The following is a 42,924-nucleotide window of genomic DNA, read 5'->3' on the forward strand; positions in this document are numbered from 1 at the left end:
CGGACCGTCCATGGCGTCCCGGCCCTTCGCCCCGGAGCCCACCCCCGTCGCCCCCGAGGACGACATCCCCGAGGACGACGACCCCGACCTGAACGAGTCGGCCCTGTCCGGCCGCGAACTGATCGTGCGGGAACTGGGCGCGACGGTGGTCGAGGAATACACGACGGAGTGACCGCCGGACCGCCCGGCTTCCCTCCGAGTCGCCGCCCCGTCCCGGTCCGTTCGCAGGTTTGCGCCCTGGCGTGGTCCCCGCCATGCGGGGGGGGGTCCCCGCTACCGGCGCGGCGCCCGCGAGCACGCCCGGTGGTCCCCGCGCACGCGGGGGTGGTCCCGGGGACGGCATCATGTCGCCGATCCCGCCGGGGTGGTCCCCGCCCACGCGGGGGTGGTCCCGACCTCGGGGACGCGCGAGCGCTGATCGCTGTGCGGTCCCCGCGCGCGGGGGCGGTCCCCCACGAGCGGCACCGTCGCCGCCGCCTGGGTCGTGCGGTCCCCGCGCGCGGGGGCGGTTTGCCGAGGGCGCGCTGCGCATCCAGGCCGTCGACGTGTGGTCCCCGCGCGCGGGGCCGGTCCTCCGCTGTCTCTTCGGCGCCGCACCCCGGCGTCCCCTCGGAGGAACCTACGAACCCCTGCCCCCCTCCCCCTCGGCGGCCCGCACAAAGGGCCGGACGTGGGTGCCGTTAGGCTGACCCCGTGAAGGTCCTCGTCATCGGTAGCGGCGCGCGTGAGCACGCCCTGTGCCGTTCCCTGTCCCTCGACCCCGCCGTCACCGCGCTGCACTGCGCGCCCGGCAACGCCGGCATCGCCGAGGTCGCCGAGCTGCACCGGGTCGACGCCCTGGACGGCGCGGCCGTCTCCGCGCTGGCCGTGGAGCTGGGCGCCGACCTCGTGGTCGTCGGCCCGGAGGCCCCGCTGGTCGCCGGTGTCGCCGACGCCGTGCGCGAGGCCGGCATCCCGGTCTTCGGCCCCTCCCAGGAGGCCGCGCGGCTGGAGGGCTCCAAGGCCTTCGCCAAGGACGTGATGGCGGGCGCGGGCGTCCCCACGGCACGTTCGTACGTCTGCACGACCGAGGCGGAGGTCACCGAGGCGCTCAACGCCTTCGGCGCCCCCTACGTCGTCAAGGACGACGGCCTCGCCGCCGGCAAGGGCGTCGTCGTCACGGACGACGTCGAGGCCGCCCGGGCGCACGCCGCCGCCTGCGACCGCGTCGTGATCGAGGAGTACCTCGACGGCCCCGAGGTGTCCCTCTTCGCCGTCACCGACGGCGTGACCGTCCTCCCGCTCCAGCCCGCGCAGGACTTCAAGCGCGCCCTGGACGGCGACGAGGGGCCGAACACCGGCGGCATGGGCGCCTACTCCCCGCTGCCCTGGGCCGACCCCGCGCTCGTGGACGAGGTCATGCGGACCGTGCTGCAGCCCACCGTGGACGAGATGCGCCGCCGGGGCACCCCGTTCTCCGGGCTGCTCTACGCCGGTCTCGCGATCACCGGCCGCGGTGTCCGCGTGATCGAGTTCAACGCCCGTTTCGGCGACCCCGAGACCCAGGTCGTCCTCGCCCGGCTGCGCACCCCCCTCGCGGGCGTCCTGATGGCCGCCGCCACCGGCAACCTCGCCGACCTCGAACCCCTGCGCTGGAGCGACGAGGCGGCCGTCACCGTGGTCGTCGCCTCGCACAACTACCCCGGCGCCCCGCGCACCGGCGACCCGATCACCGGCCTGGACGAGGTGGCCGCGAAGGACGCCCCGCACGCGTACGTGCTGCACGCCGGCACCCGGCGCGAGGGCGACGCCGTGCTGAGCGCGGGCGGCCGGGTCCTGTCGGTCACCGCGACCGGCGCGGACCTGACGGAGGCGCGCGAGCGGGCGTACGTGGCGGTCGCGCGGATCGGCCTGGACGGCTCCCAGCACCGCACCGACATCGCCGCGAAGGCGGCGGCGGGCGCGTGACGGGACCCGGGCGGCCCGCGTCCCCCAGCGACGTGCGCCGCCCGCCTCCCTCAGCGACCTGAGCAGCCCCTCCCCACAGCGACCTGGGCAGTCCAGCCCTCCCCGCAGCGCCCCGAGAGCCCCCTCCCGCAGCGCCGCGGAGCGCCCCGCACCGCCTCCCAGCAGCGCGACCAGCACCACGGCCAGTACCACGGCCAGTACCTCTCACCCTCCTTCCCCGACGGTCGGGCCCCGGACACGAGCCGAGGCCCGACCCTTGCTTTGCGTCGACCACCTTTGACCAAAGCCATTCCATCGAGTGAGCAATGCCCCATCCGGCTGACGCGGGCCGAGGCCCCAACTAGGGTGCGGCGCAAGCGTTCCGGCACTTGGCCCACCGGCATTGCGATGTCAGTGACGGGTGCCACAGTGGGGGAGTGAGCAACGCCAGGACAGTCGCGAGGGGGTGACGAACGGCCGTGACCGGTACGGGTGCCGAAGTCGGCGCGCAGTTCGCGCGCTCCAGGGCCCTCGCCGTGCTGCGCGTGCGCGGCCGGGCGCTGGCCGTCGCCCTGCTGCCCGCCGCCCTCGCCGTGATCCTGCTCGCGGGCGGCTCCACGGGCCATCTCGTGGGCGGCGGCTGGGACGCGGCCCGCTGGACCGTGGGCGTCGTCGCGCTCGTCGTCCTGCTCGCCGCCGCCGGCGTCGGCGTGGTCGTCGCCCGCTCCCGCCCGGCCATGAGCCCGACGGTCCCAGTGCCCGAGGAGACCGCCCCGGACCTGTACCGGCTGGTCCGCGACCTGGCCGACCGGCTCGACGTCCCGGCGCCGTCCGCCATAGCGCTCACCCCGGACTGCGACAGCTGGCTGGAGGACCGCACCCATCCGGCCCACGCCCCACCCGAACGCGCCGACCGCTCCGAACGCGCCGAGGACACCGACCGCGACGAGCCGGACGGGCTGCGCGGCCTGTCCCCGTCCCGTCCGCGCCGTACGGCGGCGGCGCCCGTCCTCGTGATCGGCTCGCCGTTCCTGTGGTGGATGCGGGTGGGCGAACTGCGCGCCGTCCTCGCCCCGGTCGTCGCCGGTACGGGACCCGCCGCGCACCCGGACATAGCCGCCGCCCGCCGGTTCGTACGCGGCCTGGACGCGGCGGTGGGCGCCGCCTCGACGCCCGGCCGCGGCCCCCTGACGCGCGCGGTGCACGCGGGCGTCGGCCCGGTCGCCCGGCTGCTGCTGCGCGGCTGCCGGGAGGACGCGGCCCTGATGGAGCGGGGCGTGGCCGCGGCGGCGGCCGAGCGTGCACAGGCTGTGGACTACGGCCTGCGGATCGTCGCCCAGGAGCAGGTGGGCCTCGCGTACGCGGGCTGGGACCGGCTGCTGACCCGGGTCGCGCTGCCCGCCTGGCGGATGGGCCGCTGGCCCTCCCGGCTGGACGCGGGCGTGGTCGCCGCCCTCACCGAACTGTCCCGCCGGGACCGGCTGGCCGAGGGCTTCGCGTCCCGGCTCGGCGAGCGCCCGGCGTGCGATCTGCTGGAGGAGCCCGGCGCGGTGGACGAGGCCACCTCGCTGCTGGCCGCGCGGCTGTTCCACGGCGGCCCGGCCGAGCAGGGCCCGGACTGGGCCCCGGTGGACTGGCAGGCGTACCCGGAGGAGGTCGTGGACCGCAAGTGGCGCACCGACGCCGCCCGGCTCCACCGGGTGCTGGACGCCCTCGGGGTGCCGCACTGTCCCACTCCGCCGGCCATCGACCCGCACGGCCCGACCCTGGCCCGCGTCCTGGACCACCTCTCCGTCCCGCCGCGCCCCGCGGCCGCCCCGCGCCCGCCGACCCGGCCGCCCACCGCCGCGGACGGTACGTCCGCGATCCCGCCGCACCCGATACGCACCGCCCCGCCGACCGCGATACCCGGCTCCCCGGCGACATCCGCCGACTCGGCGCGTCCGGCGCTTCCGGCGCTTCCGGCGGATCCGGCGGATCCGGAGGCGGTGTCGGCCGGCGCGGACGCCGGGGACGACGCCATGACCGAGGACCTGGAGCAGGCCCTGCGGCGAGGTCTGGAGGAGGGCCTGATGGACGCGGACGCCACGCATGACACGGACGACGCCCCCCGCACAGCCCCCCTGGACCAGCCGGACCGTCTGGACCAGCCGGCCCCCTCGGACCAGCCGGCCCCCTCGGACCAGCCGGCCCCCTCGGACCAGCCGGCCCCCTCGGACCAGCGGGACCCCCGGCACCAACCGGCCCCCCGGCGCCAGCCGGACGCCCTGGACCCCTGGGACCGGACCGACCAGACCGACTGGACCGACCAGTTCGCCCAGTCCGACCGGGCCGACCAGTCCAATTGGACCGACCAGATCGCCCAGACCGACCGGCCCGACCAGCACGACCAGATCGGTCCGACCGACCACATCGTCCCGACCGTCCCGACCGACCCGATCCACGCCCCCGACGACGCCCCGGAGGACGAAGAGGAGGCCGACCTCGCGGGCGGCCTCGCGAACGAGCGCAGCGCCGCCCTCGCCGCCGGTCTCACCGCCGAGCTGGCCCGCGAGGAGGCCGCCGCGCCGGCGGCGCGCACGGCGGCGCAGGGAGCCGGCGGCCAGGGAGCCGGCGCGCCCCCCTGGGACCAGGACTCGCTGCCGCTCTTCCCGCTCCAGCCGCCCCGCACCGGCCGCGAACTCCTCGCCGACCACGTCACCGCGATGGTCTGCTGCGCGGCGATGGACACCGCGGGCGCGGTCCCGGGCCTCGACTGGCTCGACGGCCCGACCCTCCTGGTGGACGGCGTGCGCGCCACCGATCTCGGGGCGAGGGTGCTCGCCCTGGTCGAGGACGGCGACCCGGTCCCGCTGCGGACGTGGTTGATCGATTCGGGCATACGTCCGGAGAAGCCGGTGCGCCTGGGCTGACGGCGTTCTGACCAGGACCGACGCCGAACCCGTCGCCGCTCTACCGGACGGCCTTCTTCCACTTTCGGCCAATTCGCAACGACTAGTGACAGCATGCGTGCGTAATGTGATGTGCTGGGACCGATCGCGCGCGTGGCAAACGCCCCCGACATACGACAGGCACCGACAACCGCACAGTGAGCCGGCCGGACAGCCGCTCAAGGACGGACCCGCACCACCGCGCGAGCCGCCGAGGGGGCCACGAGGGAGGGGAACGGGCATGGGATCGGAGCGCATCCGCCGCTGGGAGTCGGGAGCCCTCGCACACGCCGTCACGGACCCCTTCGGACAGGGACCCGTCCCCTGGCTGCGCGGCAGCGAGACCTACTTCGACGACACCGGCCACGTCGTCCCCTGGTACGTCGACCCGGCGCCGAACACCGCGCTGCCCGGCGCGCCCCGCGTCCCGGCGCCCCGGTCCGCCGGCGGCGGCCTCCGCTCGGCCGACGACGTCCACCGCCAGATCAAGGGCTTCGCCTCCACCGGCGCCGTCACGCCCGGCGAGGCGATCGACTTCCACATCACCGTGGACCCGCCCCAGCAGTTCGGCGTGGACGTCTACCGCATCGGCCACTACGGCGGCGACGGCGCCGCGAAGATCACCACCAGCCCCCGCCTGTCCGGCATCGTGCAGCCGCCGCCGCTGACCGCCGACCGCACGGTCTCCTGTCATCACTGGTGGCTGTCCTGGCGGCTCCAGGTCCCGTCGTACTGGAGCACCGGCGCCTATGTCGCCGTGCTGACCACGGCGGACGGCTACCGCTCGCACATCCCGTTCACCGTCCGCGACGACGACCCGGCGGATCTGCTCCTGCTGCTGCCGGACGTCACCTGGCAGGCCTACAACCTCTACCCGGAGGACGGTCACACCGGCGCCAGCCTCTACCACGCCTGGGACGAGGAGGGCCGGCTGCTGGGCGAGGCGGACGCGGCGACCACGGTCTCCTTCGACCGCCCGTACGCGGGCGCGGGCCTGCCCCTGCACGTCGGGCACGCCTACGACTTCATCCGCTGGGCCGAGCGCTACGGCTACGACCTCGCCTACGCCGACGCCCGCGACCTGCACGCCGGCCGGATCGACCCCACCCGCTACCGCGGCCTGGTCTTCCCCGGCCACGACGAGTACTGGTCGGTGCCGATGCGCCGCACGGTCGAACTGGCCCGCGAGACCGGCACCTCGCTGGTCTTCCTGTCCGCCAACACCATGTACTGGCAGGTGGAGCTGGGGCCGTCGCCGTCCGGGGTGCCCGACCGCCTGCTGACCTGCCGCAAACGCAAGGGCCCGGGCCGCCCGGTGCTGTGGCGGGAGATCGACCGCCCCGAGCAGCAGCTCATCGGCATCCAGTACGCCGGGCGCGTGCCCGAACCGCGCCCGATGGTCGTGCGCAACGCCGACCACTGGCTGTGGGAGTCGACCGGGGCGGGCGAGGGCGAGGAGATCCCCGGCCTGGTCGCGGGCGAGGCGGACCGCTACTTCCCGCGCACCCCGCTGCCCGACCACCAGGACCGCATCCTGCTCGCCCACTCGCCCTACCCCGACGCCGACGGCGTGCGGCGCCACCAGGAGACCTCGCTGTACCGGGCGCCGTCCGGGGCGCTGGTCTTCGCCTCCGGGACGTTCGCCTGGTCGCCGGCCCTGGACCGTCCGGGCCACGCCGACCCCCGTATCCAGCGGGCCACCGCGAACCTGCTGGACCGCATCTGCAAACGCGACTGACCCGCTGTCCGAGGCCGCCGCCCCCGTACGGGACAATCGAGCCATTGGACAGAACCACGGGGAGGAACCGTGTCCGGATTCGTCGAAAAGCCCGAGCCGATCCAGGTTCCGGGCCTGGTGCATCTGCACACCGGCAAGGTGCGCGAGCTGTACCGTAACGAGGCGGGCGACCTCGTGATGGTCGCCAGCGACCGCATGTCCGCCTACGACTGGGTGCTGCCCACCGAGATCCCCGACAAGGGCCGCGTGCTCACGCGGCTGTCCCTGTGGTGGTTCGAACGGCTCGCCGACCTGGTCCCCAACCACGTCATCGGCACCGACCTGCCTGACGGCGCCCCCGCCGACTGGGCCGGCCGGACCCTGGTGTGCAAGTCGCTGCGGATGGTCCCGGTGGAGTGCGTGGCCCGCGGCTACCTCACCGGCTCCGGCCTCGCCGAGTACGAGCAGAGCCGCACCGTCTGCGGTCTCGCCCTGCCCGAGGGCCTGGTGGACGGCTCCGAGCTGCCCGCCCCGATCTTCACCCCGGCCACCAAGGCCGAGGTCGGCGAGCACGACGAGAACGTCTCCTACGAGGAGGTGGCCCGCCAGGTCGGCGCCGAGACGGCCGCCGAGCTGCGCCAGGCCACCCTGGCCGTCTACAGCCGGGCCCGGGACATCGCCCGGGAGCGCGGGATCATCCTGGCCGACACCAAGTTCGAGTTCGGCTTCGACGGGGAGACGCTGGTCCTGGCCGACGAGGTCCTCACCCCGGACTCGTCCCGCTTCTGGCCGGCCGACCAGTGGCAGCCGGGCCGCGCGCAGCCCTCGTACGACAAGCAGTACGTCCGCGACTGGCTGACCTCCGCCGAGTCGGGCTGGGACCGCAGGAGCGAGCAGCCCCCGCCGCCGCTGCCGGAGAAGGTCGTCGAGGCCACCCGTGCCAAGTACGTGGAGGCCTACGAGCGGCTGACCGGCACCAGCTGGTCGTAGCAGGGGAGCGGAAACGACCGAGCCCCCCGGTGGAAGCCGGGGGGCTCGGAACTGGAGCGGACGACGAGGCTCGAACTCGCGACCTCAACCTTGGCAAGGTTGCGCTCTACCAACTGAGCTACGTCCGCGTTGCGCCGTGGCGCGAGAGCCACTATACCCAACCTCGCTCGCGTGCGAGGCGTACCGCCGCATGCCGGATTTCCGCGCCGAGTTTCGTCACGGCCGAGGACAGGTAGTTGCGGGCGGTCCCGGCGGACAGGGCGGCCCGCTCGGCGATCTCCGTGACCGGCGCGCCGTCGGCGGCCAGCTCCAGCACCTCGGCCTCGCGCGCGGTCAGCGGGGAGTCCCCGGCGGAGATCGCGTCGGCGGCCAACTCCGGGTCGACGGTGGGGGTCCCCCCGCGCCGTTCAGGCGTGGGGGAGGTTTCCGGCGTGGACGGTGCGGATGATCTCGGCGAGCCGCTGGGCGCTGACCGTCTTCGGGACGAAGCCGCGCACCCCGGCGGCGAGCGCCCGTTTCAGATGCCCGGGCCGCCCGTGGCTGGTCACGATCAGCACCCGGCAGCCGGGCAGCTCGGCGCGCAGGGATGTGGCGACCTTCACACCGTCCGCGCCGGGCATCTGGAGATCCAGCACGGCCACGTCGGGGGTGTGCGCCCGGGCCATGGCCAGTGCCTCGGGTCTGCTGGCCGCCTCGGCGACGACCAGCAGGTCGTCCTCCGGGGAGAGCAGCGCGGCGAGCGCGCCCCGGATGAGGTGTTCGTTGCCGGCGAGCAGCAGCCGGACGGGGGCGGGGGACGTCGTCATGGGGTGACCTCGCTCAGCGCACGGGCGGTCTCGGTGGTGCCGGCGGGCCGCAGCGGCACCTCGGCGGTCAGCCGGAACCGTCCGCCGTCCACCGGTCCGGCCCGCAGGGTGCCGCCGAGTTCCGCCGGCCGTTCGCGCAGCCCGGCCAGTCCCGAGCCCGGTCCGCCGCCGGGGGAGCCGGGGCCGCCGCCGGGTGAGCCCGGCGCCCCGTCGTTCTCGACGGACAGTTCGGCCCGGCCATCCTCGGTCCGCAGGGCGATGGCGCAGGTCCGGGCGTCGCCGTGCCGGAGGACGTTGGTCGCCGCCTCGCGGACCACCCAGCCGAGCGCGGACTGCACCGGGGCGGGCAGCCCGGCGGCCGAGCCGGTGATCGCGCAGTCGATGCCGGCGGCTTCCAGCACGCCCTGCGCGCCCGCGAGTTCCGCCCCGAGGTCGGCCTCCCGGTAGCCGCGGACGACCGCGCGCACCTCGCGCTGCGACTCCTGCGCCAGCCGCTGCACCTCGACCATCTGGTCCACCGCCTCGGGCCGTCCGCGCCGCCCCAGCCGCACCGCCAGCTCGGCCTTCAGCGCGATCACCGCGAGGTTGCGGCCCAGCACGTCGTGCAGGTCCCGCCCGAACCGCAGCCGCTCCTCGGCGACGGCGAGTCGCGCCTCGGTCTCGCGGGCGCGTTCGGCCTCCCACAGCACCGACGGGGTCCACGCGCCGCAGCGGGCGGCCAGCAGGGACATCGCCAGGGCGAAGACGACCAGGAGCCCGGTCATGAGGACGTCCAGGGCCGTGCGGAAGGCGAGGGCGGACGCGGCCATCAGGACGGCCGCCAGCAGGGCGGAGCGGCGCAGCAGCACGGGCACCGTCACCAGCAGCCCGTACAGCAGGCCGAACGTCAGCAGGGCGGCGCCGACCGCCAGCCGCGCCGTCCAGGGGGTGATGCCGCCGACGAGGGCCAGCACCATGGGCAGGACCAGCGCCAGGACGAGCAGGACCCCAGCGCCAGGACGAGCAGGACCAGGGAGGGGCGCAGGGCCCGGGCGGGCAGGGCGCCGCGCCCCAGGTACTGGTCGAGCGCGGGCCGGGCGAGCCGGTTGGCGGCCAGGCACTGCAGGGCGCCGACGACGAGCAGCAGGCCGCCGAGGACCAGCGGCACCGGCCGGTGCCGCACTCCGTCGGCCACCGGCAGCGCCAGCCAGGTCAGTTCGAACACCCAGATCGTGGCGCACCAGGTGATCACGCTCTGCAGCTCGACCCGTTCGGCCTTGCTGCGGTCGCGCCAGTTGCGCCGCTGCCAGCCCCGTATCCCGCCGAGCACCATGGCCCTCCCCTCCGTCGTCCCCCGGGCGGTCGGCCCGTCGTCCCCCGCGCGGTCAGCACCGCGGGTCCCAGCGGAACCACCGTCGCACAGCGAACACCGCCGCCGCCGTCCAGGCCAGGGCGACGGCCAGCGCGCGCAGCGCCTCGGGTCCGCTCAGCTCGCCGGTCCAGCCGCCGCGCACCAGGGTGATGACCGGGGTGAGCGGCAGGAGTTCGCAGATCCGGGCCGCCGTGTCGGGCAGCAGCTCCAGCGGCACCATGACGCCCGAGCCCAGCATCGAGACCAGCACCAGCGGGATCGCGGTGACCTGGGCGCTCTCGGCGGTGCGGGTGAGACCGGAGGTGACCGCCGCCAGGGCCACGGCCAGGGCCAGCCCCAGCAGCAGCCCCGCGACGGCGAGTTGGGGTGCGTGCGGGGCGGGCAGATCGAGGAGCGCCGTGCACGCGGCGGCCAGGATCAGCGACTGCGCAAGCCCCGTCACGACGGCCGGTACGGCGGCCCCGGCGAGGATCTCCGCGTCGCGCGCCTCGCCGGTGCGCAGCCGCTTGAGGACGAGCTGTTCGCGGCGGGCGACGAACACGCCGACGAGGGTGGAGTACACGGCGAACAGCAGCGAGAAACCGACGGCGGCGGGCAGGACGACCAGCCCGGCGGTGAGACCGGCGTCCGCGAGCTTCATCCGGTCGGTCACCGAGTGCACGCTGAGCGGCAGCGCCAGCGGCACGAACACCGCCGAGACCAGCGTGCTCTTCGTCCGTACGAACAGGGTCAGTTCGGCCCGGGCGAGCGCGGCCATACGGCCCCTCGCGGTGGTGTGCGCGGCCCGGGTGCGGGCGGGCGCCGGTGCGGTGACGGTGTCGCTCATGCGGCGTGCTCCTTCGTACGAGGCTGCGACCCGGGCGTCTGTGCCCCGGACGCGGCGGCCTCCCGTGCGATGCCGAGGAACGCCTCCTCCAGCGAGGCCGACCGGGCGTCCAGCCCGTTCAGTTCGACCCCGGCGTGCCGCGCCCACAGCAGCAGTTCGGTGGCCGTGCGCTGCAGTGCGCGGGTGCGCAGCCGGACGACGCGGCCGGCCGTCTCGTGGCCGCACACGCCCAGCTCGGCCAGCGGCGGCAGATCGCCGAGGAAGTAGCCCTCGGGCAGTTCGAAGGAGATCCGGGAGGGCTGCGCGGCCGTCACCTCGGCGGGGGTGCCGGCCGCCGCGATGCGGCCCTCGTGCAGGATCGCGAGCCGGTCGGCCAGGCCCTCGGCCTCCTCCAGGTAGTGCGTGGTGAGCAGCACGGTCGTCCCGGCGTCGCGCAGCGCGCCCACCAACTGCCAGGTCTCACGGCGCCCTTCGGCGTCCAGCCCGGTCGTCGGCTCGTCCAGGAACAGCACCTCGGGGTCGCCGAGCAGCGCGAGCGCCAGATCCAGCCGCCGCCGCTCCCCGCCCGACAACTGCTTGACCCGCACCTCGGTGCGCCGCTCCAGCCCGACCAGCGCGAGCACGTCCCGGGGCGGTCGCGCCCCGCTCACGCAGCCGGCCCACATCCGCGCGGTCTCGGCGACGGTCAGCTCGGAGGGGAAGCCGCCCTCCTGGAGCATCACTCCGGTACGCGGCCGTACGGCGGCGCGCTCGGTGAACGGATCGTGGCCCAGGACCCGTACGCGTCCGGAGGCCGGGGCCGCCAGGCCCTCCAGCAGTTCGACGGTGGAGGTCTTTCCCGCGCCGTTGGTGCCCAGCAGTGCGAAGACCTCGCCATGTTTCACGTGAAACGAGACCCCGCGTACCGCCTCGAACCCGCCCCCGTACACGCGCCGCAGGTCGGTGACCTCAATCGCGTGGTCGTGTTCGTCGATGTTCATGAGACCAGCGTTCCGCCGGTTCGGCGCCGACAGCAGTGCGCGGTGTCATGAGTCGCCATGACAAATGTCAGGACGGTGATCGCGGGGAACACGACCGTGGATCGCGGGGAACACGAAAAGACCCCGGTCCAGTGGACCGGGGTCTTTTTCCCGAGCGGACGACGAGGCTCGAACTCGCGACCTCAACCTTGGCAAGGTTGCGCTCTACCAACTGAGCTACGTCCGCATTGCCTCCGACCGGCTCCCACCGATCGGTGCGAGCACCAGCCTACCTGATCCACAAGAGTGGTCCGGACCGGCGGTGCAGAGCGGGTGACAGGAATCGCACACTGCGCCTTCCCCCTGGAAGGGGGATGTTCTGCTACTGAACTACACCCGCATGTACTCCGTGGGTTTCGGCCTTTCGGCCTCGCCCCTCGGCGTGCTCCAGACATTAGCTGATCAACGGGGGGGTTGCGCAAGTCGGTTCCTCAGCGGGCCGGCTGACGGTCCCTGGGGAGGCCCTGCCCGCCTGGGACCGGCCGGGGGGCAGCGCCGGGCGGGGAACGTCAGCCGGGGGCGGCAGTGCGGGGTGAGCCCGGGCGGGGCGGCGGCGCGGGGTGCGGGGTGCGTCCGGGCCGGGACCGGCGGCGCGGGGTGCGTCCGGCCGGGGCGGCTGGGGGCCCTTGGGAGGCCCCCGACCCACCCCGCACGCTCACTGCGCCGCGCTGAACGCCTCGTACACCTTCTTCGGAATCCGGCCCCGGGCCGGCACGTCCATCTTGTTGGCCTGCGCCCAGGCGCGGACGGCCGCCGGGTCGGGGGCCACCTCCGTCTGCCGGTACGCCTTGCCGGAACGCGACCGCTTGCGGCCCGCCTCCACATACGGAGCGAGCGCCTTGCGCAGCCGCTTCGCATTGGCCTGGTTCAGGTCGATCTCGTAGAACTTGCCGTCGAGTCCGAAGGCGATCGTTTCCGCCGCTTCCGAGCCGTCGATGTCGTCAAAGAGAGTGACCACGACACGCTGCGCCACGAATATCGGTCCCTTCGTGCGACACCTCTGCGTCCCGGCGGCTCTGTCATGGCCTGCCGGACGTGCGGAGATGTTCGCCAGATAGTCGGCTGTCCGCCTGTTATCGGGAAAAGTATCGGCTGTTGCCAATTCATTTGTACAGTGCCGGGCATTGCCAAGTGAAGCCCCGACTAAATCTGTCCGCGTGTCCCCGGGCAATGGAGTATCCGGCACGCATCGCCGAACTTTCCCAGAACTTTTCCCGAAGACTGCGCTCCGATACCGCACCGTGACCGTCGTCACGTAGTTTCCTACCAATCTACTCGCGTAGAAATTTTGTGCGGGTAGTCTGAAGGGACCTGCTCAGCACCACACACCGGGAGTGCCAGTGGCACGCGTCGTAGTCGACGTCATGCTCAAGCCGGAGATCCTCGACCCCCAGGGCCAGGCGGTGCAGCGCGCACTGCCGCGCCTGGGTTTCGAAGGCATCTCCGACGTACGTCAGGGAAAGCGATTCGAACTGGAAGTGGACGGGCCCGTCGACGACGCCGCGCTCGCCCGCATTCACGATCTTGCCGAATCCTTCCTCGCCAACACCGTGATCGAGGACTTCACCGTCAAGGTGGAGGAAGTCGCGGAGGCCGCGAAGTGACCGCTCGTATTGGCGTCGTCACTTTCCCGGGCAGCCTCGACGACCGTGACACCCAGCGCGCGATCCGCCTCGCGGGCGCCGAACCGGTCGCCCTGTGGCACAAGGACAAGGACCTCAAGCAGGTCGACGCGGTGGTCCTGTGCGGCGGTTTCTCCTACGGCGACTACCTGCGGGCCGGCGCCATCGCCCGGTTCTCGCCGGTGATGGACACCCTCGTCGACCAGGCGAAGGCCGGCCTCCCGGTGCTCGGCATCTGCAACGGCTTCCAGATCCTCACCGAGGCGCACCTCCTCCCGGGCGCGATGCTCGGCAACGACCACCTCCACTTCATCTGCCGCGACCAGAAGCTGCGGGTGGAGAACGCGGAGACCGCCTGGACCAGTGACTACACCGCCGGCCAGGAGATCAGCATCCCGCTGAAGAACATGGACGGCCGGTACGTCGCCGACGCGTACACGCTGGACAAGCTGGAGGCGGAGGGCCGTGTCGCCTTCCGCTACCTCACCCGCGGCGAAGCCGCCGAGGGATACGGAAACCCGAACGGCTCGCTCAACGACATCGCCGGCATCACCAACGACGCCGGGAACGTCGTCGGCCTCATGCCGCACCCCGAGCACGCCACCGAGCCGCTGATCGGCACCGGCCGCACCGACGGCCTGCCGTTCTTCACCTCGATCCTGAAGAAGCTGGTCACCGCATGAGCAGGACGCCTCTGGACACGGTCGAGCACGCGGCCGCGACCCCCGACGTCGAGCTGCCCTGGGCCGAACTCGGCCTGAAGAAGGACGAGTACGAGCGGGTGGTGGAGATCCTCGGCCGCCGCCCCACCGGCGCCGAACTCGCCATGTACTCCGTGATGTGGTCCGAGCACTGCTCGTACAAGTCCTCCAAGGTCCACCTCCGCCAGTTCGGCGAGAAGGCCCCCGAGAGCGACGCGCTGCTCGTCGGCATCGGCGAGAACGCCGGCGTCGTGGACGTCGGCCAGGGCTACGCCGTCACCTTCAAGGTGGAGTCGCACAACCACCCCTCCTACGTCGAGCCCTACCAGGGCGCGGCCACCGGCGTCGGCGGCATCGTCCGCGACATCATCGCGATGGGCGCCCGCCCGGTCGCCGTCGTGGACCCGCTGCGCTTCGGCGCCGCCGACCACCCCGACACCAAGCGGGTGCTGCCCGGCGTGGTCGCGGGCATCGGCGGCTACGGCAACTGCCTGGGCCTGCCCAACATCGGCGGCGAGGTCGTCTTCGACGCCTGCTACCAGGGCAACCCGCTGGTCAACGCCGGCGCGATCGGCGTGATGCGGCACGAGGACATCCACCTCGCCAAGGCCTCCGGCGCCGGCAACAAGGTCATCCTGTACGGGGCCCGGACCGGCGGCGACGGCATCGGCGGCGCGTCCATCCTCGCCTCCGAGACCTTCGACGACGCCAAGCCGTCCAAGCGTCCGGCGGTCCAGGTCGGCGACCCGTTCCAGGAGAAGCTCCTCATCGAGTGCACCCTGGAGGCGTTCGCCGAGAAGCTGGTCGTCGGCATCCAGGACCTCGGCGCGGCCGGTCTGTCCTGCGCCACCAGCGAGCTGGCCTCCAACGGCTCCGGCGGCATGCGCGTCACCCTGGACGACGTGCCGCTGCGCGACTCCACGCTCTCGCCCGAGGAGATCCTCATGAGCGAGTCGCAGGAACGCATGTGCGCGGTGGTCGAGCCGGAGAAGGTCGACCGCTTCCTGGAGATCTGCGAGAAGTGGGACGTCATCGCCACCGTCATCGGCGAGGTGACCGACGGCGACCGCCTGGAGATCTACTGGCACGGCGGCAAGATCGTGGACGTCGACCCGCGCACGGTCGCGCACGAGGGCCCGGTCTACGAGCGCCCCTACGCCCGCCCCGCGTGGCAGGACGCCCTCCAGGCCGACGACGCGAACAAGCTGCCCCGGCCGCGGTCCGCCGAGGAGCTGAGGGCGCAGGTCCTGAAGCTGGTCGCCTCCCCGAACCAGGCGTCCAAGAAGTGGATCACCCAGCAGTACGACCACTTCGTGCAGGGCAACACCGTGCTGGCCATGCCCGAGGACTCCGGCATGATCCGCATCGACGAGGAGACCGGCCTCGGCGTGGCGATCGCCACCGACGGCAACGGCCGCTACGCCAAGCTCGACCCGTACACGGGCGCGCAGCTGGCGCTGGCGGAGGCCTACCGCAACGTCGCCGCGACCGGCGCGAAGCCGCTCGCCGTCTCCGACTGCCTGAACTTCGGCTCGCCCGAGGACCCGGCGGTGATGTGGCAGTTCGCGGAGGCCGTCCGCGGTCTGGCCGACGGCTGCCGGCAGCTCGGCACCCCGGTGACCGGCGGCAACGTCTCGCTCTACAACCAGACGGGCGAGGCGGCCATCCACCCGACGCCGGTCGTCGCCGTCCTCGGCGTGATCGACGACGTGGCCCGGCGCACCCCGGTCGCCTTCCAGGAGGAGGGCCAGCTGCTGTACCTCCTCGGCGACACCCGCGAGGAGTTCGGCGGCTCGGCGTGGTCGCAGGTCGTCCACGACCACCTCGGCGGGCTGCCGCCCGAGGTGGACCTGGAGCGCGAGCGGCTGCTGGCCGAGATCCTGATCTCCGCCTCCCGCGACGGCATGATCGACTCCGCGCACGACCTGTCCGACGGCGGTCTGATCCAGGCGGTCGTGGAGTCCGCGCTGCTCGGCGGCAAGGGCGCCCGGCTGGTCGTCCCGGACGGCCTGGACGCGTTCACCTTCCTGCTGTCCGAGTCGGCCGGACGCGCGATCGTCGCGGTGCCGCGCTCGGAGGAGGTCCGCTTCACCGACATGTGCGGCGCGCGCGGCCTGCCGGCCACCCGCATCGGCGTCGTGGACGGCGACACGGTCGAGATCCAGGGCGAGTTCGACCTGCCCCTCACGGAACTCCGCGAGGCCCACGAGAACACGATCCCGGCGCTGCTGGCGTAGTCCGGCGCGTACGGGACGACGCAGGGGTCCGGCCGCCGCGACGGCCGGACCCCTGCGCGGTATGCCCGGCCGCTCGCCGCGCGTCGCCGATCCCGCTGGCCAGGTGTCGCCGTCTCCCGTACAACAGCCGTCTCCCGTACCGACCGTCGGCTGCCGTGCGGCCGTCGGGCGTCCCGGCGTACGGAACCCGCCGGGACGGAGGGCGTTGCCCTCGCACGCCGGAGCCGCCCGCACCCGCCCCGCCCCGCCCCGTCGGAAAATCTCTGAGCCGGCCGTTCCCACCGCATAGGCTCCCTGCCATGCCCCCGGTGAAGAAGCGCGCCCGGTCCTACGATCCCGGCAAGATCCGCGTGGCGGTTCTCGCCCAGTTCGGTCATGTGCGGGAGGCCGTGCGCGGGCTCGGCGGCGAGCAGTTGGCGCTGCCCACCCGGCTCGGCGACTGGACCGTGCGGGACCTCCTCGCCCACCTCACCATGGCCGTGGAGAGCGTCAGCCTGGCCGCCGAGCGCCCCGCGCCCGCCCGCGCCGAGACCGGGCCGCTCGACTACGCCGCGGCCACCGGACGGCACGCCGAGGCCATCGCCGACCGCAGCCGCGAGATCGCCGAGGCCCACCCGGACCTGGACGCCCTGTACTCGCGGGTGGGGGAGCGGTTCGCCGGCACGCTGGAGCGGGTCCCGGCCGAAAGGGTCATCGACACCCGCGCGGGCGCCATGACCCTCGCCGACTACCTGGTCACCCGCACCGTCGAACTCGTCGTCCACACCGACGACCTGAACGCCGCCGTGCCCGGCCTGGAGGTCCCGCTGGAGCGTCAGGCCCTCGCCGCCTGCACACGGCTGCTGGCCGACACCCTCGCCGTCCGTGCGCCCGGCGGCTCCACGGAGGTGCGGGTGCCGCCGTACGCCGTCGTGCAGTGCGTGCAGGGCCCGCGGCACACCCGCGGCACCCCGCCCAACGTCGTCGAGACCGATCCGCTGACCTGGGTCCGGCTGGCCACCGGGCGGCTGGCCTGGGAGGACGCCGTGGCGGACGCGAAGGTGAGCGCGAGCGGGGAGCGCGCCGACCTCTCCGGGCTGCTGCCGCTCATGTCCTGAGCCGGGCCGGCCGGACGCGCCGGGCGATGTGCGGCACATCACTCGCGGCCGTCGCGCAGCGGCCCGCGGAGCCCTTCCGGCCGCCGGCCGGGGCGCCGCGGCGAATTCCCCGCCCCGCCCGCCTGACCTGCGAAAACGCAAGGATCACCGCCATCGCGTCCGGCGGAAGATCCAAAGCCGCCCGCCATCCCCAATTCGGACCAGTGGACGACCTCGCTTAGACTCGGAGGCGTGCCACGTGGTGACGGTCGACTCAATCACGATCTGCTCCCCGGCGAGAAAGGCCCCCAGGACGCATGCGGCGTCTTCGGTGTCTGGGCTCCGGGCGAAGAGGTCGCAAAGCTCACGTACTTCGGGCTCTACGCCCTCCAGCATCGGGGTCAGGAATCCGCGGGAATCGCGGTCAGCAACGGCTCCCAGATCCTCGTCTTCAAGGACATGGGCCTCGTCTCCCAGGTCTTCGACGAGACCTCGCTCGGTTCGCTCCAGGGTCACATCGCGGTCGGACACGCCCGCTACTCGACCACCGGCGCCTCCGTGTGGGAGAACGCCCAGCCGACGTTCCGGGCCACCGCGCACGGTTCCATCGCGCTCGGCCACAACGGCAACCTCGTCAACACCGCCCGGCTCGCCGAGATGGTGGCCGAGCTGCCCAAGGACACCAACGGCCGCTCCACCCGGGTCGCGGCCACCAACGACACCGACCTGCTGACGGCCCTGCTGGCCGCCCAGGTCGACGCCGACGGCAAGCCGCTGACCATCGAGGAGGCGGCCCACACCGTCCTGCCGCAGGTCAAGGGCGCCTTCAGCCTCGTCTTCATGGACGAGCACACCCTCTACGCGGCCCGTGACCCGCAGGGCATCCGCCCGCTGGTCCTCGGCCGCCTGGAGCGCGGCTGGGTGGTGGCCTCCGAGTCCGCCGCCCTCGACATCTGCGGCGCCAGCTACGTCCGCGAGATCGAGCCGGGCGAGTTCGTCGCCATCGACGAGAACGGCCTGCGCACCTCTCGATTCGCAGAAGCGAAGCCCAAGGGCTGTGTCTTCGAGTACGTCTACCTGGCCCGCCCCGACACCGACATCGCCGGCCGGAACGTCTACCTCTCGCGCGTCGAGATGGGCCGCCGGCTCGCCAAGGAAGCGCCCGTCGAGGCCGACCTGGTGATAGCGACCCCGGAATCCGGCACCCCCGCCGCGATCGGGTACGCCGAGGCGTCCGGCATCCCCTTCGGCGCCGGCCTGGTGAAGAACGCCTATGTGGGCCGTACGTTCATCCAGCCCTCGCAGACCATCCGGCAGCTCGGCATCCGGCTCAAGCTGAACCCGCTGAAGGAAGTCATCAAGGGCAAGCGCCTGGTGGTCGTGGACGACTCGATCGTCCGCGGCAACACCCAGCGCGCCCTGGTCCGCATGCTCCGCGAGGCGGGCGCGGCCGAGGTCCACATCCGGATCTCCTCGCCGCCGGTGAAGTGGCCGTGCTTCTTCGGCATCGACTTCGCCACCCGCGCCGAGCTGATCGCCAACGGCATGAGCATCGACGAGATCGGCACCTCGATGGGCGCCGACTCGCTGGCGTACATCTCCATCGACGGCATGATCGAGGCGACCACCATCGCCAAGCCGAACCTGTGCCGCGCCTGCTTCGACGGCGAGTACCCGATGGAGCTGCCCGACCCGGAGCTGCTCGGCAAGCAGCTGCTGGAGACCGAGCTGGCCGCCGGGCCCGCGGCCACGGCCGCCGCCGACGCGATCCGGCGCCCGTAGGCGCCCCGCCAGCCCCCTTTCACCAACCCGAAAGATCCCAGGCAATGTCTGAGACAACCACCGGCGCGTCCGGCACGTCCGGTGCTTCCTACGCGGCTGCCGGCGTCGACATCGAGGCGGGCGACCGCGCCGTCGAGCTGATGAAGGAATGGGTGAGGAAGACCCGGCGGCCCGAGGTGCTGGGCGGCCTCGGCGGCTTCGCCGGCCTCTTCGACGCCTCGGCTCTCAAGCGCTACGAGCGGCCCCTGCTCGCCTCCGCCACCGACGGCGTCGGCACCAAGGTCGACATCGCCCGGCAGCTCGGCGTGTACGACACCATCGGCCACGACCTGGTCGCCATGGTCATGGACGACATCGTGGTGTGCGGCGCCGAACCGCTGTTCATGACGGACTACATCTGCGTCGGCAAGGTGCACCCCGAGCGGGTCGCCGCCATCGTCAAGGGCATCGCCGAGGGCTGTGTGCTGGCGGGCTGCGCCCTGGTCGGCGGCGAGACGGCCGAACACCCCGGGCTGCTCGGCGCGGACGACTTCGACGTCGCCGGCGCCGGTACGGGCGTCGTGGAAGCCGACCGGCTGCTCGGCCCCGACCGCATCCGCACGGGTGACGCGGTGATCGCGATGGCGTCCTCCGGCCTTCACTCCAACGGGTACTCGCTGGTCCGGCACGTGCTGCTGAACCAGGCCGGTCTCGCTCTGGACGCGCAGGTCGAGGAGTTCGGCCGCACCCTCGGCGAGGAGCTGCTGGAGCCGACCAAGATCTACTCGCTGGACTGCCTGGCGCTGACCCGCACCACCGAGGTGCACGCGTTCAGCCACATCACCGGCGGCGGGCTCGCCGCCAACCTGGCGCGGGTGATCCCGGACGGCCTGCACGCCGTGGTCGACCGCTCCACCTGGACCCCGGCCCCGGTCTTCGACCTCGTCGGCCGGACCGGCGACGTCGAGCGCCTGGAGCTGGAGAAGACCCTCAACATGGGCGTGGGCATGATCGCCATCGTCCCCGAGGAGTCCACCGACGCGGCCCTGGCCACCCTGGCCGACCGCGGGGTCGACGCCTGGGTGGCCGGCGAGATCACCGACCGCGGCGAGCACTCCACGGGCGCGGCCCTGGTGGGCGACTACGCCGGCTGAGTGACGGCGGCGGCCGTCGGCGCTCCGGCGCCGGCGGCCCGGACACGGTCATGCACGAGGACACGGGCACGGACAGCACAGAACCCGGTCCGTGGGAAGCCCACGGACCGGGCTGTGGTCGATGCAAGGTCAAGCGCCGCGGCGACGCTGGTGGGAGGAGTTGTCGTCCTCTTCCTCGTCGTCGTCCTCGTAGAGGTCGGCGTACCGTGCGTACAGGTCGTTGTCTTGCTCATCTTCCTCGAAATGGCCGCCGTTGGACGGCGGCGGATTCGACGTCGATGCGCCCAGCTCCTCGGCCAGGCGTGAGAGATCAGTCCCACCGCTGTTGTACTTCAGCTGGCGGGCGACCTTCGTCTGCTTGGCCTTGGCCCGGCCGCGCCCCATGGCTCGACCCCCTCAACGACGGGGCTCGACGGCCCCAGAGTCTTGACACGCGTTCATGATCCGGCACGGGCTCTCCGTGGAGAGACCGGTCCGTAGGGCTTCCACGGTACCTGAGCCCGCGCCCATACGGTACGTCGCCCGCAGGAAGCGCGTGTGCGCAGGACCTTCGAGGCGCCCCGTCCTCGCTGGTCAGTGGCGATTTTAACCACTTATCGGCGGGCGACCCGCCGGTCGACGTGAGAGTTGTCTCCCACCGCCCACCGGCAGGTACCGGTCAAACGCGTGACTGCGCCGTGCGCGCGGGCGCTCACCGCCCGCGCGCACGAGGGGTCACTTCCGCGCGTCCGCCATCCGCTGTTCCGCGATCCGGTCGGCCGCCGCGGCCGGCGGAATCCCGTCTTCCTTCGCACGTGCGAAGATTGCGAGCGTGGTGTCGAAGATCTTCGCGGCCTTCGCCCTGCACCTCTCGAAGTCGAAGCCGTGCAGCTCGTCGGCGACCTGGATGACACCGCCGGCGTTCACCACGTAGTCCGGCGCGTAGAGGATGCCGCGGTCGGCGAGGTCCTTCTCGACGCCGGGGTGGGCGAGCTGGTTGTTGGCCGCGCCGCACACCACCTTCGCGGTCAGCGCCGCCACCGAGTCGTCGTTCAGCGCGCCGCCGAGGGCGCAGGGCGCGTAGATGTCGAGGCCCTCCACCCGGATGAGCGCCTCGGTGTCGGCCACCTGGCCGACGGTGGGGTGCGCCTCCACGACCCGGCGCACGGCCTCGGGCCGCACGTCCGTGATCACGACCTCGGCGCCCTCGTCCAGCAGGTGCCGCACCAGATGGTGCCCGACCTTGCCCACGCCCGCGATGCCCACCGTGCGGCCGCGCAGCGTCGGATCGCCCCACAGGTGCTGCGCCGAGGCCCGCATGCCCTGGTACACGCCGAAGGCGGTCAGCACCGAGGAGTCGCCCGCGCCGCCGTTCTCCGGGGAGCGGCCCGTGGTCCAGCGGCACTCGCGCGCCACGACGTCCATGTCGGCGACATAGGTGCCGACGTCGCAGGCGGTGACGTAGCGCCCGCCGAGCGAGGCCACCATCCGCCCGTAGGCGAGCAGCAGTTCCTCGGTCTTGACCTGCTCCGGGTCGCCGATGATCACGGCCTTGCCGCCGCCGTGGCCGAGCCCGGCCATGGCGTTCTTGTACGACATGCCGCGGGCGAGGTTGAGCGCGTCGGCGACGGCCTCCGCCTCGTTCGCGTACGGGTAGAAGCGGGTGCCGCCGAGGGCCGGGCCGAGGGCGGTGGAGTGGATGGCGATGACGGCCTTGAGGCCGCTGGCGCGGTCCTGACAGAGCACGACCTGCTCGTGGCCGCCCTGCTCGGAGCGGAACAGGGTCTGCAGTACGTCAGCGGAGGCGCCGGTTACGTCGGTCACTGTGGTGACTCCTGGGTAAGTAGCGGCGAGATAGGACGGGCTTCCGTGAAGGTGGCGGAGGCCGTGCCAGGAGATTAGACCCTGACCCCCGCGGCCACAGGCGCAGTGGTCGGGATCACCCTCCCTAGGGGTACCTTCCCATCCGGACGTGCGACGATTTGCAGTGGTTTTCCGTCCGTCCGGGCGCGGGCCGGTCGGGTTTCGGCTCCGGACCGGTGGGGAGGGAGCAGGCGTGCCCAAGGTGTCCTCGGTGATCGTCCCGTACGCGGCCTACTTGCGCGTCTACGAGCCGCTGGCGGCCTTCCCCGAGCAGGAGCGCGGGCACTGGGAGCGCTACGCCCGCAGCCCCGACCGCCCCTCCTGCCAGGACGAACTGCGCCGCTCGCTCGCCGATCTGCTGCCCACCCCGCCGGTGGCCGTGCCGGTGCACGAGAGCCGGGACGCCTTCGTCCTGGAGGTGGACGGGGTGGTCTGCGTCTGCCCCTGGCGCACCCGGCTGCGCGGCTGGCAGGCGCTCGGCGAGCTGCCCGAGGAACTGCCGGCGGTGGTCCTGGACGCGGTGCTGCCCCCGGTCGTGCGCCGCCAGGCCGCCCAGGACTACGAGCGCTGGCTGGAGCGCAACCCGGACGCCCGGCCGTGGATCCGCACGGCGACCTGGCAGGTGCCGCTCAACTGGTTCGTGCTGGTCGCCGACGAGGAGCGGGAGTACGCCAAGGGCGCCGGGGCGCCGGCGGCCGGCGGGGACTTCGGGGACGGCGCCCCCGTGCTGCGCTACCGCACCCCCATGGTGCAGGCGCGGCGGCGGGTGGCGCGGGGGCTGCGGGCCCTGCGGGACGCCATCGACGAGGGGCCGCTGATCGACGGCCTGGTGGACGTCGGCCGCTGGCTGGAGGAGTTCCACCCGCGGTCCCTGGTCGAACTGGACTACGGCGGGCTGGTGCACGCGCTGCCGGCCGGCGATCTGGAGGGCGACCACTCGGCGGCGGACGTGGCCGAGGGGATCGACGCGCTGCGCCGGGGCGACGCGGACACGGCCGGGGAGGCGTACGGGCGGCTCGTGGAGCGGTGGCGCGCGGTGCGCGAGCGGCGTTCGGCGAACTGACGCGGACCGGCGTACGCACTTGTGACCTGGCGTGTGACCTGGATCACGGCTCGAACGCCGTCGAACGACGTACGGTCAAGGGTCTTTAGCGGAGCTGACGGGGCGTAGGCGGCGATCGGCGACGATCCGGGCCTTTGTTCCAAGGGTGATCTACCGCACTTACAAGAACCTTGCCCCGCTTGCCCCTCCTCATGCCAAAATAGGACAAGGAGTCCGGGGAGGACTCCTTCCGCCCTGCTGTGCTCCGATCTGGGTGGAATCTCAGCATTGCACGCTTTGGGGGGTCTGGTGACTTCCTGATCACCACGTGACTGATCGTCACAGTGGTGTGACTGTCCGCTATGGCATGGTCCATCGGCTTCCGTCGCTGATGAACACCTGGGAGGGCAATTCCATCGGTTTGGCCGACGCGGCTGGACAGATGGTGTAGTTGTAGTGCCGAGGACAAGCCGTTCGTCCTATAACCGACTCGACTCGCGTCCGCCATTTCGGGCAACGCGGGTCAAGGTGCAGAATTTAGAGGAAAGAACCGAGAAGGTTCGGTTCTCCCGAGGAGGCCGCTCATGACCGCTCGCACCCCTGATGCCGAGCCGCTGCTGACCCCGGCTGAGGTCGCCACCATGTTCCGCGTCGACCCGAAGACGGTCACGCGCTGGGCGAAGGCCGGCAAGCTCACGTCGATCCGCACGCTCGGCGGGCACCGCCGCTATCGCGAGGCCGAGGTCCGCGCTCTGCTCGCGGGCATCCCGCAGCAGCGCAGCGAGGCCTGAACAACTCCATAACCGGGCAAACCGGCTGGTCCCCCAACTGGCTGTCATGTCCGGGCCCATAGCTCCAAGCGACGCGGGTCCTGCCCCAACAGGTCCCACGCCCAAGCCGTCAGAGCTCTTCAGGCATGTGAACAGGGTGCGTCGTCGATCGCGCTGGACTCCGCCGGGTCCAGCGCGATCTTTTTTGTGCGTCCGAGGGGTGTGGTGGGGCGGGTCTGTGAGCGGCCTTGTCGGAGCCTGGGGAGGGGTGTCGGATCCTCTGTGGAGACCTCTAGGGACCAGTGCAATTGCACATATTAAATTGACCCCTTGTAGGCGGGGTGTAAGTACGGGCCTTTTAAAAACTCGTACGGTGACACCCGTCACATGACCGGGTGCTTGAAGCGCGGCGGCGCGGTGCGCTAGTGGAGTTTTCGGTTCCACCGCCCTTTGGGCGCAGGGGAGTTCGGCACGCGCGCCGAACTCCGTGCCGGGGGCCGAACGCGGGGTCGGGGGGCCGGGGTGGGCCGTGGTGGGGCGGCTTACGCCGTGGTGGGGTGCTGCTCGCTCTCCAGCGGCTCGACGGACTCCGGCGGCGCCAGCGCCGTCAGGCCCGCCGGCGGCTGCGAGGCGGCCTCCGGGGCGTCAGGGGCCGTTCTGGGCGCGCTGTCGAGCGCGAGGCGCAGCAGGTGGTGGCAGACGGGGCAGCGGTACGTGAAGTGGCGGTACGACGAGGCGGCCGCGAGGTGCGCGCGGAGCAGGGCCCGTGTCTCGTGCCTGGCCGATGCCGCCATACGCCACCTCCAGCGGGGGCCGTACCCGAACGTTGCCCTGCTTTCTGGGTACCGAGCGAATGTGACTCCGTCAAGACGCGGGACGCCTCCTGTCGCGGCCGGTGCCGACCGACGGGTACGGGTGGTGCCGGGGGCGGCAACGGGGGCGGTCTTGACGGAAGTTGCGGGGTGGTCCGGGGAGGGCGCGCGGGGCGCCGGGGCCGGGCGCGGAGGGCGGCCCGGGGCCGCGGCGGGGGCGGGAACGCCGAAGGCCCGCTGCACTGCCATCTCGGGTGGCGGGCCTTCTTTGCCGCGGGCCAGACATGCCGAAGGCCCGCTGCCGTTGCCGGTAGCGGGCCTTCTCTCTGCGGTCCTGACGGGATTTGCTGTGTCCGATCGCGGCTCCGCCGCGGGGCGCGGCCTGCGGCGGAGCGTGCGGGCCGAGACGTGCCGAAGGCCCGCTGCCGTTGCCGGTAGCGGGCCCTCTCTCTGCGGTCCTGACGGGATTTGAACCCGCGGCCTCCACCTTGACAGGGTGGCGAGCACTCCAAACTGCTCCACAGGACCAGGTTTTGCGGCGCCATTCCTGCGTTGCGCTGCGAGAAGAGACTCTACAGGAGGGGAGCCGCCTGGTCGAACTCACTCACTGTGCCGGGGCCGTCACGGCGCCGCCGCGTCGATCGCCTTCACGATCCGCTTGTCGGAGACGGGGTACGCCGTGCCCAGCGCGTGGGCGAAGTAGCTCACCCGCAGCTCCTCGATCATCCAGCGGATGTCCCGCACCTGCTGGGGCACCGGGCGGCCCTGCGGCAGCTGCTCCAGCAGCCAGGCGTACTCGTCCCGCATCTCGTGGACCTTCTCCATGCGCGTGGTGTCGCGCTGGACGTTCGTCGGCATCTGCTGGAGCCGGCGGTCCACGGCGACCAAGTAGCGCATCAGGTCGGGCAGCCGGCGTATCCCCGCCTCGGTCACGAAGCCGGGCTTCACCAGGGCGTCCAACTGCGCCCGCACATCCGTGAGGTTCGGCAGCAGCGCGGGGCTGCGGACGGCCTTCAGCCGGCGCTCGCAGGCCTGCCAGGCGGCCAGCACCTGCTGCACCTGGCCCACGGCCCGCACGGTCAGGTCCACGATCTCGGCGCGCACCTTGTCGTACAGCTTGCGGTACGACTCCTCGTCCCACGCCGGCCCGCCGAACTCGCCGATCAGCCGGTCCGCCGCCGCCATCGCGCAGTCGTCGAACAGCGCCTGGATGGAGCCGTGCGGATTCGCCGACAACGCCAGCTTCTGCTGGTTCGTCAGCTTCTCGGAAGCGAACTTCGCGGGATTGACCGGGATGTTGCGCAGGATCAGCCGGCGGGTGCCCTTCCACATCGCCTCGGCCTGCTCCGCCTCGGTGTCGAAGAGGCGTACGGAGACCGTGTCGCCGTCGTCCACCAGCGCCGGGTACGCCTTCACGGGCTGCCCGGCCCGGCGGGTCTCGAAGATCCGGGTGAGGGAGCCGATCGTCCAGTCGGTCAGCCCCGTGCGCTCCAGCGCCTCGCCGCCGGTGCGTTCGGCCGTCGCCGCGGCGGCCTGGGACAGTGCCTTGCGCGCCTTCGGCCTGAGCCGCAGCTTGAGCGCTTCGAGGTCCTTGTCCTCGGCCAGCTTGCGGCGCCGCTCGTCGACGATCCGGAACGTGATCTTCAGATGGTCGGGGACCTTCGACCAGTCGAAGTCCTCGGCCTCGAACGGCACGCCGACCATCCGCTTCAGCTCGCGCGCCATGGTGAGGGTCAGCGGCTCCTGGAGCGGGACCGCGGTGTCCAGGAAGCGCTTCGCGAAGTTCGGCGCGGGCACGTAGTTGCGGCGGATCGGCTTGGGCAGCGAGCGGATCAGCTCGGTGACGACCTCCTCGCGCAGGCCCGGGATCTGCCAGTCGAAGCCCTCGTCGGTGACCTGGTTGAGAACCTGGAGCGGGATGTGCACGGTCACGCCGTCCGCGTCCGCGCCCGGCTCGAACTGGTACGTCACCCGGAACTTCAGGTTCCCCTGCCGCCAGGAGTCGGGATAGTCGGCCTTGGTGACCGCCTCCGCGGACTCCCGGATGAGCATCTCGCGCTCGAAGTCCAGGAAATCGGGCTGCTCCTGGCGCTTGCGCTTCCACCAGGAGTCGAAGTGCGCGCCGGAGACGACGTGCTCGGGCACCCGCTGGTCGTAGAAGTCGAACAGCGTCTCGTCGTCCACGACGATGTCCCGGCGGCGCGCCCGGTGCTCCAGCTCCTCGACCTCGCTGAGCAGCTTGCGGTTGTCGGCGAAGAACTTGTGGTGGGTGCGCCAGTCGCCCTCCACCAGGGCGTTGCGGATGAACAGCTCGCGGCTGGCCTCGGGGTCGATCCGCCCGTAGTTCACCTTCCGCTGGGCGACGATCGGCACGCCGTACAGCGTCACCTTCTCGTACGCCATCACCGCGGCCTGGTCCTTCTCCCAGTGCGGTTCGCTGTACGTGCGCTTGAGCAGGTGCTCCGCGAGCGGTTCGACCCACTCGGGCTCGATCTTGGCGTTGACCCGCGCCCACAGCCGCGAGGTCTCCACCAGCTCCGCCGACATCACGAACCGCGGCGGCTTCTTGAACAGCGCCGAGCCCGGGAAGATCGCGAACTTGGCGTTGCGGGCGCCCAGGTACTCGCCCCGGCTGCCGTCCCTGCGGGCGCCCGGCGCGGAGTCCTTGGACTCCTTCACGTCCTTCATGCCGATGTGCGAGAGCAGACCGGCCAGCAGCGAGACGTGGACGCGGTCGGCGGGGGCGTCGTCCTCGTTGAGGTGGATGCCCATCTGCTTGGCGACCGTGCGCAGCTGGGTGTAGATGTCCTGCCATTCGCGGATGCGCAGGAAGTTGAGGAACTCCTGCTTGCACATGCGCCGGAACGACGACGAGCCGCGCTCCTTCTGCTGCTCGCGGACATAGCGCCACAGGTTGAGGAAGGCGAGGAAGTCGCTGGTCTCGTCGCGGAAGCGGGCGTGCTGCTGGTCGGCCTGGGTCTGCTTGTCGGCGGGGCGTTCGCGCGGGTCCTGGATGGACAGGGCCGCGGCGATGACCATGACCTCGCGGGCGCAGCCGTTGCGGTCGGCCTCCAGGACCATCCGGGCCAGCCGCGGGTCCACCGGGAGCTGGGCGAGCTTGCGGCCGGTCTGGGTGAGCCGCTTGCGCGGGTCCTTCTGCGCCGGGTCGAGCGCCCCCAGCTCCTGGAGCAGTTGCACGCCGTCGCGGATGTTGCGGTGGTCCGGCGGGTCGATGAAGGGGAACTTCTCGATGTCGCCGAGGCCGGCCGCCGTCATCTGCAGGATCACGGAGGCGAGGTTGGTGCGCAGGATCTCGGCGTCGGTGAACTCCGGCCGGGCGAGGAAGTCGTCCTCGGAGTACAGCCGGATGCAGATGCCGTCGGAGGTACGGCCGCAGCGGCCCTTGCGCTGGTTGGCGCTGGCCTGCGAGATCGGCTCGATGGGCAGCCGCTGCACCTTGGTGCGGTGGCTGTAGCGGGAGATCCGGGCGAAGCCGGGGTCGATGACGTACTTGATGCCGGGGACGGTCAGGGACGTCTCGGCGACGTTGGTGGCCAGCACGATCCGGCGGCCGGTGTGCTGCTGGAAGACGCGGTGCTGCTCGGCGTGGGACAGCCGCGCGTACAGCGGCAGGACCTCGGTGAACCGGTACTGCTTCTTGTTCAGCGCGTCCGCGGTGTCGCGGATCTCCCGCTCGCCGGAGAGGAAGACGAGGATGTCCCCGGGGCCCTCCGCCATCAGCTCCTCGACGGCGTCGGTGATCGCGGTGATCTGGTCGCGGTCCGCGTCGTCGGAGTCCTCCTCCAGCAGCGGCCGGTAGCGCACCTCCACCGGATACGTCCGCCCGCTCACCTCGATGATCGGCGCGTCCCCGAAGTGCCGGGAGAACCGCTCGGGGTCGATGGTGGCCGAGGTGATGACGACCTTGAGGTCCGGCCGCTTGGGCAGCAGCTGCGCCAGGTAGCCGAGCAGGAAGTCGATGTTGAGGGACCGTTCGTGGGCCTCGTCGATGATGATCGTGTCGTAGGCGCGCAGCTCGCGGTCGGTCTGGATCTCGGCGAGCAGGATGCCGTCCGTCATCAGCTTGACGAAGGTGGCCTCCGGGTCGACCTGGTCGGTGAACCGCACCTTCCAGCCGACGGCCTCGCCGAGCGGCGTGTCCAGTTCCTCCGCCACGCGCTCGGCGACCGTGCGGGCCGCGATCCGGCGAGGCTGGGTGTGCCCGATCATGCCCCGCACGCCCCGGCCCAGCTCCATGCAGATCTTCGGGATCTGCGTGGTCTTGCCGGACCCGGTCTCACCGGCCACGATGACGACCTGATGATCGCGGATGGCCGCCGCGATCGCGTCCTTCTTCTGGCTGACCGGCAGCTGTTCGGGGTAGCTGACGGCGGGCACGCGGGAGCGCCGCGCGGCCATGCGTTCCTCGGCCTTGGCGACCTCGGCCTCGATCTCGGTGAGAACGGCGGCGCGCGCCTCCGGCTTGCGGATCTTGCGCGCGCCTTCGAGCCGGCGCCCGAGGCGGTGCGCGTCGCGCAGCGACAACTCGGTCAGACGGGAGGCGAGAGCGCCCAGGGCGGGGGCGGGATGCGTAGACATACGCGATCCAGGATCTCACCTCGGGGAAATTGCGCGCGAATGATTTCCCGGCCCGGTCGGAGGGCCGGGCCGGTGAGCGGGTTCCGGTGTGGCGACGGCAGCCGGTGTGGCGACGGCAGCCGAGGCGGGGCGGCAAGCCGAGGCGGAGGCGAAAGGGGGGGCGACCGTGCGGGTCAGCAGTGCTGGCCGGAGCGGAAGCCGCTCTTGTATCCGTCCTTGTAGCCGCGCTGGTAGTCCCGGCCGGAGTCCTTCTTCACGGTGGGGGACTTGTCCGCCTTCAGACGGGAGGCGTCCGCCCTGTTCGTCTGGACGTGGACGAGGGCCTGCTTACCGCCGTGGTCGCGGTGGTCACCGTGGTGATCGCACTTGTGACGGCCGTCACGGAAACCGTTCTTGAAGCCGTCCTTGAAGCCGCGCTGGTAGTCCCGGTCAGAGGTGGGGGCCTTCGCGGTGGTGCTGACGTGGGTCTCGCTGGGCGCCGCGACGGCCTGCTGATAGCCGACCGGGCCGAGAACGACGGTCGCGGCGAGGAAGGCCGACCCCAGGACGGCGGCCCGCTTTCCGGGACCTCTATGAGTGGTGGGCATGCTCGCCCCCTTTTATGCGGTTCTCACCTGGTTCTCACGTTTCACATTAGTCACCCGTTCGGCCCCCGCAACCGCACGCGGACGCATCGGAAGGCCGCGCGCGGACGCACCCGAAGACCGCGCGCGGACGCACGAGAAAGCCCCTCTCCGTCGATGCCGGAGAGGGGCTTCTGCCCGATGCGGGCTGTTGTGGCTGGGGCCGGGGTCGAACCGGCGACCTATCGCTTTTCAGGCGATCGCTCGTACCAACTGAGCTACCCAGCCACGAGGTTTCACGTGAAACCTCAGCGGTCCTGACGGGATTTGAACCCGCGGCCTCCACCTTGACAGGGTGGCGAGCACTCCAAACTGCTCCACAGGACCATCTGGTTGTGTGCGAACCAACGTGAGTAGTGTCGCACACCGTACTGCGTGCCCCCAACGGGATTCGAACCCGTGCTACCGCCTTGAAAGGGCGGCGTCCTAGGCCGCTAGACGATGAGGGCTATCGGCCCGCCTGGGCGCTTCTCAGCGCGTCGGGGACGTGAGAAGCATATGGGATGGCAGGGGGTATCGCCAAAACCGTTTACGGCCCGGCGGAGGAGGGCGAGGTCCGGGCCTCCGGTGCGGGTGTCGGTGTCGGTGTCGGTGTCGGCGTCGGTGCGGTGGCAGGGGCCGGGGAGCCGGGTGCGGTGGCAGGGGAGCCGGGTGCGGTGGCGGGTGCCGTGGCGGGTGCCGTGGCGGGAGCTGTCGCGGGTGCGGTCGCGCCGGGCAGGTTCTCCTTCGGGAGGTGGCGGCTGACCTCGGCCGTGGTGAGCCCCAGACCGCCGAGCCTGATCTCGTCCCAGGCCTGGAGGCGGCGGCTGTCCCGGTCGAAGTAGAGGAGCGAGGCCTCGATCGGCGCGGGGTGGTCGCCCTCCAGGGCGCGCAGACCGCCGCCGCCCGTGGAGCCCTCCATCCGCAGCCGGGTGCCGAACTTGAGGATCTCGGTGCCCTCGTGGTGCAGATGGCCGCACAGCACCAGCGGCACCGTGCCGTCCGTCTCCCGGGCCGCCAACGGCTCGTGGGCGATCGCGACGTCCACGGGCGTGCCCGCGGCCCGCTGGTCGCGCAGGGCCGAGGCCAGCCGGGCGCCGGCCAGCCGCTCGGAGGCGTCGCCGCCGACCGGGGAGGAGCGGTCGGGGGTGAACTGGGGGTCGCCGATGCCCGCGAAGCGCAGCCCGGCCACGGTCACGGCCCGGCCGTCGTCCAGGACGTGCACGTTCTTCATCCGCTCCAGATACCGCTGGGTGGCGGCCGAGTCGTGGTTGCCGCGCACCCAGACGTAGGGGGCGCCCAGGTCCGCGACCGGGTCCAGGAACGGGTTCTCGGCGGCCGTTCCGTGGTCCATCGTGTCGCCGGAGTCCACGATCACGTCCACCTTGTACTGCTGGACCAGCGAGGCGACGATCTTCCAGCTCGCCGGGTTGAGGTGGATGTCGGAGACGTGCAGCACCCGGACGGTCGTCGGGTCCGGCTGGTAGGCGGGGAGCGTGGACGTGACGTCGTAGAGCTTCGTCACGTTGGTGACCAGGCGCGCCAGTTCCTGCTGGTAGACGTCGAACTCGGTGACGATGCTGCGGGCGTTGCCGACCAGCGAGGGCGCCGAGGAGAGCAGCCCGGAGAACTTCGGCTCCAGCACGGACTCCGGGTTCCAGGTCGCGTACGCCGTCACGCCGGACGCGGTGAGCAGCGTCAGCGCCAGGCCGCCGGCCGCCAGGGCGCGGCGCGGGCGGCGGTAGACGGCCAGACCGAGCGCGGTCGCGCCGAAGACCACGGCGGCGCAGGAGCGTACGGCCAGGTCGAGGGTGCCGTGCTCGATGTCGTGCACCACCTCGTCCTGGAGGCCGGAGATCCGCTCGGGGTGGTCGACGAGGGCCTGGGAGCGTTCGGGGTCGAGCCGGTCGACGTCCACGTCCAGGCTGACGGGGGCGGTGTGGCTGCGCAGTTCCAGGGAGCCGAGCGGCGAGACGTTGATCCGGGTGCCGCCGGTGAGGGAGGGGCGCAGGGCCATGGTGGTGTTCATGGGGCCGACCGGCACGCGGGTGGTCCCGGCGAACAGCAGGCCCAGCCAGGCCCCGGCGATCACCACGGCGACCAGACCGAGAGCGCGCGGCCAGGGGCGCGGCTCGGGCGTGAGGGTGGTGAGGGTAAGGGGGCTTTCGGGGCGCTTGCGACGCTTGGGGGCGGTGGGGGCGGTGGGGGCGGTGGGGGCGGGCGGAGCGGTGGGAGCGCCGGGGGCGCGCACCGCCCTGCGCAGGACGTCGGGGACGCGCACCGCCTTGCGTATGCGGTGGCGCAGCCCTCGGGTGAAGGGGCGGCGGCGGTTCAGGTCGGCGGCGGGGTCGCGGCGGGCCATTGGTCGCGTATGCCCATGGGGGAGGCGGGATATTCCGGCGCCGCGGGACCGGGGCCGCGGGGCCGTCCGGGGCGCGGCGGGTGGTCGGTGGGGCCGGGGGACGGCCGGTGGGGTGGGGTACGGCCGGTGGGGTGGGGTACGGCCGGCCGGCGGGGTACGGCCGGTGGCCGGTGGGGCGGGGAACGGCCGGTGGCCGGTGGATTGGAGTGGGGCGGGGGGCAGTGCGCCCGGGTACGGCAGCCGGCCGGGGGCCGGATGTCCGTGGTGCGGGCGGGGGTCGTACCGGACAATGGCCCTTGTGCTGGAGATGACGCGCGAGCAGTTCGAGGAACTGGTGGCCGAGGCCCTGGACCGGATCCCGCCGGAGCTGACCCGGCTGATGGACAACGTCGCGGTGTTCGTCGAGGACGAACCGCCCGCCGACGACCCGGAGCTGCTCGGGCTGTACGAGGGCACCCCGCTGACCGAGCGCGGCGAGTGGTACGCGGGCGTGCTGCCCGACCGGATCACGATCTATCGCGGGCCGACGCTGCGGATGTGCGAGACGCGCGAGGACGTGGTCGCGGAGACCGAGGTGACCGTGGTGCACGAGATCGCCCACCACTTCGGGATCGACGACGCGCGGCTGCACGCACTGGGGTACGGCTGAGGGGGCCGGCTGCTCGCGCTCGGGGGTGCCACGCGTAGACCTGCGATCCGCGCGCTCGGGTGCGAGGACGCGTAGATCCGGCTGCTTGGGTTCGGGGGGCGGCGCGTAGGCCCGGCTGTTTGCGTCCGGGGTGCGACGCGGGGACCCGGCTGCTCGTCCGTCGCGGGGTGCGGCTGAGGGCACCTGGCGGGGCGCGGCCGAGGGGGCCCGGCGAGGTGCGGCCGAGGGGGCCCGGCGGGGTGCCGCTCCGGCGACCCGGCCGCCCGCGCGGTGGTGCGGCGGTGTGGCTGGGGGACCGTTTCCTTTTGCGGGCGTGGGGAGTTGGGCACGGAGACTTCTTCCTCCCGGAGGTGGCTCCCGTGCGCCCCTTGTCTGTTCCCGTCCGGCTCGCCGCCGTGGCCGCCGCCCTCACCGCCGCCACCGGCTGTGTGAACGTGGCGGACCACGACAGCGGCGGCGCCCGGCCGTCGCACTCCGCGGGGCGCGGCGGCGACGCGGCCCACGAGGACGCGGCGGCGGGGTCCGGGGGCGGCGCGGGGCGGGCCGGCGGTCCGGCCGACGGCAAGCACGGGCACGGCGGGAAGACGGCCGGGAAGGACGGGGCGTCGCCCTCCGCGTCGGCGGCCTCGCCGTCGGCGGCGGCCAGCGCGTCGGCGACGGCGCCCGGCAGGCCGGGGCAGCCCGGGAAGCCGCCGAAGGCGGGCGACCCCACGCCGACGGACGCGGCGCCGCCCCCGCAGCAGACCTCGGCCGCGCCGGAGCCGCCCCCGGCCTCCACCCCGCCCCCGCCGCCCGCGACGGAGCCGCCGCCGGCCGAGCCCTCGTCGTCGGCGCACGAGGGCCCCGGACCGCAACTGGAGCGGCGCGAACCGGCGCCGTACCCGGGCCGGCCCGGGCGCAGACCGGGAGCGACGACCGTCTGACCTGCCCCGATGGCGCTGCTCGCCGACGGGTTTGCCTTTGGGGGTGAGGAGTGCGTATGGTGGTAGATCGTTTGATCCCATTTGCCCGGCGCCCACGCAGAGCGCGCCGTGTGGCGCGTACTCTCCTTTGCCGTGGCTGACCGCATCGAGGCGGTCGTGGTGCGAAACACGGAGTTGACGGGCGCGTGCCGAAGAGACTCCGGAAGGTTTCGCATTCGCATGTCCATTGCCAGTACTGATCACGTCGTCGTGCCCGAGAGCACCGAGGACGCCCTGGAGACCCAGGACACCTTCGAGGCGCCCGAGCGCGTCGAGGACCAGGTCTCCGACACCCCCGAGGACCAGGCCCCCGAGCTGACGTTCGCGGACCTCGGCCTGCCCGAGGGCGTCGTCCGCAAGCTCGCGCAGAACGGCGTGACCACCCCCTTCCCGATCCAGGCCGCGACCATCCCGGACGCCCTGGCCGGCAAGGACATCCTCGGCCGCGGCCGCACCGGCTCCGGCAAGACCCTCTCCTTCGGTCTGCCGACCCTGGCCCGCCTCGCCGGCGGCCGCACTGAGAAGCACAAGCCGCGCGCGGTCATTCTCACCCCGACCCGTGAGCTCGCGATGCAGGTCGCGGACGCCCTCCAGCCGTACGGCGATGTCCTCGGCCTCAAGATGAAGGTCGTCTGCGGCGGTACGTCGATGGGCAACCAGATCTACGCCCTGGAGCGCGGCGTCGACGTCCTCGTCGCCACGCCGGGCCGGCTGCGCGACATCATCAACCGCGGCGCCTGCTCCCTGGAGAACGTCGAGGTCGCCGTTCTCGACGAGGCCGACCAGATGTCCGACCTGGGCTTCCTGCCCGAGGTCACCGAGCTGCTCGACCAGATCCCGGCCGGCGGCCAGCGGATGCTGTTCTCGGCCACGATGGAGAACGAGATCTCCACGCTGGTCAAGCGCTACCTGAGCGACCCGGTCACGCACGAGGTCGACAGCGCCCAGGGCAACGTCACGACGATGTCGCACCACATCCTGATCGTGAAGCCCAAGGACAAGGCGCCGGTCACCGCCGCGATCGCCTCTCGCAAGGGCCGCACCATCATCTTCGTGCGCACCCAGCTCGGCGCCGACCGCATCGCCGAGCAGCTGCGCGACGCCGGCGTGAAGGCCGACGCGCTGCACGGCGGCATGACCCAGGGCGCCCGCACCCGCACCCTGGCCGACTTCAAGGACGGCTACGTCAACGTCCTGGTCGCCACCGACGTCGCCGCGCGCGGCATCCACGTCGACGGCATCGACCTCGTGCTGAACGTCGACCCGGCCGGCGACCACAAGGACTACCTGCACCGCGCCGGCCGCACGGCCCGCGCCGGCCGCACCGGCACGGTCGTCTCGCTGTCCCTGCCGCACCAGCGCCGCCAGATCTTCCGCCTGATGGAGGACGCGGGCGTCGACGCCTCGCGCCACATCATCCAGGGCGGCGCGGCCTTCGACCCGGAGGTCGCCGAGATCACCGGCGCCCGGTCGATGACCGAGGTCCAGGCCGAGTCCGCGGGCAACGCCGCGCAGCAGGCCGAGCGCGAGGTCGCCCACCTCGCCAAGCAGCTGGAGCGCGCGCAGCGCCGCGCGACCGAGCTGCGCGAGGAGGCCGACCGCCTGGTCGCCCGGGTCGCCCGCGAGCGCGGCGAGGACCCGGAGACCGCGGTGGCCGAGGCGCAGGCCGCGGCCGAGCGGACCGCCGAGGTGACGGTGCCGGAGCAGCCGGCGGCGCAGGACGTGGACCGCGCGGACCGCGCCGAGCGGGCCGAGCGCGAGGAGCGCACGGCGGCTCCGTCGTCGTACGAGCGTCGCGAGCGCCGGGACGACCGGGGCGACCGTGGCGACCGGGGCGGGTTCAACCGCGACCGGGGCGACCGTGGTGACCGCGGCTTCGACCGCGACCGCGCCCCGCGTTCCTTCGAGCGCCGTGACGACCGCCGGGACGACCGGGGCGGTTTTAATCGGGACCGTAACGACCGCGGCTTCGACCGCGACCGCGCGCCGCGCTCCTTCGAGCGCCGCGACGACCGCGGTGGCTTCAACCGGGACCGCAACAACGACCGTGGCTTCGAGCGTCGTGACGACCGTGGCGGCTTCCGCCGCGACGACCGGGCCGACCGCAACGACCGTGGCGGCCGCTCCTTCGAGCGCCGGGACGACCGTGGCGGTTTCAACCGGGACCGCAACGACCGTGGTGACCGTGGCTTCGACCGCGACCGCGCCCCGCGTTCCTTCGAGCGCCGCGACGACCGCCGGGACGACCGTGGCGGCTTCCGCCGCGACGACCGTCCGGCGCGGCGCGACGAGCGTGGCGGCCACCGGGGCAGCGACCGCCCGTTCAACCGCGACCGCCAGGGCGACCGCCCGGGCTTCCGCTCGGCCGGCCACGACCGCCCCTACGGCCGTCGTGACGACCACCGCGGCGGCGGCTCGTTCGGCCGCCGCGAGGACAAGCCCCGCTGGAAGCGCAACGGCTGACACCTGCTGAGGTGACACCGGAAGGGCCCGTACGACACCACTCGTACGGGCCCTTCCGCATCCCCGACAGCCTCACCCGTACGCCACACTTCCGCCCGGCTCCCCGATACCCGATCGGCGACGCGGCCTCCTACGGCTATGCTCGGGGAGGCAACATCGCCTGGGGCCCTTAGCTCAATTGGCAGAGCAGTGGACTTTTAATCCATTGGTTGTGGGTTCGAGTCCCACAGGGCCTACGGATGCGGGGGAGGGTTCACCCCCTCTGACCTGCTACGCAGCGCCCGGGTCGGCTTCGGTCGGCTCGGGCGCTGCTTCGTTTTCCGGCTCTTGCGTGAGCGATCCGTGAGCGGTTGCGCCTGTGTCCTGCGGATCGGCCGGGACCGAGGCGGACGGTTCGGCAGATGCCGGACGAGAGCGGGGGATCAGCTTCGCCGCCTTCTCGGCGACCTCACGGTCCAGCTCGGGGAGCAGGCTCGTGTACGTGTCCGACGTCAGCGTGGTGGTGGAGTGCCGGAGCGTCTCCTTCACGGTGTGGATGTCGCCACCGCCTCCGTGTGTCAGCGTCGCGGCCACGTGGCGCAGGTCCCGCAGGGTGATGGGCGGCAGGTCGGTCGTGGCGAGGATGCGGCGGAAGGTCTCCGAAACCTTCTCCGGGTGGACCTAGGAGCCGTCTTCCTTCGTGAACACCTTGCCGGTGTCCTGCCAGGCGGAGCCCCACTCGGCGCGCTCTTTGTCCTGGCGGGCTTTGTGGTCGCGCAGCACTGCGATGTTCATGCTGTCGAGCGCAATCGTGTTTGCGCTGCCGTCCGTCTTCGACTCGGACTCGTAGGGGTCTCAGCCGTCGACTGGCGTGGTCGGAGGCCGTCGACGTCCGGGATGGGTGGGGTCACTGTGGCCGGGGTGCTCACTCGTCGCTCCCTATGAGGAGTTAGGCCCATACCTCTTTGCCCCATGGACGCCTGCCCAGGCCGTGCAGGTCAAAGCCCCAGCGGTCGGCAATGCCGTCAATCAGGAGCAGGCCACGCCCTGACTCGTCGTCCTCACCAGCCTGGCCGTGGACCGGTAGGCGCGAAGGCGCCCCGTCCACGACCCCCACATGTACCCGTGCCGCGCTCGGCCGCCCAACAATCAGGTGGATCGAGTGGCACGGCGTGTGGCTGACGGCTCTCGCGATCAGCTCTGACGTGATCAGCGTGGCGACGTCAGCGAAGTCATCTAGGTGCCGTACTCCGAGGGCGTCACGGACGAGCTTGCGGCCGATCTTGGCCGTGAACGGCTTACACGGGAAGGACTGGCTGTAGGCAGGTGGCTGGCGGGCGGACCTGAACTGGCGTACTAATACTCGTCATTGAGGTTGAGCCTTCGCGTTGTCTTGGCGCCCGGATCACCCCGGAGCCAGCCATCAAACTGTGACGTCCATCCTCGACACCGTCCGAGGCGGTGTACGCCGAAGCGCGCGCCGCTCCTCCACACGCCGAAGTATGCGGTGACCGCGTTCGGCGAGTGCCTGGACCCACACAGCGGCGATCCGGGGTTCACGGCCGTCCTCGCGTATGCAGACGGACATCCGGTCGGCTACACCTACGGCAATACCATCGAGCACGGTGACCGCTACTGGCAGCGCACGAGTCCCGCGCCGGCGGTGAAGTACACCGAGCATCCGGCCGTGGCCCTGAAGGAGATCGGTGTCCGGCTGGCCTGGAGGAAGACCGGCACTGCCCGGCGTATCCACGACGCCCTCCTCGCCACACGCGCCGAGCCGTACGTCACGCTTATGGTCAACCCAGCCGCTGGCGACGGAAAGGTCCGCGCGCTGTACAGGCTGGGTGTACGAGGCCATCGGGCAGAGCCAGCCGTCACCGGCCTCGCCGGGGCTCACTGTGATAGTCCGCGCGAGCCGCTGACCGGCCCCAAGGATCAACCGCTCAGTTCGTCGGAATGGTTCAAGATGCCGTTCCACTCGATGTCCACCACCCCGCAGCTCGGCAGACACCGCGCATCCAACACGGCGGATTTGCGTGGGACTCATACGCTCGGGGCATGACGATGACACCGCAGCAGCTTCGTGACCAAGAGCCAACTCTGGAACTGATCAACACCGAGCTCGCGTCGCGCATGGCACGGCAGTCGGAGTCGGGAGCGAAGGTGGACACGAAGACGGTCTTCCTGGTGGGGTTTGCAGCGACGGCTACTCAGTTCCTGGCCTCTCGGAGCTTCGAGCCGTTTACAGGCACCGCAGCCTTTGCTGCATACGCAGTTGCGATCGGCTACGGTATCGCGATCTTTAATCTTGCCGAATACGAGGACATCAAGCCTCGCGAGGTCCTGGACACCCACGGGCGTTCGACGAAAGGCGCGGCGCTGGTCGCGCTCGCCGCCACGAGGGTGGGGATGTTCGAGAAGAACGCCCATCTGCACGCGCGGAAAACAAGGCGCTGGACGGTCAGTCTGACCATGCTCGTGATCGGGGTCTGCCTGTCAACTGCCAGTATCTTGCTGCACACTGATGTCCATGGCAGACACGCAGAACCAGGGGAGCCCTCCCCCTCCCCCTCCACCTCCAGCGCCTCCACCCAGTCTTACGGATACCTTCGCCGATCCGACCCTCGTTGGCACGGAGAAGAGGGGTGAAGGCAAGCCGGCACCTTCCAGTGCAGGAAGAGGCAGGCCAGCCGCACAGGGCTGACGGTGCCTGGGCTCCAAGGCAACGACCCGTTCCCGGGTGGACAATCCACCCGGGAACAAAGCATGGCCGCCCATGGGCAGAGGGTTCATATCTGCTTGAGGCTGATTGGGCCATAAGCAACTCGTCTGTCAGTGGTCGCCGATAGCCTGTCTGGAACACATACCCCTGGTGAACTAGGAGAGTTGAGCGACCGTGACGACCAAGACCATCTTCGTGGCCTTCGCGAAGGAAGACGAAGCGTCTCGCAACCTTTTCACCGGCCAGCGAGTGCATCCCCGCAGTCCCTTCGAGTTCACCGACATGTCGGTGAAGGAGCCGTACCTCACCGAGTGGAAGCAACGTGTCCGCACCCGCATCCGGCGCTCCGATGGAGTCATCGCGCTCATCAGTAGCAGCACACCCAAGGCAACCGGTCAGCTGTGGGAAATCTCCTGCGCGGTATCCGAAGGTATACCTCTCCTCGGGATCTGGCTGAATGACGCGTACCGGGTGAAGCCGGCCGAGATGGGATCGGCGCCGTGCAGGACATGGGCCTGGGAAAACGTCGCCAAGTTCATCGATGCGGTCTGACACATGAAGCGGGCCCTCTTGGTCGGCATCGACCAATACGACAACTTCACGCAGCTCGGTGGATGCGTGAACGATGTAACCGCCCTGCACCCTCTGCTCGCTCGAAACGAAGACGACTCACCCAACCTGGACTGCCGTCTGGCGACGGCACCCAAAACTGGGCGGCCGGTTCGGCGGGACAGTTTGCTTGGCATGCTCGACGACCTTCTGTCTCCAGGATCCGACTTCGCGTTGTTCTACTTCGCAGGCCATGGAATGCCCCAGAACGGTGACGTCGCCCTTGTAACGTCAGATGGCACAGCCGCCACGCCCGGTGTCAAGTTCATTGAGGTCCTCAACCGAATCGTCCACAGCGATGTGAAAGAAACGGTCGTTGTCCTGGACTGCTGCTTCTCCGGTGGCGCGACAACAATCGCGGCACTCGGCAATGACCAGGCAGTTCTCCCCAAAGGCACCACTGTACTCACGGCGAGCCGAGGTGATCAATACTCAATGGAGACTGCTGACGGGCGAGGGCAGTTCTCTACCTATTTCGAGGGTGCGCTCGACGGTGGCGCTGCTGACGTGCTTGGGAAGGTGAACATATCCGGCCTTTACGCGTACCTAGCCGAATCATTCGGTGCCTGGGAGCAACGTCCGACACTCAAAGCAAACATCGATCGACTGCACAACATTCGAGAATGTGCTCCACGCGTGCCGCTGAAAGTGCTGCGAAAAATCACACAGTGGTTTCCTTCACCAAACTATAACTTGCCGCTCGACCCGTCGTATGAGCCGACCGAGCAGCCTGCGAATGCCGAAAACGAGGCCGTCTTCTCAGGACTTCAAAAATACCGCGCCTGCCGCCTCATCGAACCTGTCGGCGAGGATCATCTGTACTACGCAGCACTGAACTCAGCGGGCTGCATCCTTACACCGCTCGGTAAACATTACTGGCACCTTGTCAAGGCGGGCCGCGTATGACGCGCATCGGCATCACGGGACATCAGGGTCTGCCAGAAAAAGCGATTACACACGCCACGGAAAAGATTCGTGAACTCCTTGCTGAAACGGCGGCGCCACTGATCGGTTATGGCAGCCTCGCTGAAGGCGCGGACCAAATCTTCGCACGCGAGTTGCTCGCAGCAGGCGGATCCCTCCATGTAGTCGTCCCTGCAAATGGCTACGAAGGCACATTTCCCGAGGCCCACCGAAGCACATACTTCGCGCTGCTCGACCAGGCGGCTGAGGTGACGCGTCTGCCCTACTCGGAACCGAGCGAGGAAGCGTATGACGCGGCAGGCCAATGGGTCGCGCAACACTGCGAGGTGCTGATCGCGGTGTGGGACGGGCAGCCGTCGCGTGGCTTGGGTGGCACCGCTGACGCGGTGGCGCACGCGCTAAAGCTCAACCGCACGCTACGCGTGATCTGGCCGGCAGGAGTACGCAGAACCTGATCTTGAAACCGGTACTGCTTGCGTTTATTCGGCGCCGGATTCTTATCGATGAAAGAACATGCCCATACTGTGGTTTTGGCCTCCGCAACACCGGCCGAGCCGTTTGGGTTCGCCGATCCCGGCGGCCGAACTCGAATCGCCCCAGACCTCCCCTAAGTCTACATAATCAGGCGGCTTCGCAATTCCTTGGCCAGCTTCTTCCAGCCAACCTCGTGGGTCTCCTCCAGGCACCGAGCAATCAATGTGAGAGCGCTACCAGCCAGCCCGTTGTCCAATATTTGTGACTCCCGGGAAATTAGTTGCTCCACGACTCTTCGGCGCAACCCGACCTCCGCCAAGTCAAGCGAAGCGAGTGCCTCGATTGCCGTTGCTATATCAAGGTCCAACAACGCCGGTAACATACGTCGGGCCATGCCCACGTCATCGGATGCATTGGCAAGCTGGACACAGTGGTCGAAGAACTCTGGGTCAGGGGGCCGCACGCGGTAAAGCTCTGCAAGATGGTCGGTGGCCAGCCTCTGCACGCCCTGCTCTGCAGAGCTTAAGACATCCACCACATCGTCGTTATCGAAACCCGGTCCAGAGGCTAGGGCCAACAGTGCTCGCTTGCGCAGCGCCTTCTCCTCCAGTTCATCGGTGGCAATTTCTGCGACAAGATTATAGTCTGCCCGACTCAGCTTTTGGCTATCCTCCAGCATGCGTGCTACAGCTGCTCTCCGGTTCCTTGCTTGCTGAGCGCGCAGCGTCAGGTAAAAGAGATTGGCCAGACTGCCACGCAGATGCGTCCCAAAGGAGCCGTACGTAAACGAAATTACGGTCTCTTGGCGACTATCGGATTCCAGGTCATTCATCAGGGCGACCAAGCTGCGCTCTCTCTCGCCACTGACATGTTGCAGATCAGGGACGTGACGCCGCAGGCCTTCGATCGTGACGTAAGTCGCGTCCAGGCAGAACAGAAGAAATGGCTTCCCCTCGGCGCGAGCTTGCTTCAGTTCCGTTGTCCAGGTAATCTCCCCGAATTCTTCGACGATAACGAATACGCACAGGGTAGCCTCATCGACCGTCATTTGCGAGTTCGTTCGCCAATTGGACCCTGCGGCATTCATGTGTAGAATTCTTCCGGACTGATAATGCAGCGGCGTACCGCCGAACCCGGAAACGACATCTGTGAACTCGGCAAGAACACGGTTGGTGTCTGCCGCTCCGCAAAGCATCACCTTCAGCATGCGCAGGAGCGTAACCCTTGGCGCACGCGCCCCAGTATGGCTTCGCCGCAGAAGATGGTCCGCCTGGCGCTCACGATCACGAGAGGGCACGGGCAGCGATCGTTCACGATCCGCACCGCACGACTTCGTGCACCCAGACACGACTCCTGCAGTAGAGAATTGATTGCTTATGACCCATTTGTCAGTAATGGGGCCGACTATTTTTTATGGATTTCCTGGACTGCACTGCCAAACCATCAAAATGCTGCCAAAGTCCTCTTACTGCCGGAGGTGCAGGTGAGTCGGGTCCAATGGGGGGCGACGTGTGGCCGTATCGCGTGCGCTGGGCTGCTTGGAGAGCACTGTCGTTGTTGGCACTCGTCTTCATGATCATGGCAGTCTTCTGGCACCGCGAGGTGCTTGCACCGCCTGTCAAGTTGGTCGTTCCGCCGTACACCACCCCAGCCGTCGAGCAGAAACTCCTTGCCACCTCAGACCTGTCTTCGATTGGGCGCGGCTCCTGGCTCCCCATGCAGGACGGCCCTCCCGACACAGGTCTGTTTGTCGGTTCAGGCCGGCTGAGAGCCGACTTTCGGCGCCTGACGGTGGTGGGGGCGTGGCAGCGTACCTGGGAAAGCGCCGACGCCAGGGACGTGGTGCAGATCCGGTCTCTTGAGATGCGTCAGGCCGCCTACGCTCGCATACAAGCGACACAGTCCTGTTCTCCAACCAGCGAAGTGCAGGTACGGAAAGCCGACCGGGCGGGGTTCATTAAACGTAGTGCTGGCTACGCATCTGCATGCGCGGC

The 42,924-nt window shown here is 70.9% G+C and carries 30 protein-coding genes, 8 tRNA genes and 5 pseudogenes; 22 read left to right on the plus strand and 21 right to left on the minus strand.

The features are described 5' to 3' along the window. The first annotated feature begins 693 nt into the window (after positions 1-693). From purD to K7787_RS26750, 4 genes are all read left to right on the plus strand, one after another. Positions 694-1,947 (plus strand): phosphoribosylamine--glycine ligase, encoded by a 1,254-nt coding sequence (purD, locus tag K7787_RS26735; RefSeq protein ID WP_223003231.1) that lies wholly within the window; start codon positions 694-696, stop codon positions 1,945-1,947. Between the two features lie 458 nt (positions 1,948-2,405). Continuing rightward, positions 2,406-4,838 carry a hypothetical protein gene (locus tag K7787_RS26740; RefSeq protein WP_223003232.1) on the plus strand — a complete coding sequence of 811 codons (2,433 nt, stop codon included), beginning with the start codon at positions 2,406-2,408 and terminating at the stop codon, positions 4,836-4,838. Positions 4,839-5,097: 259 nt separating this feature from the next. Beyond that, positions 5,098-6,594: a N,N-dimethylformamidase beta subunit family domain-containing protein gene (locus K7787_RS26745; protein ID WP_009189445.1), complete on the plus strand. Its 1,497-nt coding sequence runs from the start codon at positions 5,098-5,100 to the stop codon at positions 6,592-6,594. 69 nt (positions 6,595-6,663) lie between these two features. Then, a complete protein-coding gene (locus K7787_RS26750) occupies positions 6,664-7,563 on the plus strand; it encodes a phosphoribosylaminoimidazolesuccinocarboxamide synthase (protein WP_009189444.1) in 900 nt (299 codons plus the stop codon). 52 nt (positions 7,564-7,615) lie between these two features. Here the strand turns inward: K7787_RS26750 and K7787_RS26755 are convergent. The 8 genes and pseudogenes from K7787_RS26755 to K7787_RS26790 all read right to left on the minus strand — a co-directional run bounded on the left by K7787_RS26755 (position 7,616) and on the right by K7787_RS26790 (position 12,538). Further along, positions 7,616-7,691: transfer RNA gene (locus K7787_RS26755), tRNA-Gly, on the minus strand. Between the two features lie 23 nt (positions 7,692-7,714). Beyond that, a pseudogene (locus tag K7787_RS26760) lies at positions 7,715-8,369 on the minus strand (response regulator). Next, a pseudogene (locus K7787_RS26765) lies at positions 8,366-9,681 on the minus strand (sensor histidine kinase). Before K7787_RS26765 ends, K7787_RS26760 begins: the two co-directional pseudogenes overlap by 4 nt. Before the next feature lie 52 nt (positions 9,682-9,733). Further along, positions 9,734-10,546 carry an ABC transporter permease gene (locus K7787_RS26770; RefSeq protein ID WP_223003233.1) on the minus strand — a complete coding sequence of 271 codons (813 nt, stop codon included), beginning with the start codon at positions 10,544-10,546 and terminating at the stop codon, positions 9,734-9,736. Further along, positions 10,543-11,526 (minus strand): ABC transporter ATP-binding protein, encoded by a 984-nt coding sequence (locus K7787_RS26775; RefSeq protein WP_223003234.1) that lies wholly within the window; start codon positions 11,524-11,526, stop codon positions 10,543-10,545. The genes K7787_RS26770 and K7787_RS26775 overlap by 4 nt, the downstream gene beginning before the upstream one ends. 153 nt (positions 11,527-11,679) lie before the next feature. Beyond that, positions 11,680-11,752, minus strand: a tRNA-Gly gene (locus tag K7787_RS26780). An 81-nt stretch (positions 11,753-11,833) separates the two neighbouring features. Next, positions 11,834-11,905: transfer RNA gene (locus tag K7787_RS26785), tRNA-Gly, on the minus strand. 315 nt (positions 11,906-12,220) lie between these two features. Continuing rightward, positions 12,221-12,538 (minus strand): histone-like nucleoid-structuring protein Lsr2, encoded by a 318-nt coding sequence (locus K7787_RS26790; protein WP_009189439.1) that lies wholly within the window; start codon positions 12,536-12,538, stop codon positions 12,221-12,223. A gap of 367 nt (positions 12,539-12,905) precedes the next feature. On the opposite strand from K7787_RS26790, the gene purS reads away from it, so the two are divergent. From purS to purM, 6 genes are all read left to right on the plus strand, one after another. Further along, entirely contained in the window at positions 12,906-13,169 is a 264-nt protein-coding gene (purS, locus tag K7787_RS26795; RefSeq protein WP_019982969.1) for a phosphoribosylformylglycinamidine synthase subunit PurS, read from the plus strand. After that, complete coding sequence (purQ, locus tag K7787_RS26800; RefSeq protein WP_223003235.1) at positions 13,166-13,870, plus strand: phosphoribosylformylglycinamidine synthase subunit PurQ; 705 nt, start codon at positions 13,166-13,168, stop codon at positions 13,868-13,870. The genes purS and purQ overlap by 4 nt, the downstream gene beginning before the upstream one ends. Continuing rightward, positions 13,867-16,125, plus strand: coding sequence for a phosphoribosylformylglycinamidine synthase subunit PurL (gene purL / locus K7787_RS26805; RefSeq protein ID WP_169435442.1), 2,259 nt, complete (start codon positions 13,867-13,869; stop codon positions 16,123-16,125). Before purQ ends, purL begins: the two co-directional genes overlap by 4 nt. A gap of 299 nt (positions 16,126-16,424) precedes the next feature. Then, the gene (locus tag K7787_RS26810; protein WP_164389573.1) at positions 16,425-17,222 is read left to right on the plus strand and encodes a maleylpyruvate isomerase family mycothiol-dependent enzyme; all 798 of its coding nucleotides are present in this window, start codon (positions 16,425-16,427) and stop codon (positions 17,220-17,222) included. Between the two features lie 231 nt (positions 17,223-17,453). Further along, positions 17,454-18,983, plus strand: coding sequence for an amidophosphoribosyltransferase (purF, locus tag K7787_RS26815; protein WP_223003236.1), 1,530 nt, complete (start codon positions 17,454-17,456; stop codon positions 18,981-18,983). 44 nt (positions 18,984-19,027) lie between these two features. Continuing rightward, on the plus strand, positions 19,028-20,116 hold the full coding sequence (gene purM, locus K7787_RS26820; protein ID WP_223003237.1) for a phosphoribosylformylglycinamidine cyclo-ligase: 1,089 nt from the start codon (positions 19,028-19,030) through the stop codon (positions 20,114-20,116). A gap of 129 nt (positions 20,117-20,245) precedes the next feature. Here purM and K7787_RS26825 read toward each other — a convergent pair whose 3' ends face one another. Further along, positions 20,246-20,500 carry a DUF3073 domain-containing protein gene (locus K7787_RS26825; RefSeq protein ID WP_223003238.1) on the minus strand — a complete coding sequence of 85 codons (255 nt, stop codon included), beginning with the start codon at positions 20,498-20,500 and terminating at the stop codon, positions 20,246-20,248. A 330-nt stretch (positions 20,501-20,830) separates the two neighbouring features. Beyond that, positions 20,831-21,919, minus strand: coding sequence for a Leu/Phe/Val dehydrogenase (locus tag K7787_RS26830; protein ID WP_223003239.1), 1,089 nt, complete (start codon positions 21,917-21,919; stop codon positions 20,831-20,833). Positions 21,920-22,151: 232 nt separating this feature from the next. Here K7787_RS26830 and K7787_RS26835 point away from each other — a divergent pair, with 232 nt between their 5' ends. Beyond that, positions 22,152-23,021: a DUF8083 family protein gene (locus K7787_RS26835; protein WP_223003240.1), complete on the plus strand. Its 870-nt coding sequence runs from the start codon at positions 22,152-22,154 to the stop codon at positions 23,019-23,021. A 563-nt stretch (positions 23,022-23,584) separates the two neighbouring features. Then, a complete protein-coding gene (gene bldC / locus K7787_RS26840; protein ID WP_003949541.1) occupies positions 23,585-23,791 on the plus strand; it encodes a developmental transcriptional regulator BldC in 207 nt (68 codons plus the stop codon). Positions 23,792-24,312: 521 nt separating this feature from the next. On the opposite strand, the gene K7787_RS26845 is transcribed toward bldC, so the two are convergent. From K7787_RS26845 to K7787_RS26880, 8 genes are all read right to left on the minus strand, one after another. Beyond that, positions 24,313-24,564 carry a DUF6274 family protein gene (locus tag K7787_RS26845; RefSeq protein WP_223003241.1) on the minus strand — a complete coding sequence of 84 codons (252 nt, stop codon included), beginning with the start codon at positions 24,562-24,564 and terminating at the stop codon, positions 24,313-24,315. Between the two features lie 471 nt (positions 24,565-25,035). Beyond that, positions 25,036-25,110, minus strand: a tRNA-Asp gene (locus K7787_RS26850). Positions 25,111-25,203: 93 nt separating this feature from the next. Then, the gene (gene hrpA / locus K7787_RS26855) at positions 25,204-29,181 is read right to left on the minus strand and encodes an ATP-dependent RNA helicase HrpA (protein ID WP_223003242.1); all 3,978 of its coding nucleotides are present in this window, start codon (positions 29,179-29,181) and stop codon (positions 25,204-25,206) included. Between the two features lie 173 nt (positions 29,182-29,354). Beyond that, entirely contained in the window at positions 29,355-29,768 is a 414-nt protein-coding gene (locus K7787_RS26860) for a hypothetical protein (protein WP_223003243.1), read from the minus strand. 190 nt (positions 29,769-29,958) lie between these two features. Continuing rightward, positions 29,959-30,032: transfer RNA gene (locus tag K7787_RS26865), tRNA-Phe, on the minus strand. Between the two features lie 24 nt (positions 30,033-30,056). Then, positions 30,057-30,131: transfer RNA gene (locus K7787_RS26870), tRNA-Asp, on the minus strand. Positions 30,132-30,180: 49 nt separating this feature from the next. Further along, positions 30,181-30,253, minus strand: a tRNA-Glu gene (locus tag K7787_RS26875). 80 nt (positions 30,254-30,333) lie between these two features. After that, on the minus strand, positions 30,334-32,145 hold the full coding sequence (locus K7787_RS26880; RefSeq protein WP_247721321.1) for a metallophosphoesterase family protein: 1,812 nt from the start codon (positions 32,143-32,145) through the stop codon (positions 30,334-30,336). 298 nt (positions 32,146-32,443) lie between these two features. On the opposite strand from K7787_RS26880, the gene K7787_RS26885 reads away from it, so the two are divergent. The 4 genes from K7787_RS26885 (at position 32,444) to K7787_RS26900 (ending at position 36,455) form a co-directional block, all read left to right on the plus strand. After that, positions 32,444-32,794, plus strand: a complete 351-nt coding sequence (locus K7787_RS26885; RefSeq protein ID WP_019982956.1) for a metallopeptidase family protein — start codon at positions 32,444-32,446, stop codon at positions 32,792-32,794. Positions 32,795-33,153: 359 nt separating this feature from the next. Then, a complete protein-coding gene (locus K7787_RS26890) occupies positions 33,154-33,717 on the plus strand; it encodes a hypothetical protein (RefSeq protein ID WP_223003244.1) in 564 nt (187 codons plus the stop codon). A gap of 219 nt (positions 33,718-33,936) precedes the next feature. Next, the gene (locus K7787_RS26895; RefSeq protein ID WP_223003245.1) at positions 33,937-36,219 is read left to right on the plus strand and encodes a DEAD/DEAH box helicase; all 2,283 of its coding nucleotides are present in this window, start codon (positions 33,937-33,939) and stop codon (positions 36,217-36,219) included. Positions 36,220-36,382: 163 nt separating this feature from the next. Beyond that, positions 36,383-36,455: transfer RNA gene (locus K7787_RS26900), tRNA-Lys, on the plus strand. Positions 36,456-36,489: 34 nt separating this feature from the next. On the opposite strand, the pseudogene K7787_RS26905 reads toward K7787_RS26900, so the two are convergent. Together K7787_RS26905 and K7787_RS31965 are read right to left on the minus strand one after the other, a co-directional pair. Further along, positions 36,490-37,053, minus strand: a pseudogene (locus tag K7787_RS26905) (site-specific integrase); the annotation flags it as partial. Positions 37,054-37,147: 94 nt separating this feature from the next. Next, positions 37,148-37,568: pseudogene (locus tag K7787_RS31965) on the minus strand (ATP-binding protein). A 137-nt stretch (positions 37,569-37,705) separates the two neighbouring features. On the opposite strand from K7787_RS31965, the pseudogene K7787_RS26910 reads away from it, so the two are divergent. The 5 genes and pseudogenes from K7787_RS26910 (at position 37,706) to K7787_RS26930 (ending at position 40,911) form a co-directional block, all read left to right on the plus strand. Continuing rightward, a pseudogene (locus K7787_RS26910) lies at positions 37,706-38,123 on the plus strand (GNAT family N-acetyltransferase). Between the two features lie 136 nt (positions 38,124-38,259). After that, positions 38,260-38,850, plus strand: coding sequence for a hypothetical protein (locus K7787_RS26915; RefSeq protein WP_247721323.1), 591 nt, complete (start codon positions 38,260-38,262; stop codon positions 38,848-38,850). 247 nt (positions 38,851-39,097) lie between these two features. Next, entirely contained in the window at positions 39,098-39,475 is a 378-nt protein-coding gene (locus tag K7787_RS26920; protein WP_223003246.1) for a TIR domain-containing protein, read from the plus strand. A 3-nt stretch (positions 39,476-39,478) separates the two neighbouring features. Further along, positions 39,479-40,438 (plus strand): caspase family protein, encoded by a 960-nt coding sequence (locus tag K7787_RS26925; protein WP_223003247.1) that lies wholly within the window; start codon positions 39,479-39,481, stop codon positions 40,436-40,438. Next, the gene (locus tag K7787_RS26930; RefSeq protein ID WP_223003248.1) at positions 40,435-40,911 is read left to right on the plus strand and encodes a hypothetical protein; all 477 of its coding nucleotides are present in this window, start codon (positions 40,435-40,437) and stop codon (positions 40,909-40,911) included. Before K7787_RS26925 ends, K7787_RS26930 begins: the two co-directional genes overlap by 4 nt. A gap of 158 nt (positions 40,912-41,069) precedes the next feature. Here the strand turns inward: K7787_RS26930 and K7787_RS26935 are convergent, their stop codons facing one another. After that, positions 41,070-42,137 carry a hypothetical protein gene (locus K7787_RS26935; protein ID WP_223003249.1) on the minus strand — a complete coding sequence of 356 codons (1,068 nt, stop codon included), beginning with the start codon at positions 42,135-42,137 and terminating at the stop codon, positions 41,070-41,072. Between the two features lie 365 nt (positions 42,138-42,502). On the opposite strand from K7787_RS26935, the gene K7787_RS26940 reads away from it, so the two are divergent. After that, a partial coding sequence (locus tag K7787_RS26940; protein WP_223003250.1) for a hypothetical protein occupies positions 42,503-42,924 on the plus strand: 422 nt, incomplete at its 3' end.

This window comes from Streptomyces sennicomposti (assembly GCF_019890635.1).
In the GTDB taxonomy this organism is placed as follows: domain Bacteria; phylum Actinomycetota; class Actinomycetes; order Streptomycetales; family Streptomycetaceae; genus Streptomyces; species Streptomyces sennicomposti.

Coding starts and splice junctions, on each gene's coding strand:
- K7787_RS26745 (WP_009189445.1), top strand. CDS start 5,098: ATGGGATCGGAGCGCATCCGCCGCTGGGAGTCGGGAGCCCTCGCACAC.
- K7787_RS26770 (WP_223003233.1), bottom strand. CDS start 10,546: ATGAGCGACACCGTCACCGCACCGGCGCCCGCCCGCACCCGGGCCGCG.
- K7787_RS26775 (WP_223003234.1), bottom strand. CDS start 11,526: ATGAACATCGACGAACACGACCACGCGATTGAGGTCACCGACCTGCGG.
- purL (WP_169435442.1), top strand. CDS start 13,867: ATGAGCAGGACGCCTCTGGACACGGTCGAGCACGCGGCCGCGACCCCC.
- K7787_RS26810 (WP_164389573.1), top strand. CDS start 16,425: ATGCCCCCGGTGAAGAAGCGCGCCCGGTCCTACGATCCCGGCAAGATC.
- purM (WP_223003237.1), top strand. CDS start 19,028: ATGTCTGAGACAACCACCGGCGCGTCCGGCACGTCCGGTGCTTCCTAC.
- K7787_RS26825 (WP_223003238.1), bottom strand. CDS start 20,500: ATGGGGCGCGGCCGGGCCAAGGCCAAGCAGACGAAGGTCGCCCGCCAG.
- bldC (WP_003949541.1), top strand. CDS start 23,585: ATGACCGCTCGCACCCCTGATGCCGAGCCGCTGCTGACCCCGGCTGAG.
- K7787_RS26845 (WP_223003241.1), bottom strand. CDS start 24,564: ATGGCGGCATCGGCCAGGCACGAGACACGGGCCCTGCTCCGCGCGCAC.
- hrpA (WP_223003242.1), bottom strand. CDS start 29,181: ATGTCTACGCATCCCGCCCCCGCCCTGGGCGCTCTCGCCTCCCGTCTG.
- K7787_RS26860 (WP_223003243.1), bottom strand. CDS start 29,768: ATGCCCACCACTCATAGAGGTCCCGGAAAGCGGGCCGCCGTCCTGGGG.
- K7787_RS26880 (WP_247721321.1), bottom strand. CDS start 32,145: ATGGCCCGCCGCGACCCCGCCGCCGACCTGAACCGCCGCCGCCCCTTC.
- K7787_RS26895 (WP_223003245.1), top strand. CDS start 33,937: ATGTCCATTGCCAGTACTGATCACGTCGTCGTGCCCGAGAGCACCGAG.
- K7787_RS26915 (WP_247721323.1), top strand. CDS start 38,260: ATGACGATGACACCGCAGCAGCTTCGTGACCAAGAGCCAACTCTGGAA.
- K7787_RS26925 (WP_223003247.1), top strand. CDS start 39,479: ATGAAGCGGGCCCTCTTGGTCGGCATCGACCAATACGACAACTTCACG.
- K7787_RS26930 (WP_223003248.1), top strand. CDS start 40,435: ATGACGCGCATCGGCATCACGGGACATCAGGGTCTGCCAGAAAAAGCG.
- K7787_RS26935 (WP_223003249.1), bottom strand. CDS start 42,137: ATGCTGAAGGTGATGCTTTGCGGAGCGGCAGACACCAACCGTGTTCTT.